The sequence below is a fragment of the Pseudoduganella sp. GW821-FHT05F09 genome (assembly GCF_059419605.1).
In genome coordinates, this window is the sequence record NZ_JBWKSD010000002.1 from 619482 (window position 1) to 675900 (window position 56419).

Sequence of the window (56419 nt, forward strand, 5' to 3'; positions counted from 1 at the left end):
CGCCGTGGTCGAGCACCGCCCGCCCAGCTTGCGCGAACTGCGCCAGACGGTGCGCATCTTCATGGCGGACTTCCCGGGCGGCGTGGTCGAAGCGGGGCTGTACGCCAGCCTGCAAGACAGCGCGCCCGGCATCCAGCCTGTGCTGCTGCCGTGGCGCAGCGAGGGCGAGGCGCTCAAGGCGCTGGAGGCGGGCGATGCGGATATCGTGGTGGCGGTGCTGGGCCAGGCCAGCGCCGCGCAGGCCGCGCTGCGCAGCGAGCCGCTGCTGGAGGAACGCTATCTGGCCGCCATGCGCAAAGGCCATCCGGCCGCGCGGCGCTTCGAGCTGGAGCGCTGGCTGGCCTATCCGCACCTGGTGGTGTCCAGCCGTGGCCAGACGCGCACCGCGCTGGACCGGACGCTGGAGGCGATGGGCAGGGAGCGCCGCGTCGGCATGGTGCTGCCGGGGTTCGCCCAGGCGCCGGCGCTGCTGGCGCACTCGGACATGATCGCGCTGCTGCCCAGCCGCTGCCTGATGCCGCCGCATGGGCGCGGACTGGCCGTGTTCGAGCCGCCGCTGCCGGTGGAGGGGTTCACGCTGTCGATGGCCTGGCACGCGCGGCGCGAGCAGGACCCGGCCACGCGCCATGTGATGGCGCAGCTGCGCGCGCTGGTGAAATCCCTGTAGGCCTGCGCCAACGTACATTACAATGTTGGCAATACAACTCCGGATTGCCGCCCATGACACGCCATGCTCTCTGCCTCGCCTCGCTCCTGCTGCTGCACGGCGCCGCCAACGCCGCCGTCACCTTTCAGGTGCATGCGGACACGGTCAACACGCCCAGCCCCAACAGCCAGAACGTGCCGCCGTCCAGCAGCAGCGATATGCAGGTGGTGCTGGGCGACAGCTACCTGAGCGTGCAGACCGCGCAGCAAATCCAGATCTACGACTTCGCCAAGCGCCGCCGCATCGAGATCGACCGCGCCGCCAAGACCTACACCGACTATTCGCTTTACGACACGGTGGGCTTCCGCGAAATGGAACTGCGCAACCGCGCCTTCATTGCGAAGGCGCTCGCTTCCGTCAAGCAGGACATGCCGCAAGTGACGCCGGTCGACGAGCAGCACGTGCTGTCGATCATGCCTGCTCCTGCTGCCCCTGCAGCGGCAGCCACTGCTGCAGCCGCCGAAGCTGAGGCGCCGCCCGCGCTGGAGCGCACCCAGGCCGACGGCGCCGCGCGCTACGGCATCGCCGGCACTGAACTGCTGCGCGCCTCGCTGCAGGGCACGGCCATCGGCGCCGCCGACGCCACGCGCTTCGCGCAGTTCCTGCGCTACCACTTCGGCGGCCATCCGCTGGTGCTGCGCGAGCTGGAGCAGCGGGCCAGCATTCCGGCCACGCTGGATTTCCATCAGCGCAGCTTCACGGGCGTCTCCGAACGCAAGCTGGCCATCAGCGCCGTGGCGCCCGCGCCCGCGCTGGCGGCAGGCTACGACCTGAGCGCCTACAGCAAGCGCGCCGCCGTCCAGCCCGCGCTGGACCAGCTGCTCGACCAGGCCGCCGCCGCCGGCGCCTTCGGCATGCAGGCCAGGCTGAACAAGCTGGCCAGCGAACGCCAGCAAGCCTTCACCGACAAGCGCGGCGTGGAGGCGATGCTGATCACCAGCGAGCAGACCTTCGTCAGCGGAAAATATCCCGGCCCCGCTACGCCGGAGCAGATCGCCGTGATCCGCAACGATCCCGACCAGGCCCGCCTGGCGGCCGCCATCCAGGCCCGCAACAAGGCCGACCTGCCGGCCGCCATCGCCACACTGCGCGAACTGCGCGCCAAGACCAGCCGTCCCTATCTGCTCAAGGTGTTCGAGGCCAACCACCATGTGGCGCTGGGCGACATGAAGACGGCCACCGCGCTGTTCATCGAGGCGCTGCAGGCCAATCCCTACATGGCCAGCGTGTACAAGGACCTGGGCGACACGCTGCTGCGCAGCTTCGACGCGGCGCACGGCTGGCGTTGCTGGGACATAGGACGCCAGCTGGCGCCCGGTTTCCAGAACTTCCGCGCGGTGGACCAGTACGAGGCCACGCTGGCCAAAAACCATCCCGAGTATTTCTAGCCCAGGCAGCCGGGCAGCGCCAGCCAGAAGGTGCTGCCCAGGCCGGGCGTGCTGACCACGCCCAGTTCTCCGCCCATCTTCTCAATCAGGTGGCGCGTCATCACCAGCCCCAGTCCCGTACCTTCCTGCGTGCCGCCCTCCTGCCCCAGCCGGTTGAAAGGCTGGAACATGGCCGCCAGCTGCGCTTCGCCCAGGCCGTAGCCGGTGTCCTGCACGGATATGCGCACGCGCTCCGCGTCCATCCCGGCGCAGTGCACGGTAACGCTGCCGTGGTCGCGGTTGTACTTGATGGCGTTGGAGAGCAGATTGATCAGCACCTGCTTGAGGCGCACGCGGTCGGCCGTGACGCTGGCCTGCTCCGGCACCGCCATGCGCAGCTCAACCCCGCGCAGGCGCGCCAGCGGCTCCACCAGCGTGCGGCACTCCTGCAGCACCAGCGCCAGCGGCACCTGTTCGGGCTCCAGCGTCAGCGCGCCCGACTCCACCTTGGCCAGGTCCAGGATATCGTTGATGAGCCGCAGCAGGTGGCGCGAGGCTTGCAGGATATTCCCGGCGAACTGCTTCTTCTGCGCCGCCGACGAAGGCAAATTCTCGGACGAGAGGATTTGCGAAAAGCCCAGGATGGCGTTGAGCGGCGTGCGCAGCTCGTGGCTCATATTGGACAAAAAGGCGGACTTGGCCTGGTTGGCGCGGTCGGCCTGCAGGCGCGCCGCCTGCAGCTCCTCGTTGATGCGCACCAGTTGCACCGCGTGCTCGCGCAGGCGCAGCTCCAGGCTGGCGTTCATGATGCGCAGCTTGCGCGTCTCCAGCGCGCGCGCCAGCACCGGCAAAATGGCCGACACGCGGAAAGGCTTGAGCACATAATCCAGCGCGCCGACCTGCATGGCTTGCACCGCCGAGCCTATGCTGCCCTCGCCGGTCATGATGACGCAGGCCAGGTCGGGATCGATGGCGCGCGCCGCCTGCACCAGCGCAATGCCGTCCAGGCCGGGCATCATCAGGTCCGCCAGCAGCAGCTGGAAGCGCTGGCCGCCGCCATCGGCCGCGCCCTCTGCGTCCTCTGCGCTGTCCGCCGCCTGCATCAGCCGCAGCGCGGCCTCGCCCGAGCTGCAGCCCACGGTTTCATAGCCGTACTGGCTCAGCGTGTCGCACAGGGCGCGCATCTGCGCCAGCTCGTCGTCCGCGATCAGGATGCGGATGCGTTCCTCCGCCGGCAGTTGCGCCATCTCAGGCCTCCTCACCGCAGCAGGCCGCCAGCGCTTCGCGCAATTCGCTGAGCTTGGGCGGCTTGCCCAGCACGCGGTCCACATGCACCGGCAGGTCGCCCTCGGCCACGATGCGCTGGCCCCAGCCGGTCAGCAGTATCACCGGCGTAGTGGGCGACATTTCCTTGATCGCCTCGGCCACCCTGCGCCCATCCACGTAGGGCATGCCCAGGTCCGTGATAACCAGCGCGTATGGCTCGCCGCGCGCCTGCGACGCGCGGAAGGAATCGATGCCGTTCTGGCCGCCATCGGCCGCCGTCACCGCATGGCCGTCGCGCTCGAGGATGTCGCGCAGCGACTTGAGCACCAGCGGGTCGTCGTCCACCGCCAGGATGCGCACGCTCTGCCGCAGCGGCGCGGCCTGCCGTGGCGGCGCGGCCGTGGCCGCGGCGGCCGGCAAGGGGAAGCCCAGCCGTACCAGCGTGCCTTCGCCCGGCGCGGTGACGATGTCGATCTGCGCGCCGTGCCGCTCCACCATGCCGTACACCATGGCCAGCCCCAGGCCGGTGCCGCGCTCGCCCTTGGTGGTGAAGAAGGGCTCCAGGCAGCGCCGCCGCGTGTCCTCGTCCATGCCCACGCCGCTGTCGCCCACTTCGATGCAGACGCGGCGCGCGCTGTCCAGCCGCGTGCGCAGGGTCAGCTGCCCGCCGTCCGGCATGGCGTCCACCGCGTTGAACACCAGGTTGGTCAGCGCCTCGCGGATTTCGCCCTCCACGCCCATGATGGACGGCAGTCCCGGCGCGGCCTCCAGCGCCAGCCGTATGGTGATGCCGCGCTGCTGCGGCATGTCGTTCCAGCGCGCGCGCGTCAAATCCGCCACCTGCTGCAGCAGCGCGCCGGCGTCCAGCGGCGCCAGGCTGGCCTGCGGTTCGCGCAGGCGGTAGAACTCGCGCATGCGCGCCACCGTGGCCGCCACGTCGTCGATGGCGCGCTTGATCACCTGCAGGCTGGAACGCGCGCGCTCGCTCAGCCCGGCCTCGGTTTCCAGCAGGGACTCGGTGTACAGCACCACCGGCGAAATGGCGTTGTTGATGTCGTGCGCAATGCCGCTGGCCATCTGGCCCAGCGCGCGCAGGCGCTCCTGCTGCAGCGAGGCTTGCTGCGTCTGGCGCATTTCGTCGTAGGCCGCTTGCAGCGCGGCGTACAACTCGCTTTGCTTGGAGGCCAGGGCCACGTGCTCGCTGAGCTGGCGCAGGAATTCGCATTCGCCGCTGGAGAAACTGTGCGGCGCGCGCCGCGCCGCCACCAGCACGCCGAACACGTGGCTTTCCACCAGCAGCGGCGCCAGCACCAGCGCGCGCAGGCCGCCGCCGGCCAGGCGCTGCGGGAAAGGAAAGTCGACTGCGGCGATGTCGCTCTCGTACACCAGCGCGCCGCGCACGCAGCGCGACAGGCCGTTTTCATCGATGTCGATATAGCCGCGCTCCGCCACCGGCATGGCCATGGCCAGCGCCGCCCCTTGCAGGCCGACGCAGCTCACCAGCAGCCGCCCGCTGCCGTGGTCCACCAGGCAGATACAGCCGAAATCGATCGGCAGCTGGTCCTCCAGCGAGCGCACCACCACCTGGAAGATGCTGCGCAAGTCCTGCCGCTCGCCGATGGAGCGGGTGATCTGGTGCAGCAGGTTGAGGCGCTGCAGCTGCGCCGTGGTGCGCGCCTCGGCCTGCTGGCGCACGCCCATCTCGGCCTGCAGCGCGCCGTTCAGGCCGGCCAGCTCGTCGCGCGAGACGGTGGTTTGCTGCAGGCGTTCGGTCATGCCGTCGAAGGCGCGCGCCAGGTCGCCGATCTCGTCGCGCGTGCTCACGTCCAGCCTGAAGTCCAGCGCACCGGCGCCCACCCGCGCCGTGCCTTCGCGCAGCCGGTCCAGCGGGCGCGCCACGCTGCGGTAGCCCAGCCACGTGGTGCCGGCCACCGCCAGCAGCCCCAGCGCGCCGAACACCGCCACCATCACGCTGGCACGGCGCTGCGCGTCCAGCAGCTCTTGCCGGCTCAAGTCGGACAGGCGCAGCACGTCCGAGATCATGGTCTGCATCTTGTTGGCGATCTGCCCGGCCAGGCGCGACTCGAATTCGTCCGCCACGGCGCGCTGCGGCGTGCCTTGCGGCGGCTTGTCCGGCTGCGCGGCCAGGGTGGCGAACAGGCGCTCCAGGCTGGCGTGGGTGTGCTGCAAGCCGGCCAGCAGCGCGGCTTCCTCGCGCGTATCGAAGGCGCCGGCCTGCGCCATCAACTTGGCCAGCGAGCCGCTGCGCAGCTGCCACTGCGCCTCCGAGCGCTCCTCGTGCCGCAGCACGAATTCCAGCGTGAGGTAGCGCAGCGCGGTCACCGCGTTGAGCATCTGGTCGGCCGTTTCGTTCTTGTCGAGCTCCTGCTGCACCCGCTGCGAGGCGCCCAGCAGCACCGCGACAATCAAGGCCACGATGGCCGCCGAGAACCAGCCCATCAGCTGAAAACGCGTCGCCAGTTTCACGGTGTCTCCTTCACGGTATCTCCCTTCAGTGGATAACCGTCACGGCCGCAGGCGCCACGGCCTTCAGCGGCTGGTAATCCAGCGCGCCGAGGAAGTTGGGCACCTTGCCGGCGGGCGCCAGCTGGTTCGCCATCGCCCAGCGGGCCTGGTCTTCCAGTCCCACCAGCAGCGCCTGGTCCAGTCCGACGGCAAAGCGGTAAGTCGGCCACAGCTCGCGCCATTTGTCGCTGCCGCTTTGCAGCACCGCGCCGGTCATGGCCTGCGCCGCCTGCGGCTGCTCGGCGCAATAGCGGTTGCCGTCGATCAGGGCGCGCAGCAGCTTCTTGATGGTGTCCTGGTGGCCGCGCACATAGTCGCGCCCGCCGGCGATGTTGTAGGGGATCTCGTACAGGTCGTCGGCATCGAACTTCACGCCGTTGCGGCCCAGCTGCTTGAGCAGCGCGTCCAGATAGGGCTCCCAGCCGGACACCGCATCCACGTCCCCGCGCAGCAGCGCGCCGGCAAACTCCTCCGGCTTGAGGTGGACCATGGCCACGTCGGCGGCCGCCAGATGCTGGCGGTTGAGGAAGGCGTTCAGCACGAAATGGCTGGAGGTGCCCGGCGTGACGGCGATGCGCTTGCCCTTCAGGCTGGCCGGTTCGCTCACCCCGTGGTCCCTGCGGCCGACGATGCCGTGGTCGCGCTCGGCGCGGAAATAGGTCGCCACCACCGTCACCGGCAGCTGCTCCAGCACCGCGAACATAATGGGAATGTCGGCCACCGTGGCCAGGTGGGCGCGGCCCTGCAAGGCCGCCTGCAGCGCCGCCTTGCCGCTGGTGTGCGGCTGGATCTGCGCGGCGATGCCCTGGCGCGCGAAATAGCCCTGCTGCTGCGCCGCCAGCACGGGGCACATGGCCACATAGCTGGAGTTGGTGGCCAGGATCAGCGGCTCCAGCGGCCCGGCGGCGCCACGGCTGTGCCACCACCAGGCCGCCGCGCCCAGCCCGGCCAGCAGGGCCAGGGCCGCCGCTGCGCGCCGCGCCGTCTGTTTGGTCATGTTGTATCTCCGTGGAAACGAAGCTAACCGGACCAGCTTACACAATTGCGGCACCGATGTAACAATTTGAAGCTTGCCCTTTAGCTAAGGGAGCGCCCGGCTAGCATGGCGCTAGCCGCCTGTGCCCGCTGCTGATACATGCTTATACAAAGCAGGCACGGCACATACGCTAGAATGCCCGCTCAACTTTGCCCTTTCCCCTAAGAAACGATGCGAACTTTTGCTCTTTCCGCGCTCGGCGCGGCACTGTGCGCTGCGCTGGCGATCCCGGCCGCAGCCCAGACCCCAGGTCAGACTCCGACCCCTATTACGCTGGACCAGGCCATGTCCCACCCGGACTGGCTGGGCACGCCGGTGGAAACCGCCTGGTGGAGCTGGGACGGCAAGCAGGTCTACTACAAACAGAAGCGCGCCGGTTCGCCGCTGCGCGACACCTTCGAGGCCGCCGCCCACGCCGGCCTTGCGCCGCGCAAGGTGGCCGACAGCGAACTGGCCAAGCTCGACAGCGCCAGCGTGCACTACAGCCGCGACCATAGCCGCGCCCTGCTGCTGCGCAACGGCGACCTGTTCGAGCGCGACCTGAAATCGGGCGCGCTGACGCAGATCAGCAAAGGCGCCGCGCCGGCGCCGCAGGCGGCGCGCTACTCGGCCGACGGCCGCAGCGTGCAGTTCCGCGTCGGCCACGACTGGTTCAGCTGGAACCGCGCCGAGCGCCTGCTGTCGCCAGTGGCGCTGCCGCGCACCGCGAAGGACCCGGCCGCCGCGCCCGACGGCACGGCGCTGGAAGCGTCCATGCGCGACATGCAGCTGCGCCTGATCGCCACGCTGAAGCGCCAGAAGGACGACAAGGACGCGCTGCGCGAACGCGGCGACGCCGAGCGCGCAGCCGACGCCACGCGCGGCCCGCAGCCCATCTACCTGGGCGACAAGGTCGTGATCGACGCCAGCTCGCTGTCGCCGGACGGGCGCTACCTGGTGCTCGCCACCTCGCTCAAGGGCGACAAGGGCCGCATCGGCAAGATGCCGCGCTACGTGACCGAGTCCGGCTACGAGGAAGCGGACGACGAGCGCACCCGCGTGGGCCGCGACATGCCGAAAACGCAGACCCTGAAGCTGGTGGACCTGCAAACCCGCGCCGTGCAGGACATCAAGCTCGACGCCCTGCCCGGCATCGCCACCGACCCGCTGGCGGCCATGCGCGAAGCGCAGAAGCTGCCCGCGCTGAAGGGCAACCGTCCGGTGCGCCTGGACGACGAAAGCGACGGCGGCATCTCCTGGACCGACAACGGCGCCAAGGTGGCCGTGATGCTGCGCGCGGTCGACAATAAGGACCGCTGGATCGCCGCCATCGACCTGCCCGCCGCCGCGCTGAAGCCGCTGCACCGCATCAGCGACACGGCCTGGGTGAACGGCAGCTACAACGAATTCGGCTGGCTGCCGGACAACGCCACGCTGTGGTTCCTGTCCGAGGAAAGCGGCTACTCGCACCTGTACACCCTGGGCGCGGACGGCAAGCAGCGCGCGCTCACGCAAGGCAGCTGGGAAGCCACGCGCGTGACCTGGTCCGCCAATGGCGGCACCGCCTTCGTGCTGTGCAACCGCAAGACGCCGGGCGAATACGAAGTGTGCGCCGTCAACGCCAAGGACGCGTCGGTGCGCGAAGTGACCGCGCTGGAGGGCGGCGTGGAACAGTACGCCGTGTCGCCGGACGAGCGCAAGCTGCTGGTGCACTACTCGTCGGCCTATGTGCCGGCGCAGATCGCCACCGTGGCCGTTGCGGCCGGCGGCGCCACCGTCAAGCTGACCGACACCCGCACGCCGGACTACAAGGCGCGCAACTGGGTGCAGCCGCAGCTGGTGGCGGTGCCGTCCGCGCACGGCGCCGGGCCGATCTGGTCCAAGCTGTACCGTCCGGCCACGCTGGAAGCGGGCAAGAAATACCCCATCGTCATGTTCGTGCACGGCGCCGGCTATCTGCAAAACACCACCAAGCGCTTCCCGGTCTACTTCCGCGAGCAGATGTTCCACAACCTGCTGGTTGAAAAAGGCTACATCGTGCTGGACATGGACTACCGCGCCTCGAAAGGTTATGGCCGCGACTGGCGCACGGCGATCTACCGCCAGATGGGCCATCCGGAACTGGACGACTATGTGGACGGCCTGAACTGGATGGTGGCGCAGCACCAGGGCGACGCGGCCAATGTGGGCGTCTACGGCGGCAGCTACGGCGGCTTCATGACCTTTATGGCGCTGCTGCGCGAGCCGGGCAAATTCAAGTCCGGCGCGGCGCTGCGCCCGGTCACCGACTGGACCACCTACAACCACGAGTACACCGCCAACATCTTGAACACGCCGGAGCTGGACCCGGAAGCGTACAAGAAATCGTCGCCGATCGAATACGCCGATAAGCTGCAAGGCAATCTGCTGATCGCGCACGGCATGGTGGACGACAACGTGTTCTACCAGGACTCGGTGCGCATGGCGCAGCGCTTCATCGAGCTGAAGAAGGACAACTGGGAACTGGCCAGCTACCCGCTCGAGCGCCACGCCTATACGCAGCCGGAAAGCTGGTACGACCAGTACCGCCGCATCTACCAGCTGTTTGAACGCACGCTGAAGAAGTAAGAAGCCAGGCCGGGACAATGCTCCCGGCTTTTTTTATTCAAACACCTGCCTGAGCGACTGCGCCTCCAGCAGCGCATCGCTCCAGGCCGCGAGTTGCTCAGTACTGGCCTCGGCCAGCTTCTTCCGCGCGGTTTGCGGCAGCGGGCCAAACCGCCGCGTGAGCTGCCGCTCCAGCAACGCGGCCGCCCCTTCCTTGCGGCCTTGCTCCAGACCTTGCTCCAGCCCCTTCTGCCAACCTTTGTCCATGCATGACTGTTGCAACGGCGTGATCCATTCCACTTTGCGCTCCTTTTCCAGCTGGAGAATAGCCTGCCAATCTGTGTGCGCAGTCCGCCGGATTGATATACATTGCTGGTTCTCTGATTTCCAAGGACGCCCAATGATCACCTGCCACCTGCGCTACATCATCAATGCAGACAAGCTTGCGGAATTTGAACACTACGCCCGGTTGTGGATACCGCTGGTCGAAAAGCTCGGCGGCACCCACCACGGCTACCTGATGCCCAGCGAAGGCGCCAGCGACGTCGCGCTGGCCTCGTTCTCGTTCGAATCGCTGGCCGCCTACGAGCAGTACCGCATCGCCGCCGCCAGCGATGCGGAATGCATCGCCGCGGTCGACTACTACAAGCAGACCAAGTGCTTCCTCAGCTACGAGCGCTCGTTCTTCCGGCCGGTGTTCCGCTAAACTCTCAGCGCGCCACGCTGCTCGGCAGTTCGGCGAAGTCCTCGGTCTTTTCGAGTATCTGCCAGGCCGCCAGCAAAGCCGGCGGCGGCACGATCAGTTTGCGCGCCACCAGGTCCAGCCAGCCGCCGGCGCTGGTGATGCGCGCGGCCAGCTTGCCGTCGCCGCGATAGATGTCGCTGCGCAGCAGCCAGCGGCTGCCGTCCTCCGACATGCCCGCCAGGCCCAGCGTCACGGTGATGGATTCCAGCAGCATCACTTCCTTGAAGTAGGCGATATCGTCCTTCATCACCACCGGGCCGATGTTCTGGCGCTTGAATTCGCCCATGCTGAAGCCGTTCTCCGACAGGAACAGCATGCGCACGTCGCCCGCCTTGTCCAGGAAGGCCGTGTTGCGCATATGGCTGTTGAAATCCATATCGCCCCAGCCCGCCATCATCTTCTTTTCAAACATCGCAGCTCCTTGATGCACCCGCTCAGGCCAGGAAGTCGGCCAGCGTCAATGCCACGATTTTAGTCGCTTTGCGCAGATCGTCCAGGGCCAGGCGCTCGTCGGCCTTCTTGGCGTTGGATTCGGGCACGGTGCGCGGGCCGGCGCCATACAGCACGGCCGGGATGCCCTGCTCGCCGTACAGGCGCGCGTCGGCGTACAGCGGGGTGCCGACTGCGGGGATGTCTTCGCCCAGGATGGCCCTGGCGTTCTTCTGGATGTTGGCCACGATCTGCTCGGAGCCCGGCTGCGGGCGCAGCGCGTGCGACAGCAGCAGGCGCTTGATCTCGATGCGGATGCCGGGCTCGCCGCGCACCGCCTCCTCGATCAGGGCGCGCACCTGCGCCTCCACCGCCACCGGGTCTTCTTCCGGAATCATGCGGCGGTCCATCTTCATCACCACTTTGCCGGGCACCACGTTGGTGTTGGTGCCGCCGTCGATGCGGCCCACCAGCATGGTCGGGCTGTCGATGCCGGCCACTTTGGATTTCACTTTCTTCAGCTCCGCCACCTGCGTGTAGAGCGCATTCAGGATTCTGGTGGCGGCCTGCAGCGCGTCGTGGCCGGTTTCCGGCATGGCGCCGTGGCCGGACTTGCCGTGCACCGTGATCTCGAACTGCAAGCAGGCGTTGTGCGCGGTGACGATGCTGTAGCTGAAGCCGGCCGCAATGACAAAATCCGGCCTGGTGAGCTTCTGCTCCAGCAGCCAGCCCGGTCCCAGCAGGCCGCCGAATTCCTCGTCGTAGGTGAAGTGCAGTTCCAGCTGTCCCTTGAGCGGCACACCCAGCGCTTCCAGCGCGCGCGCAGCGAAGATGTAGGTGGCGAAGTCGCACTTGGAGACGGCGGCGGCGCGGCCGTAGATATAGCCGTCTTCCACCACGCCGCCGTAGGGCGGATAGGTCCAGCCTTCGCCGGGCGGCACCACGTCGCCGTGCGCGTTCAGCGCCACGGTGGGGCCGCCTTCGGCATAGGGACGCCGCACGATCAGGTTGGTGATGCTCTCCATGCCGTAGTCATGCACCTGCTGCGCCGGCACGGCGTGCTTCTCGGCGTGCCAGCCGTAGGCCTGCACCGCCTCGGCGATCATGTCCGCATGCGGCGCGTTGTTGCCGGGCGGGGTGTCGGTGGGCACGCGCAGCACTTGCTGCAGGAAGGCGACTTCTTCGTCGAAGTGGGCGTCGATCCACTGGATCAGTTGTTCTTGCTTGCTCATGGTCTTCCTCTTGGACGTGGGCTTACTTCGCGCCGGACTCGAACCAGGCTGCCACTTGGGCGCGTTCGTCGTCGGTCATATTGGTCAGGTTCGCCAGCGGCATGGCTTTCAGCTGCACCGCCTGCTTGTAGATCTTTTCGGCATTCTGGCGCACTTCCGCCTCGTTCTCCAGCATGACGCCGGCCGGCGCGGCGGCGAAGCCGGGCTGCGTGGGCGCCGCCGCGTGGCAGGACACGCAGCGCTGCGCCAGGATGGCCTGCACTTTGCCGAACTGCGTAACAGCAGCCGGCGCGGCGGCCGCCGACGCCGCGCGGGCCGCCGGCGGCGGCGGCGCTATCGCCACCGCCACCGCGATCAGGATCGCCACGCCGATAGCCGGATAGCGCCACTCGACCCGGCCCTTGTGGCGCAGGTTGAAGAAGTGGCGGATGAACACGCCCGCCGCCATGATGGCCGCCAGCACCAGCCAGGCGCGGTCGTGGCGGTAGGTCATGGCGTAGTGGTTGCTGATCATGATGAACAGCACCGGCAAGGTGAAGTAGTTGTTATGCACGCTGCGCTGCTTGGCGCGCTGGCCGTGCACCGGGTCCGGCAGGCCGCCCGCCGCCATGGCCGCCACCATCTTGCGCTGGCCGGGGATAATCAGCATCAGCACATTGGCCACCATGATGGTGCCTATCATCGCGCCCACGTGGATGTAGGCGGCGCGGCCGCTGAGGAAATGCGTCAACACCCAGGCCGCCGCCACCAGCAGCGCAAACACCACCACGCCGAACCAGAGGTCATGCTTGCCCAGCGGGGAGCGGCACAGCAGGTCGTACACCGTCCAGCCCACCGCCAGCGAAGCGATGCCCAGGCCCACGGCCTGCAGGCTGCTCAGGTCCGCGACGGATTTATCCACCATCATGGCCTGCGCGTTGAAATAGTAGGCGATGGTCAGCAGCGCGAAGCCGGACAGCCAGGTGGTGTAAGCTTCCCATTTGAACCAGTGCAGCTCCCTGGGCAGTTCGGCCGGCGCCACCAGATATTTCTGCGGGTTGTAGAATCCGCCGCCGTGCACCGCCCACAATTCGCCCGACACGCCCTTTTTCGCCAGCTCGGAGGCCGGCGCAGGCGGACGGATGGAGTTGTCCAGCCAGACAAAGTAAAACGACGCGCCTATCCAGGCGATACCGGTAATGATGTGCAGCCAGCGCACGATCAGGTTCAGCCACTCGAGGCCGTAAGGGATCAGATAGGCAAAAACTTCCATGGATTCCTCAAGAATAAAGTAGCGGCAATTTACAGAAGATAAACGGTTTTCGTCCCTGCATCATGAAATATATCGTATATTTCTCATATCCGATCTGATATAAAGCCAGCCTATGTCCAGCCTGCCCAAAAATCTCGATCTGCACCTGATCCGCATCCTCTACCTGCTGCTGGTGGAGAAGAATGTTTCGCGCGTTGCGCTCAAATTGAATCAGCCGCAGCCATCGATCTCCGCCTCCCTGCGCAAGCTGCGCGAACTGACCGGCGACCCATTGCTGGTGCGCGGCGCGCGCGGCATGGTGCCCACCCAGCACGGCGAGAGCCTGCTCAAGCCGGCCAAGCGCATCCTCGATGAAACGGAAAACCTGTTCATCAAGAAGACGCCCTTCGTGCCGCAGGAGGAAGCGCGCACCTTCCACATCGCCGCGCCGGACTATCTGGACACGCAGTTCCTGCCCAATGTGGTGTCGCTGCTGCGGCGCGGCTCGCCGCTCAGCCGCATCGTGATCCACGGCCTGGGGCCGGGCGTGGACTACGTGCGCCTGCTGTCGGACGGCGACCTGGACCTGGTGATCGCCAACTGGGACGAGCCGCCCGAGCACCTGCACATGTCCAAGCTGTTCGAAGACCCCATCATCTGCGCCATGCACGCGGCCGCGCCCTACGCCAAGCGCACCGCCAGCGACGCCATGACGGCCGAGGATTATTTGTCGCTGCCGCACGTGGCGCCGTCGCAGCTGCTGCCCGGCTACCACGGCGTGATCGACTCCTTCCTCGAGCGCCAGAACATGCGCCGCAACGTGGTGGTGGAGTCGGCCTACTTCGGCCTGATCCCCTATATGCTGACGCAGACCGACCTGGTGCTGACCACCGGGCGCCAGTTCATCCGCTTCCACGAAAAAACGCTGCCGCTGAAAACCTACACGGTGCCGATCAAGTTCCCGCCGATGCGCTTCTACCAGCTGTGGCACGAGCGCGTGCACGGCGCGCCCGAACACAAATGGCTGCGCGACCAGGTCAGCGAGGCGGCGAAAGGGCTGCTGAAGTGATAAGGGTCATAGGCTCCGGCATATAGCCCGCCTGTCCCGGCAGTTATATGATCGAAGCTCCAAGGATGGATACCACGATGACTACACTCTCCGAACTCAATAGCTGCGACGTTTCCACTTTCGCCGAGCGCCTGCACGGCATCTACGAGCACTCGCCCTGGATACCTCAGCGCGCAGCGGCGGGCCGCCCCTACGCCAGCGTGGCGGCGCTCAAGCAGGCCTTGCAGGCGGAGGTGGCCAGGGCCAGCAACGACGAGCAGCTGGGTCTGATCCGCGCCCACCCGGAACTGGCGGGCAAGGCTGCCATCGCCGGCGAGCTGACGGCCGAATCGACCAATGAACAGGCGCGCTCCGGCCTGAACCTGTGCAGCGCCGAGGAATTCGCCACGCTGCACAAGCTGAACGCGGACTACAACGCCAAGTTCGGCTTCCCCTTCATCCTGGCCGTCAAAGGCCCCACCGGCAACGGCCTCACGCGCCAGCAGATCATCGCCACCTTCACGCGCCGTTCGCGCAACCAGGCGGCGGACGAGCAGCAGGAATGCCTGCGCCAGATCCACCGCATCGCCGAAATGCGCATCAACGACCTGCTGGGCGTGAAGATGGACTTCGGCCCCGCCATCATGCAATGGTCGGAAGACCTGGCGCAGTGGAGCGACGACGAGGACGGCCTGACCTGCGCCTACATGACGGACGCGCACCGCCAATCCGCCGCCCAGCTGGCGGCGTGGATGCGCGAAGCGGGCATGGAAGTGCATATCGACGACGTGGGCAACGTCGTGGGCCGCTACCTGAGCGGCGCCGCCAACGCCAAGACGCTGATGACAGGCTCGCATTACGACACCGTGCGCAACGGCGGCAAGTACGACGGCCGCCTCGGCATCCTGCTGCCGCTGGCCATCGTCAGGCAGCTGCACGCCGCCGGTGAAAAGCTGCCCTACGATTTCGAAATCGTCGGCTTCGCGGAAGAGGAAGGCGTGCGCTTCCGCTCCACTTTCCTGGGCAGTAACGCCATCACCGGCCGCTTCGACATGGGCCTGCTGGAGCAGCTGGACGCGGACGGCGTGAGCATGCGCACGGCGCTGGAGGGTGCGGGCCACAAGGCGCAGGCCATTCCGGCGATCGCGCGCGATCCGTCGAAACTGCTGGCCTTCGTGGAAGTCCATATCGAGCAAGGGCCGGTGCTGCTGCAGCGCGGCCTGCCGCTGGGCGTGGTCACCGCCATCGCGGGCAGCTCGCGCTACCTGGTGGAACTGCGCGGCCTGGCCAGCCACGCCGGCACCACGCCCATGACCATGCGCAAGGACGCCGCTGCTGCTGCGGCGGAAATCGTGCTGCTGGTCGAGCAACGCTGCGGCACGGCCGAGGCGCTGGTGGGCACGGTGGGCCAGCTGCAGGTGCCGAATGGATCGGTCAACGTGATTCCGGGCGCCTGCAAGCTGTCGCTCGACATCCGCGCGGCGGACGACGCGGTGCGCAAGGCGGCCGTGCAGGACGTCCTGGACGGCATCGCGGCGATCTGCGAGCGGCGTCAGGTTGAGTTCAAGCTGGAGAAAGTGGTGGAAGCCAGCGCGGCGCCCTGCGCGCCGTGGCTGATGGACCAGCTGGGCGCGGCGGTCGAGCGCACCGGCCTGCCGCGTTTCGACCTGCTGTCCGGCGCCGGACACGACGCCATGGCCATGGCCGCCGTCACCGACGTGGCCATGCTGTTCACCCGCTGCGGCAACGGCGGCATCAGCCACAACCCGCTGGAAACCATGACCGCCGACGACGCCGAAATCGCCGCCCAGGCGCTGCTGGACTTCCTGCGCAGTTTCGAGCCGAAGGCGCGCTGAGATTGGCGGGTTACGCCTTCGGCTAACCCGCCCTACGCACACGCCAGTCTCGTAGGGCGGGTTAGCGCAACGCGCGTAACCCGCCACGCACGCACTGCGCCGCCGCCGGAGGACATTATCTGTACGTGACGCTGTTCGCTTCGCCGAGCCACTCCAGGTGGGCGTAGTTGTTCAGGTAGTTCAAGCTGGTCTTGCCCGGACGGTGCTGCAGCTTGGTCAGCGAGCAGTTGGCGATGGACCAGTTCAGTTCCAGGGTCTTGTGGTCGGGCAGCGCCAGCAGGTGCTGGCAGATGGCCGAGATCGTGCCGCCTGACGTAAATACCACCGTGGTCTCGGACTCCGCGCCCTGCTCCGTCAGGCGCTCCAGCGCGCCCACGCAGCGCGCCTGGAAGGCTTTCCACGTCTCCGTGTAGTCGGCGTCATGCTCTCCCCCCATCCAGCGCAGCATGGCCGCCACGAAGATATGCTCGAAAGCGTGCTTCGGGTCGGGCTGGCGCGCCGCGTAGGCTTTGAATTCTTCAGGCGACGAGAACTCCGGGCAGTGCTTCACCAGCACCTCCACATGGTTGAACTCCGCAAAACCCGGATCGGTAAGCCATTCCGTGTCGGCCAGCAGCGGCTTTGGCAGCTCGGACAAACAGGTATCGGCCGTCTGCCGGTGGCGCACCATGCCGCCGCAAACCACGCGCTGGAAAATCTGCCGGCTGTTGGCGAACCATTGTCCCAGCAGGCGCGACTGCTCAAAGCCGAGCGGCGACAGCTGGTCGTAATTGGCGGATCCGAACGAGGCTTGGCCGTGCCGAACCAGATAAATTTGTCCCATCCCGCGTGCTCCGTGTAACAAAAGAATGAAACACAGCTTAGCCTGCGGTGTAGAATTCATCAAATGAATAGTTTTAATGCTCCTCAATAAGACTCATGCATATATCCAAAGTCGACCTGAACTTGTTCGTCGTGTTCGACGCCATCTACACGGAAGGCAGCCTGACACGCGCCAGCCTGAAGATGAATCTGACGCAGCCCGCCATCAGCCATGCGCTGGCCCGCCTGCGCACCCTGCTCAACGACGCGCTGTTCGAACGCCAGGGCCACGTGATGGTGCCCACGCCGCTGGCGCGCAGCATCATCGAGCCGGTGCGGCAGGCGCTGCGCGGCTTTGAAGTGACGCTGAACGGCGCCGAGCGCTTCGATCCGGCCACCAGCGAACGCACCTTCACGCTCGCCATGCGCGACGTGGTGGAGCCGACCATTTTACCGCCGCTGATGGCGCGCATCGCGCAGGCGGCGCCGTCGGTGGGCGTGAACGCGCTGCGCGTGGCGCGCGGCGACCTGGAAGGCGAGCTGGCGGCGGGCAGCATCGACGCGGCCATCGATTTGCTGCTGCCGCTGTCCAAGGACATCCGCCAGATGCGGCTGCCGTCCGATCAGACCGTAGTGCTGGTGCGCGCAGGGCATCCGCAAGTGCAGCATGCGCTGGACCTGGAGATGTATTTGCGGCAGGAGCACATCCAGGTCAGCTCGCGGCGCAGCGGGCCTAGCCTGGAGGACGTGGAACTGAGCCGGCGCGGCCTGCAGCGCCGCATCCGCATGCGCTGCCAGCACTACTACACCGCCTGCACCGTGGTAAGCCAGACCGATTTGCTGCTGACCATGCCGGAGCGCTACGGGCAGGTGCTGAACCAGCAGTTCGGCCACCAGTTGCTGGCGCTGCCGCTGGAGCTGGCGCATATCGACAACCAGCTGTACTGGCACGCCAACGTCGACAGCGACCCCGCCAACCGCTGGCTGCGCGAGCAGATAGCCGAGGTGCTCAATACTCTGCCTTGACGCATGGCGGGTTAGGTGCAAGGCACCGTAACCCGCCATGCGCCGCCAACGCTCAATGCCAAGCCGCGTCCAGCGCCAGGTGCATGCCAAGCAATAGCAGCGCAAACAGGAAGCAGCGCCGGAACAGCTCAGGCGCCATGCGGCTGCGCAGGCGCTGCCCCAGCAGCATGCCGGCCACCGCCGGCAGCTGCGCCACAAACGACATCCCCGCCGCCGCCGGCTGCCATGCGCCGCGCGCCGCCAGCGACACCGCCAGCGCCAGGGTGGACACGGTGAACGCCAGGCCCATCGCCTGCACCAGCTCATCCTTCTCCAGTTCCAGCGCCTGCAAATACGGCACGGCCGGTATCACGAACACGCCGGTGGCCGCCGTGATGGCGCCGGTCAGCGCCCCGATAGCCGGCGACATCATGCCTTCGCTGCCGCGCAAACGCCAGCGCAGCGACAGCAGCCCCATGGCCGCATACGCCACCAGCGCCACGCCCAGCGCGCCGCTGGCCATCTTCGCATTGACGGCCAGCGCCCCGCCCACCAGCGTTCCCGCGCCGGTGCCGATGCAGATACCCGCCATCATGGGCCACAAGCGCTGCCACAGCGGATACACCGGCGAGCCCGACAGCAGCTGCCAGACATTCGTCAAAAGCGAAGGCACGATCAGCAGCGCCGCAGCCTCCACCGGCGACATGACCAGGCTAAGCATGGCCACCGCCACGGTCGGCAGCCCCATGCCGGTTACGCCTTTAACCATTCCTGCAAGCAGGAACACCACGGTGATGTAGATGATATTTTCCATGGCCCCCAGTCTGGCACGGCGCCACGGCGGCGAAAATGTGGAATATACTCAGCCTGCCTACGGCCAATCCGAAGGCTAACCCGGAAACCACCATGCGATTCGATCTCACCGACCTGCGCCTGTTCCTGCACGTAGCCGAAAGCGGCAGCATCACCTCCGGCGCCGAGCAATCGCACTTGGCGCTGGCGTCGGCCAGCGCGCGCATACGCGGCATGGAGGAAGCGCTGGGCGTGCCGCTGCTGGAGCGCGGCAGGCGCGGGGTGGAAACCACGGAAGCGGGCCGCACGCTGCTGCACCACGCGCGCATGATCACCCAGCAAATGGAAAAGATGCGCGCCGACCTGGGCGAGTACGCATCCGGCCTGAAAGGCCATGTGCGGGTGATGTGCAACACCTCCGCGCTGGCCGAGTTCCTGCCGGACGCGCTGGCAGGTTTTATGGCTGCGCATCCGCAAGTGAACATCGACCTGGAAGAAAGGCTGAGCTACGACATTGTGCAGGCCATCAAGGACGGCCTGGCCGACATCGGCGTGATCGCGGACTCGGTGGACAGCACCGGCCTGGAAACCCATCCCTTCCGCGACGACAGGCTGGTGCTGGCGATGTCGCCCCGCCATCCGCTGGCCGCGCAGCTGAAACGCAAGCGCAGCATGGCCTTCACGGACGCACTGGGCTACGATTTCATCGGCTTGGCGGGCGACAGCGCGCTGCACAAATACATCGCCGGCCACGCCGCGCGGCTGGGCAAGCGCCTGACCTACCGTGTGCGCCTGCGCAGCCTGGACGCGGTCTGCCGCATGGCCGCCAGCGGCGCCGGGCTGGCGGTGCTGCCCGAATCAGCCGTGCTGCGCTCGCGCGACGCGATGGACATTCGCCACGTCCACCTCACCGACCCGTGGGCCGTGCGCAAGCTGCTGATCTGCGTGCGCCACTACGCCGACCTGCCCGGCTACGCCCGGGAACTGGTGGACGCGCTACGCCCCGCCTCCGGCGCTCAAACCGACAAGGTGCGCTGAGCCGCCTGGCTGATCGCTTGCGTAATCGGGTGGCTGATGCGGCGCTCGGTGGTGATGGCGTAGACGCGCTCGCGCAGCGTGGGAATGCTGCCCACCACACCCACACCGTACTGCTGGCACACGCGTCCCGCAATGGCGGCCGGCACAAAGAACAGGCCTGCGCCGGACTGGCCGAAGGCCTTGATCATGGCGCTGTCATCAAACTCGCCCACCACGTGCGGATGGGCGACATGCTCCTGCAGCCATTGCATCAGCTTGGGGCGCACGGCGAAGTCCTCGCCCGGCAGCAGCAGCGGCGCGTGGTTCAGGCAATCCGGGAAGGCGCCGCGCAGGCTCGCGGCCAGCGCCGGGGCGGCCAGCACCTGCAGCTGGCTTTCGCCCAGCAGATGGCTGTAACCGCGCACATGCAGGTGGCTGGGCATGGCACGGTCGGCGATGATGAGGTCCAGCTTGTGCACGGCCAGGTCGGCCAGCAGGGCTTCCATGCGTCCCTCGCGGCAGATCAGCCGGGTTGGAGACGGCAGAGACAGCGCGGGCGCCACCAGCTCGCAGGCGATAGCCTTGGAGACCGAATCGGAAACGCCGACACGGAAGGTGGCGGTGGCCGCGCCGGCCTGGTCGCGCACCACTTCCAGCAGCTCGTCGCCTGAACGGAAAATCTCCTCCGCGTGGTGCAGCATGCGCTGCCCGGTGTCCGTCAGCTCCAGCCTTCGTCCCACGCGGCGGAACAGCTCTACGCCCAGCGTGTCGGCGAACTCGCTCAGCTGGCCGGAAATGGACTGCGGCGTCAGGTGCAGCTGCTCCGCCGCCTTGGCGATGCTGCCGGTGCGCGCCACCATCCAGAAATAGCGCAAATGCTTGAAGTTGAGCGTGGTCATGGCGGCCTATAATCCATTTTTTCCGATGTGTCGACCAAGTATATTCGAATTGTTCGATGTCAGTTCCATGCTTACCATGGTCTTTCTACAAGGAGGTGGATATGAACGGCCTGGAGCAGTTTGCGACGGCGCCCATGTGGGCTGGCTTCGTCGTCTTCGTGCTGGCGATGCTGGCGCTCGATCTGTATGTCTTCGGCGGCGACAAGGCGCACAAGGTCACCGTGCGCGAAGCGGGCACGTGGTCGCTGATCTGGTTTTCGCTCGCGCTGCTGTTCAACGCCGGCCTGTGGTGGTATCTGCAGGGCGCCGTGGGACCGGAAATCGCCGAGCGCAAGGCGCTGGAATTCCTCTCGGGCTACCTGATCGAAAAGGCGCTCTCGGTCGACAACATCTTCATCTTCCTGCTGATCTTCTCGTCCTTCCACGTGAAGCCCGAGTACCAGCGCCGCGTACTGATCTACGGCGTGCTGGGCGCCATCGTGATGCGCGCCGTGATGATCATGGCGGGCGCCTGGGTGGTGAGTGAATTCAGCTGGATGCTGTACGTGTTCGGCGCCTTCCTGGCCATCACCGGTATCCGCATGATGGTGGCGGCGGACCACGAGCCGGACCTGCAGAAGAATCCCGTGCTGCGCCTTGCGCGCCGCCACCTGCGCGTGTCGGAGGGCGACCATGGCGAGAAGTTCTTCGTCTTCAAGGACGGCCTGCGCTATGTGACGCCGCTGTTCCTGGTGCTGATCCTGATCGAGGCGACCGACCTGGTGTTCGCGGTGGATTCGATCCCGGCCATTTTCGCCATCACCTCGGACCCGTTCATCGTGTTCACGTCGAACATGTTCGCGATCCTGGGCTTGCGGGCGCTGTACTTCCTGCTGGCCGATATCGCGGGGCGCTTCCATCTGCTGAAGTACGGCCTGGCGCTGGTGCTGATCTTTATCGGCGCGAAGATGCTGATCACGCCGTGGTTCCACATGCCGGTGCATATCTCGCTGGCCGTGGTGGCCACGCTGATCGCGGGCAGCGTGCTGGCCAGCCTGTATGCCACCCGCAAGAGCAACAACTAACCCACAAAGAAGGAGCAGCACAATGCGACATTACCTCCCCAACAGCGCCAGCGCGGCTGGCCGCATCCTGGGCCTGGCCATGGTGGTGGACGGCCACATGGCGCCGTCCGAATTGCGCGCGCTGGAACGTTCGCGCCTGCTGGAGCACATCGATATCGATATGGACAGCTTCCACGACCTGGTGCAGGAACTGTGCTACGACCTGCTGGCCTGCAACGTGAAGAACGACTACGTGGAGCTCGATCCCGGCACCACGGACCTGCTGCTGGCGGACATCACGGATTCGGCGCTGCGCCGCGAACTGCTGCGCGCCATGTGGAATATCGCCGACGCCGACGGCGTGCTGGCCGACGGCGAGGCCAAGCTGCTGGCGCGCGCCTGCGTGATATGGGCCGCCGAGGCGCGCTTTATCACGCAGCCGGACAGCTAGGCGCGTCGCCACCGGCCTGCGCCCGGACGGCTTGCGAGATGCCGGCGGCGATGCGGGCGACGGCGCGGCGGTGTCCTGCCACCAGCGCGTCGTAGCCCGCCGCCACCGGCTCGCTGGCGTAGGTGCGGCAGGTCAGCACCTTGCCGCTGCCAGCGCCGCCTCCGATCCTGTGCACGCTCCACACCGCGTCCACCAGCGCGTACTGGCCGGGCGCCGATTCGAAGCGCTGCACATTGGTGCTGATGCGGTACACCGTGGCCTGCTCCGGCGTCGGCGTGCGGAACACGTCGATGGCGCCCAGTTCGGCCGTCACGCCCAGCGACAGCGCCTGCCCGATCTCCGAGGCCAGCGGCGCGGCCCAGCGTTCCTGCTCCAGCAGTTCCACCCTGCCCGCGCCGCTCGTCACCACGAGCTGGTTGCGGCTCACTTGCTGCGGCACGGAGACCGCCTGCAGCTCGATGTACAGCGGCGTCTTCGCCTGCGCGCCGCCGGCATCGGCAGGGGGCGCGGCGGAAGACGGGGCGCCCGCAGTCAGGCTGTAGAAGCGCTCCGCCGGCGCCGAACCGGCGCAACCTGCCAGCAGCGCAGTAGCGGCGAATGCGGCGACGGCAGCGACGGCAGCGGCGGCAGCGGCGGCATCACGGAAATACTGCGTCATTTCTTGTCTCCTTGCTTGCCCCGTATCAGCGATTCGGGATGGCGTTCCAGATAGTCGGACAGCGTGTTCAGCGATTGCAGCGTCTGCGTCAGCTGCTGCAGCGCTTCGCGCAGGTCCGACTGCACCGGCGAATCCTTTTGCAGCAGCTGCTCCGCCGTGCCGAAGGTCTGCTGCGCCGCGCCCAGCGTGTTCTTCATCTCCGGCACCACCTGCGTGTCGAGCTGCTTGAACAGCGCGTTGGCGTTCTTCAGCGTGGCGTTCAGGTTGTTGCCGATGTCGGCGAACGGCACCTGGTCCAGCTTGCGCGCGATGCTGGAAATCTGGGTCTGCAATTCCTCCAGGCTGTTCGGTATCGTCGGCAGCTCCATTGGATACTGGTCCACGTCCAGCTTGACCTGCGCCGAGTTGGGGAAGAAGTCGAGCGCGATATACAGCTGCCCGGTCAGCAGATTCCCGGTGCGCAGCTGCGCCCGCAAGCCGCGGCTCACCATGCGCTCCAGCACCTCCGAACCGGCCTTGCCCTCCGGGTCCGCCGCCAGCGCCTGCTGGAAGCGCTTGCCCAGCCGCGCCGGATACAAGTCCACCGTCACCGGCATGCGGAAGCTCTTCTTCTTCGCATCGTATTCCACCCCCACCGAGCGCACCTCGCCCAGCACGATGCCACGGAAGTCCACCGTGGCGCCGGGCGACAAGCCGCGCAGCGACTGGTCGAAATAGAACACGCTCGGTATCGGCTGCCCGTCCGGCTCGCGCATGGCGCTGGCCTGGTCGTCCGCCAGCAGGAACTCGGAACCGCTGGGCGCCACCGCTGCGGGCTTCTGGCCGCTCAGCGATTCGAAAGCGATGCCGCCCACCAGCAGCGCCGCCAGCGACTGCGTATTGAGCTTGAAGCCCGACGAGTCCAGGCGCAGGTCCACACCGCTGGCATGCCACCAGCGCGTGTTGCGGCCCACGTGCTGGTCATACGGCGCGTTCACGAACACCCGCATCGACACGCCCGTGCCCTTGGGCTCGAGCGCAAAGTCGATCACCTGCCCCACCTGGATGCGGCGGTAGAACACCGGCGAGCCGATATCGATCGAACCGAGGGTGTCCGCATGCAGCGTAAACTGGCTGCCCTTCTGGTCCACCGTGACCGGCGGCGCGCGTTCCAGGCCCGTGAATTTTTCCGCGCCCAGCGCACCCTTGCCCGCATCCACGCCGATGTAGGCGCCGGACAGCAGCGTGCCCAGGCCGGAAACCCCGCTGGCGCCCACGCGCGGCCGCACCACCCAGAAGCGCGTGTCGGCCGCCGTAAAGCGCCTGGCGTCCTTGATCAAATCGATCGTCACCAGCACCCTGGACAAGTCCGGGTGCAGCGCAATGGTGCGCACAATGCCGATGTCCACATCCTTGTACTTCACTTTGGTCTTGCCGGCCTCCAGGCCGTCGGCGCTGCGGAAGCTCACTTCCACCGTCGGCCCCTGGTCCAGCACCGACTTGGCCACCAGGCCCAAGCCGATCAGCGCGGCCAGCAGCGGCACCAGCCACACCAGCGAAGGCAGCCAGCGGCTGGCCTTCTCCACTTGCGGTTCGGGCAGGACGTGATGTTCGCCTTCGTGTTCAGGCATTCTTCTCTCCAGATTTCTTGTGATCCACCGCGTCCCATATCAAACGCGGATCGAACTGCATGGACGCCAGCATGGTCAGCACCACCACTGCGCAGAAGGCCAGCGCCCCCGGCCCGGCGGTAATCACGGCCAGCGAACTGAAACGCACCAGCCCCACCGTCAGCGTGATGACGAAAATATCGAGCATGGACCAGCGGCCCACGAATTCCACCAGGCGGTACAGCACCGTGCGCTGGCGCGGCCGCCAGCGCGAGCCGCGCTGCGCGGTGTAGGCCAGCAGCGCCAGCGCAGCCAGCTTGGCCACCGGCACCACGATGCTGGCGATGAAGATGATGGCCGCCAGCGCGGGCGAGCCGCTGTTCCAGAAGTAGACCACGCCGCTGATGATGGTGTCGTCCTCCTTGCCGAACAGCGAGTGCGTGTACATCACCGGCAGCAGGTTGGCGGGGATGTAGAGTATGGCCGCGCCCAGCAGCAGCGCCCAGGTGCGGCTGATGCTGTCCGGCAGGCGGCGGTGCAAGGTGCTGCCGCAACGCGCGCAGTGCTGCCGTCCGTGGTTCTTGCCACCTGCGCCGCTGTCGGCCGCCACCAGGCCGCAGGCGTGGCAGACCAGCGGCGGGCGCGGGCCTTCCAGCGCCTTGTAGCGCATGGGCCGCGCCGGCGGCGGCCGGCCCTGCGCCGCCAGGCCATCGCCCAGCAGCCACAGCGCGCGCGGATCGAAGGACACCACCACCGTCAGCAGCAGCGTCAGCGCGCCGAAGGCGAACAGGCCGGGCTGGGCCACCACCTTCGCCAGGCTGGTCATCTTGATGAGCGTGATCAGGATGCCTATCATCAGCACCTCGGTCATGCCCCACTGGCGCGCCTTGCGCACCGCCCGCAGCAGGCGGTGGAAGCCCGGCGGCTGGTAGCCGGCGCGCAGCGACAGCGTGACGTACAGCAGCGCGCCCAGCTCAATCGCGGGGAACACAAAGGTGAACAGCAGCACGCTCACCGCCACGGCCTGCATCTGCTCCTGCCACAGCACGCGGATGGCGCCCAGCAGCGTGGCGCTGACGGTGTAGCCGTTCACGTCCAGTTCAACAATGGGGAAGAACTGCGCGATCAGGAAAACGATGATGGCGCCCAGGGTGATGGCGGCAATCCGGTCCAGCCGGGGCGGCGCGCCGCGGTACAGCACCGAGCCGCAGCGCACGCAGCGCGCCTTCTCGCGCGGCGCCAGCGGGCGGCGGCGGTAGAGCACACCGCAATCATGGCAGCTGATCAGATCATTTCGTTGCACGGATATCTATACATGTGGGCCAGCCTGCATCATAGTCGAATTCAGGCGTGAAAAGCCGCCAGCGTCGCCTGCCCGATGAAAGCCTGCAGCGCGTCCTGCGGCAGCGGCCTGCTGTACAGATAGCCCTGGAACAGATGGCAGCCGCCCTCGCGTATCAGCTCCAGCTGCGCCTCCGTCTCCACGCCTTCAGCCATCACTTCGATGCGCAGCGCCTTGCCCAGCCCCGCAATGGTGTGCACGATGGCCTTGCCGTGGCGGCCGCTGTCCGCATCCCACACAAAGGAACGGTCGATCTTGAGCTGTTCCAGCGGCAGCCGGTGCAGATAGGACAGCGAGGAATAGCCGGTGCCGAAATCGTCCAGCGAAAAGCCCACGCCTTCGGACCGCAGCAGCTCCATGCGCGCTATCGTCGCTTCCACGTCCTTCAGCAGCAGGCTCTCGGTCAGTTCCAGCTTGAGCCGGTCGGCGCGGGCGCCGGTCTCGGCCAGCGCCGCCAGCACCTGCTCCACGAAGTCGGGCCGGTGGAACTGCTGCGCGCTCACGTTGACCGCCATGCGCAGCTGCGCCGTGCGCGGGTCGTCCGCCCAGCGTGCCAGCTGCGTGCAGGCGGTGCGCAGCACCCAGCCGCCAAGCGGGATGATGATGCCGGTTTCCTCGGTCAGCGCAATGAACTCGCCCGGCGGCACCATGCCGCGCTGCGGATGGCGCCAGCGCAGCAGCGCCTCGGCGCCCGTCATCTGGCGGCGCAGGTCGCACTGCGGCTGGTAGTGCAGCTCGAACTGGCCCTCGCCCAGCGCCTGCCGCAGGTCCGCCTCCAGCGCCGCGCGCGCCGCCACGCGCTGCTCCATGCCGGCCTCGAACCAGGTGCTGGTGTTGCGGCCCGCCGCCTTGGACTGGTACATGGCCAGGTCGGCCCGCTTCAGCACCTCCTCGACGCTGCCGCTGGTGCTGTCGATGATGGTCACGCCCACGCTGGGCGTGCTGTAATGCAGGACGCCGTCGATATCGAAGGGCAGGTCGAAGGCGTGCAGCACCTTGTCCGCCACCTCGCGCGCATGCAGCGCCGCCGCTTCGCCGCCCTCGCCCACCTCCTCCAGCAGCACCACGAACTCGTCGCCGCCGAAGCGCGCCACCGTGTCGCTGGAACGCACCGCCCGCGTCAGGCGCTGGCCCACCTGCTGCAGCAGCAGGTCGCCCTTGTCATGCCCGCGCGCGTCGTTGACGGATTTGAAGTTGTCGAGGTCGATGAACAGTACCGCGCCGCAGTGCAGGGTGCGGCGGAAGCGTTCCAGCGCGCGGCCGATGCGGTCCATCAGCAGTTGGCGGTTGGGCAGGCCGGTCAGGCGGTCGTAGAAAGCCAGCTGGTGGAACTCGGCCTCCTGCGCCTTGCGCGTGCTGATGTCGAGGAAGTAGATCGCCAGGCCCTCGTCCGAAGGATAGGCCCGCACTTCGGTCCACAGGTCCAGCGGCTCGTAGTATTCCTCGAACAGCACCGAGGCGCGCGTGGCGATGGCGCGGTGGTAAGCCTGGTAATACGGCCCGCCCACCGCTTCCGGGAATTTCTCCCAGATGTTCATGCCGATAACTTCCTCCCGCGTGCAGTGCAGCAGGCGTTCGGCCTCGCGGTTGATGAAGGTGAGGCGCCAGTCCCGGTCCAGCATCAGGAAGGCGTCGGAGATATTATCGAGAGTGCATGCGAGGAGCGCGCCCAGCCGCTGGGCATCTGCTTCGGAACACGGCGGGCGCGAATCGCTCATTGCATGGCTCTTGCCCTCTCCAGCATGGCGTGCAGCAGCACGTTGCAGCCGGCTTCGAGGTGCTCAGGTTTCGCATCCTCGATTTCGTTATGGCTGATGCCGTCCTTGCACGGAACGAAGATCATGCCGGCCGGCGCCACGCGCGCGGCATAGATGGCGTCATGCCCAGCGCCGGAGACCACGTCCATGGTCGAGTAGCCCAGGCTGGCCGTCGCGCTGCGCACCGCCTCCACGCAGTCCGGATGGAAGGGACACGGCGGATAATAGGAAACGCGCTCGATCTTGATGCCGAGCCCGGACTCCTGGCGGGTTTTTTCGATAAAGGCCAACATTTCCTCGTGCATGGTGTTGAGCAGCTCATCATTCACATTGCGCAAATCTATACTGAATTTTACCTCGCCCGGGATGACGTTGCGGCTATTTGGGAAAACCTGCATCATGCCCACCGTACCCCGGCCATAAGGAGGGTAGCGGTTTGCTATCGAGACGACTTCCTGGATGATGCGGGTGGACACCTGCATCGCATCCTTACGCAGATGCATGGGCGTCGGTCCGGCGTGCGCCTCCATGCCGGTGACGGTGCAGTCGTACCACGACAAGCCCATCACAGCGGGCACCACGCCGATCACCTTGCCCTCGTCCTCCAGCACCGGGCCTTGCTCGATGTGGGTCTCGAAATACGCGCCGATGGGGTGCTGGCCCGGCACCTGCTCGCCCTTGTAGCCGATGCGCTCCAGCTCCTCGGCCACCGTCTTGCCGTCCACGTCCTTGGCGGCATACGCATGCTCCAGCGTGAAGGCGCCGCAGAACACGCCGGAACCCATCATCACCGGCACGAAACGCGAGCCCTCCTCGTTGGTCCAGAAGGCCACCTCGATGGGCGCCTCGGTCTGCACGCCGTGGTCGTTCAGCGTGCGCACCACCTCTATGCCCGCCAGCACGCCGTAATTGCCGTCGAACTTGCCGCCGGTGGGCTGGGTGTCGATATGGCTGCCGGTCATGATGGGCGGCAGCGCGTTGTTGCGGCCATCGCGGCGCATGAACACATTGCCGATCTGGTCGATGGTGATGCTCATGCCAGCGTCCTTGGCCCAGCCCACCACCAGGTCGCGGCCCTGCTTGTCCAGGTCCGTCAAGGTCAGGCGCTTGACGCCGCCCTTTTCCGTCGCGCCTATCTTGGCCAGTTCCATCAGCGAGGCCCACAGGCGGTCGCCGTTTACACGCAATTCATTCATGCTGTTCCCCTTATGCTGCGCTGACTGGTTTGAATGCAGGACGGTCGATATGGCGGCCCGCGCCTTCAACCGCGCGCAGCTCGCCCTGGTGCCAGACGATCTTGCCGGCCGCCAGCGTGGTGGTGGGTATGCCCTTCACCGTGCGCCCTTCGAATACATTGAATCCGCCCTTGTTGTGCTGGGTCTTGGCCGAAATCGTGCGCGTGCCCTGCGGGTCCCACACCACAACATCCGCGTCCGAACCCACGGCGAGCAGCCCCTTGCGCGGGTAGATGTTGAAGATCTGCGCCGCATTGGCCGACGTCACCTTGACGAACTCGGACGGCGTGAGCCGCCCGGTGTTCACGCCCGCATCCCAGATCACGGCCATGCGGTCTTCCACGCCGCCGCAGCCGTTCGGAATCTTGCTGAAGTCATTCTTCCCTGCCGCCTTCTGCTCGGCGCAGAAAGTGCAGTGGTCGGTGGCGGTGGTGTGCAGGTTCCCGCCTTGCAGGCCATGCCACAGCGCGGCCTGGTGCTGCTTGCTGCGGAAGGGTGGGCTCATCACGTGCGCGGCGGCGAACTCGAAGTCCTCGCTCTGGTACACGCTGTCGTCGATGATCAAGTGGCCGGCCAGCGCCTCGCCGTACACGCGCTGCCCGTTGGCGCGCGCCCGCGTGATCGCCTCCAGCGACTCCTGGCAGGACACGTGCACGATATAGACCGGCGTGTGCAGCACGTCCGCAATCGCAATGGCGCGGTTGGCCGCTTCGGCTTCCACCGCCGGCGGACGCGAAAGCGGATGCGAGCTTGGCCCCGTCAGCCCCTGCCGTATCAGGTCCTGCTGCAGCTGGTAGACCAGCTCCCCGTTCTCCGCGTGCACGGTGGGAATGGCGCCCAGTTCCAGGCAGCGGCGGAAGCTTTTCACCAGCGTTTCATCGTCCGCCATGATGGCGTTCTTGTAGGCCATGAAGTGCTTGAAGCTGTTCACGCCGTGGTCGCGCACCAGCGTACCCATGTCGCGGTGCACGCTCTCGTCCCACCAGGTGATGGCCACGTGGAAGGTGTAGTCGCCGGCCGCCTTCTGCGCCCAGCCGCGCCACTGGTGGTAAGCCTCCATCAGCGATTGCTGCGGACTGGGAATCACGAAGTCGATAATGGTGGTGGTGCCGCCGGCCAGGCCCGCCGCCGTGCCGGTGAAGAAATCGTCCGCCGTCACGGTGCCCATGAAGGGCAGGTTCATATGCGTGTGCGGATCTATCCCGCCCGGCATCACGTACTGGCCGCTGGCGTCGATCACCGTGGCGGATGCGGGCGCTTCCAGGTTCTCGCCAACGGCGACGATCTTGTCGCCGAAGCACAGCACATCGGCCTTGAATGCCCGGTCGGCATTGACCACGGTGCCGCCGCGAATAATGATGCTCATATTGCGCTTCTCCAAAACGGGGTTGTGTGACTACGGTTGCGCGGCCGGCCGCAGCGCAGCGGGCGCGCGGCCTTTCATCATGACGCCGTAGACCAGCGCCGAGATGGCAATGCCGACAAACCAGGCATAGGTGTAAATCGTCTTGAACACATCGGCCACACCGGGGAAGGAAGCCGGGAAGGCGGCGTTCAGGAAGCCGGGGATATTCGGCGCCACGCCCACGATGAAGGCGGCGATGGCCGCGATGTTCCAGCCGCTGCCATAGGAATACTGGCCGTCTTCGCGGTAGAGCTGCTCCACGTTGAGCTCCGTCTTGCGGATGAAGTAGTAGTCGATGATGAGGATGCCCGCGATGGGACCGAGCAGCGCCGAGTAGCCTATCAGCCAGGTGAAGATATAGCCCTGGGTGGACTCCAGCAGCTTCCACGGCATCATGACGATGGCGATGGAGGCGGTCAGGTAGCCGCCGGCGCGGTAGCTGATGCGCTTGGGCGCCAGGGCGGAAAAGTCATACGCGGGCCCCACCAGGTTGGCGGCCAGGTTCACGCTGACGGTGTCGATCAGCAGTATCACCAGCGCCACCAGCACGGCCACGCCTGTCATGCGGCTGGCCAGGTCCACCGGGTCCCAGATCGCCTTGCCGTACAGGACCACCGTGGCCGAAGTGACGATGACCGCCAGCGCAGCCAGCAGGCCCATAGGCACGGGCAGGCCCACGCTCTGGCCCAGCAATTGGTCGCGCTGGGTCTTGGCGAAGCGGGTGAAGTCGGGGATGTTCAGCGCCAGCGTGGCCCAGAAGCCCACCATGGCAGTCAGCGAGGGCCAGAAGGTGGCCCAGAACTGGCCGGCCTTCTTGCCGCCTTCGACGAACTGCGAAGGCTGGTCCAGCAGCGGGCCGAAGCCGCCCGCCTTTTGGTGGACCCAGCCGAGCAGCACGAAGCAGATCAGTATTTTCAGCGGCGCGGTGTAGGTTTCCAGTTTGCGGATGGCGTCCATGCCGTGCACGATGTACCAGAACTGGATGGCCCAGAAGGCCAGGAAGCACAGCAGCTGCATGCCGTTGATGCCCAGGCCGGCGATCTTGGCGCCGCCGATCTCGCCGCCCAGCAGCACGCCGATCAGCGTGTAGATCATCTGGCCGCCGAACCAGGTCTGGATGCCGTACCAGCCGCAGGCGACGATGGCGCGCATCAGCGCCGGCAGCCGGGCGCCGGAGGTGCCGAAGGAGGCGCGCGCCAGCACGGCGTAGGGGATGCCGTATTTGGTGCCCGCGTGGCCGATGGCCAGCATGGGCAGCAGGACGATGGCGTTGGCGAGGAATACCGTGAAGACGGCCTGGTAGGCGGACATGCCGCCTTCGATCAGGCTGGCCGACAGGGTGTAGGCCGGGATGCACATCACCATGCCGACCCACAGGGCGGCAAAGTGGTACCAGCGCCAGGTGCGCTGCGCGGCGCTGGTGGGCGCCAGGTCTTCGTTCCAGAGTTGGGTGCTGCCGGATAAATCATTGCTCACTGCATCTCTCCCGGGAAGTTGCGGCTGGTTGGCGGGTTACGAGCTTCGCTCTAACCCGCCCTTGCTTGCACGTCCATACTACGCGGCTTTGACCTCGCGGCGCGGATTGCGCGGATCCTGCGTCCAGTTCATATAGGGCTTACCGGTCTCCTGCGGCACCATGGTAATGCAGCCCTGCACGGGACAGGTGATTTCGCACAGGTTGCAGCCCACGCATTCCTCCTTGATCACCTCGTAGGTCCGCACGCCCGCCGCGTCGATCAGCTGCGCAATGGACTGGTGCGAGGTGTCCTCGCAAGCCACGTAGCAGCGGCCGCATTTGATGCAGTCGTCCTGGTTGATCTGCGCAATCACCTGGTAGTTCATGTCCAGGTATTTCCAGTCCGTGGTGTTCGGCACCGCCTTGCCCATGAACTCGCCGATGTTCTTGTAGCCCTTCTCGTCCATCCAGCGCGACAGCCCGTCCTTCATCTCCTCCACGATGCGGAAGCCGTGCAGCATGGCCGCCGTGCACACCTGCACGCAGCCCGCGCCCAGCGCGATGAACTCGGCCGCGTCCTGCCAGTTGCCGATGCCGCCTATGCCCGAAATCGGCAAGCCCCTGGTCTGCGGATCGCGCGCGATCTCGGCCACCATGTTCAGCGCGATAGGCTTGACCGCCGAGCCGCAGTAGCCGCCATGCGTGCTGGCGTTGCCGACAGCCGGAAACGCCACCATGCGGTCCAGGTCCAGGTGGGTGATGGAGTTGATGGTGTTGATCAGCGATACCGCGTCCGCCCCGCCGTTGTGCGCGGCGCGCGCCGGCGCACGCACGTCGGTGATGTTGGGCGTGAGCTTCACGATCACCGGCAGCTTGGTGTGCGTCTTGCACCAGCGCGTCACCATCTCCACGTACTCCGGCACCTGGCCCACGGCCGCGCCCATGCCGCGCTCCGGCATGCCGTGCGGGCAGCCGAAGTTCAGCTCGATGCCGTCCGCGCCGGTGGCTTCCACCAGCGGCAGGATGTCGGCCCACAGCTTCTCTTCGCACGGCAGCATCAGCGACACCACGATGGCGCGGTCCGGCCAGGCCTTCTTCACTTCCGTGATCTCGCGCAGGTTGATTTCGAGCGAGCGGTCGGTAATCAGCTCGATATTGTTAAAGCCCAGCACTTCGCGGTTCTTGCCGTAGTGCGCCGAATAGCGCGACGACACGTTGACCGCCGCCGGGTCCTCGCCCAGGGTCTTCCACACCACGCCGCCCCACCCTGCCTCGAATGCGCGCACCACGTTGTAAGCCTTGTCGGTCGGCGGCGCGGAGGCCAGCCAGAACGGGTTGGGCGACTTGATGCCGCAGAAATTTACGCTCAGATCGGCCATTATGCAGCCTCCACTTTCAGAAGTATGTCTTGATGTATCGCTTGCGCCGCCAGCTTCCCGTGCTGCACCGCCTGCACCGTCAGGTCCTGCCCCGGCGCCACGCAGTCGCCGCCGGCATACACGCCGGGCACCACGGTGCGGTAGAACTCGTCCACGTGGATCTTGTCGCCGTCGCGCGTGATGGTGGACGCCATCGCGTCCGCCAGGCTGGCGCCATCCAGGCTCTGGCCGATGGCCTTGAACACCGCGTCGGCCGGCAGCTCGAAGGTGATGCCCGTGCCTTTCAATTTGCCGTTGTCCAGCACCGTGTTCTCGAAACGCATGCCGCACACCCTGCCGTCGCCGTCCAGCAGCACGCGCTGCGGCGCGGCCCAGGTACGCATGCGCACCTGGTTGGCCTTGGCGATCTCCTGCTCGTGGTGGGTGGCGCTCATGTCGTCGAAGCCGCGGCGGTACACCAGCGTCACTTCCTCCGCGCCCAGGCGCTGGATCTGCACCGCCATATCGATGGCGGTATTGCCGGCGCCGATGACGATGGCACGGCGCGGGACCGGCAGCTTGCTCAGGTCATCCGCCTGGCGCAGCTCGGCGATGTAGTCCACGGCGGCCAGCAGGCCGGGCGCTTCCTCGCCGGTCAGGCCCAGCGCACGGCTGGCGCCCAGGCCCAGGCCCAGGAACACCGCGTCGTATTGCGCATGCAGGTCTTTCAGCTGCACGTTGCCGCCCAGCGTCTGGCCGTGGCGCACTTCGATGCCGCCTATGCCGAGCAGGAACTCCACTTCCTTCTGCGCGTAGTCGTTGGTCAGCTTGTACTTGGCGATGCCGTATTCATTCAGGCCGCCGGATTTCTCCTGCGCCTCGTAGATCACCACGTCGTTGCCCAGCATGGCCAGGCGGTGCGCGCAGGACAGGCCGGCGGGGCCGGCGCCCACCACGGCGATGGTCTTGCCGGTGGACGGCGCGCGCTGGAAGGGATGGTCCTTCAGCGTCATGTTGTCGAGCGCGTAGCGCTGCAGCAGGCCGATTTTCACCGGCTGGCCCTCCGCGTCGTGGTTGCGCACGCAGGCGTCCTCGCACAGGATCTCGGTGGGACAGACGCGCGAGCAGCTGCCGCCCAGGATGTTCTGCTTGAGGATGCCGACCGCCGCGCCGTTCACGTTGTGGTCGTGGATGTTGCGGATGAAGCTGGCTACGTCGATCTCGGATGGGCAGATGCGGGTGCACGGCGCGTCGTAGCAGTACAGGCAGCGTGCGCTCTCTATCGCGGCCTGGCGCGCGTTCAGCGGCGGCGCCAGGTCGGTGAAGTGTTCGCCCAACTCGGCGTTCGTGGCTTTTGGCTGCGGTAAGTGTGTGAGTGTGGCGATCATGTTTTTAATCCCAAGGAAAATTCTGGGGTCGGACCCATCGGGTCTGACCCCGGCAGTCAAAATCACTTCATCTGCGGAAATGCAAATTCCGCGCCAGCGCTGGCGGTGTTCGGCCAGCGCTGCATCACGGCCTTGTGGCGCGTGTAGAAACGCACGCCTTCCGGACCGTAGGCATGATGGTCGCCGAACAGGCTGCGCTTCCATCCGCCGAAACTGTTGAAGGCCATCGGCACCGGCAGCGGCACATTCACGCCCACCATGCCCACCTGGATCTGGCGCACGAATTCGCGCGCCACGCCGCCGTCGCGCGTGAAGATGGCCACGCCGTTGCCGTACTCGTTGCTGTTGATGAGTTCCACCGCGTGCACCACGTCCGGACAGCGCATCACGCACAGCACGGGGCCGAAAATTTCTTCCTTATAGATGGTCATATCCGGCGTCACATGGTCGAACAAAGTGCCGCCGACAAAGAAGCCTTTCTCGCGTCCCGGCACTTTGAAATCGCGGCCGTCGACCACCAGCGTGGCGCCCTGCTCCACGCCTTCGCCAATCAGGCGCTCGATGCGCTGCTTGGCTGCGCTGGTGACCACAGGCCCCATTTCGGCGCCTGCCTCCATGCCGTCGCGTACTTTCAGTGCGGCGGTGCGCTGTTTCAGTGCACCTATCAATTTGTCGCCCGCGTCGCCGACGGCGACCACCACCGAGATCGCCATGCAGCGCTCGCCGGCCGAGCCGTAGGCCGCGCCCATCAGCGCATCCACGGCCATGTCCATGTCCGCGTCCGGCATCACCACCATGTGGTTCTTGGCCCCGCCCAAGGCCTGCACGCGCTTGCCGTTTGCGCTGCCGCGCGCGTAGATGTATTCGGCGATGGGCGTGGAGCCGACGAAGCTCACCGCCTGCACCACGGGATGGTCCAGCAGCGCGTCGACCGTCACCTTGTCGCCCTGGATCACGTTGAACACGCCGTCCGGCAGGCCCGCATCCTTCAGCAGCTTGGCGTGCAGCAGCGAGGGCGAAGGATCGCGCTCGGAAGGCTTGAGCACAAAGGTGTTGCCGCAGGCGATGGCGACCGGGAACATCCACATTGGCACCATCACCGGGAAGTTGAACGGCGTGATGCCGGCCACCACGCCCAGCGGCTGGCGCATGGACCAGGCGTCGATGCCGCGCGAGATCTGGTCGGTGAATTCGCCTTTCAGCATTTGCGGTATGCCCACCGCGAACTCCACCATCTCGATGCCGCGCGCCACTTCGCCTTGCGCGTCGCTGAAGGTCTTGCCGTGCTCGCGGGTGAGCATGGCGGCGAATTCGTCGGTGTGCTGCTGGCACAGCTGCAAATACTTGAACAGCACGCGCGCGCGCGTCAGCGGCGGTGTGGCGGACCAGGACGGGAAGGCCGCGGCGGCGGCCTGCACGGCCGCATCCACTTCCTCCGCCGTGCCCAGCGCCACGCGCGCCACCGGCTCGCCCAGCGCGGGGTTGTACACGTCGCCGTAACGGCCGCTGTGCGTATCGACCTTGCCGCCGTTGATGAAGTGGGTGATGGTGTCCAACTGCGTATCTGAATTGCTCATGCTGCTTTGCTCCTGTCAGGCCAACAGCGAGTCGGCCGTAATGTAGGGATAGCCCAGGCCATGCGCCACCGCTTCATAGGTGACATGGCCCTGGCATACGTTCAATCCGTTCTTCAAATGCGGGTTCGCCTGCAGCGCTTTCTTCCAGCCCTTGTCGGCCAGCGCCACGGCGTGCGCGATGGTGGCGTTGTTGAGCGCGAAGGTGGACGTGCGCGCCACCGCGCCCGGCATGTTCGCCACGCAGTAATGCACCACGCCGTCCACGATGAAGGTGGGCTGCTCGTGCGTGGTGGCGTGCGAGGTTTCGAAGCAGCCGCCCTGGTCGATGGCCACGTCCACCACCACCGCGCCCTTCTTCATGCGCGAGATCATGTCCTTGGTCACCAGCTTGGGGGCGGCCGCGCCGGGCACCAGCACGCCGCCTATCACCAGGTCCGCGTCCAACACCGCTTCTTCGATGGTGTGCGCGTTGGAGTACATGGTGGAGACGCGGTTGCCGAACACCAGGTCGAGCTGGCGCAGGCGGTCCACGCTTTTGTCGAGGACCGTGACGCGCGCGCCCATGCCCACTGCGATCTGCAGCGCATTGGTGCCCACCACGCCGGCGCCGATAATGGCCACGTGGCCCGGCGCCACGCCCGGCACGCCGCCCAGCAGCAGGCCCATGCCGCCCTTGGATTTCTCCAGGTGCGCGGCGCCGGCCTGGACAGCCATGCGGCCCGCCACTTCGCTCATCGGCGCCAGCAGCGGCAAGCCGCCGTTCGGGCCGGTGATGGTTTCATAAGCCAGGCAGACCGCGCCGGATTTCACCAGCGCGCGGGTCTGCTCGGGGTCCGGCGCCAGATGCAGATAGGTGTACAGGATCTGGCCTTCGCGCAGCATGGCGCACTCCTGCGGCTGCGGTTCCTTCACTTTGACGATCATCTCCGCGCGGGCGAAGATTTCCGCAGCTGTATCGATGATGGAAGCGCCCGAGCCTTCGTACATCGAGTCGGTCAGACCGATGGCCGCGCCTGCGTTCTTCTGCACCAGAACCTGGTGACCGCGCAGGACCAGCTCTTTCACGCTGGCCGGGGTAAGGCCAACGCGCGATTCCTGATTTTTGATCTCTTTCGGTACGCCTACCAGCATGGCTGTCTCCTTGTTTTAGTCGAGATTCTTCAACACCTTCGCCAACTTTCCGAACAACTCGTCGATATGCTTTTTCTCGAATACCAGCGGCGGCGACAGCGCGATGATGTCGCCGGTGGTGCGTATCAGGATGCCGTCCGCGAAGGCCTTCTTGAAGGCGTTGAAGGCGCGCGCGCCCGGCTTGCCTTCGATGGGCGCCAGCTCGATGCCCGCGATCAGGCCTATGCTGCGGATGTCGATCACGTGCGGCAGGCCTTTGAGCGAATGCACCGCATCGGCCCAGTATTCCTGCAGGCCCTGGGCGTGCTCCAGGATGTTCTGCTCCTTGAACACTTCCAGCGTCGCCAGCGAGGCGGCGCAGGCCACCGGATGGCCCGAATAGGTATAGCCGTGGAACAGCTCAATGCCGGCCGGCGCTTCCATGAAGGCGTCGTGGATGAACTTCTTGGAGAACACCGCGCCCATTGGAATCACGCCGTTGGTCAGGCCTTTGGCGGTGGTCATCATGTCCGGCTCCACGCCGAAGTAGTCGGCCGCGAACGGCGTGGCGAGGCGGCCGAAGCCGGTGATCACTTCGTCGAAGATCAGCAGGATGCCGTGCTTGGTGCACAGCTCGCGCAGGCGCTTCAGATAGCCCTTGGGCGGGATCAGCACGCCGGTGGAGCCGGCCACCGGCTCCACGATCACGGCCGCGATGGTGGACGCGTCGTGCAGCGCGACGATGCGTTCCAGTTCGTCTGCCAGGTTGGCGCCGTGTTCGGGCTCGCCGCGCGTGTAGGCGTTCTTCTCCAGGTTGTGCGTGTGCGGCAGGTGGTCCACACCCGGCAGCATCACGCCGTAGGGCTTGCGGTTGCCGGCGATGCCGCCCACCGAGATGCCGCCGAAGCCCACGCCGTGGTAGCCGCGCTCGCGGCCGATCAGGCGGGTGCGGCTCGCCTCGCCGCGCGCCTTGTGGTAGGCCAGCGCGATCTTGAGCGCGGTGTCCACCGCTTCCGAACCGGAGTTGGTGTAGAACACATGGCCGAACTTGTGGTTGCTGTACTCCATCAGCTTTTCGGCCAGGTCGAAGGCGGCCGGGTGGCCCATCTGGAAGGTGGGCGCGAAGTCGAGCTGGCCTATCATTTCGCGCACCGCCGCCACGATCTTGGGCTGCGCATGGCCGCAGGGCACGCACCAGAGGCCCGCCGTGCCGTCCAGGATGGCGTTGCCGTCCACGTCCTTGTAGTACACGCCTTCCGCCGACACTAGCAGGCGCGGGTTGGCTTTGAAATCGCGGTTGTTCGTAAACGGCATCCAGAAGGACGACATGGATGCTGGGCGGGACTCGTTCATGCATTTCTCCTTAATTTTTTACAAACCGTAAAAATCTTTACCAGTTGGCAAAATCATGGTGCAATAATAGTCAGCGGCTTCACTATGGCACAGATACACAATCAGCAAAACCGGCCAACCGTACAGGTTACAAAAACAATACAGTTTTGATATAACTTTATTTGGAAACCAAGAATGGATGAGCTAACGGCAGCGCAGGAAGCTGGCTGCGCCCCCGGCGACGGCGGCGGCTGGCCCGTGCTAGCCATAGAGCGGGCGCGCAAAGGCAGCCTGGTGGACCAGATCGTCTCCGCCATTACGGCCATGGTAGCCCGCCGGGAGTTGCGCATCGGCACAAAAATGCCGTCGGTTAGACAATTCGCAAAGTGTAATGGCGTGTCCACCTTTACAGTTGTCGAGTCCTACGACCGCCTCGTCACGCTGGGCCTGCTGTCCTCGCGCCGCGGTTCGGGCTATTTCGTGGCCCGCCAGGACGTGCCCGCCACGCTGCTGCCGCAGCCCCTGCACCCTGCCCCGGTCCACATCGACGCGCTCACGCCCGAGCTGTATTCCGGCGTATCCGAAGCGCTGCCGGTGGGCGCGGGCTGGCTGCCGCCCGAGCTGTATGGCGAGGACACCATCCTCGACGCGGTGCGCCAGGCCATGCGCATTCCCGCCAACCGCCTGCGCGGCTACGGCCATCCGCTCGGCTTCCCCACCTTGCGCCAGCACATGGCGGCGGTGCTGAGCGACGAGCTGTATCCGGTGGAGCCGGAGCAGATCCTGCTCACGCACGGCGCCACCCACGCCTTCGACCTGGTGCTGCGCACGCTGACCAAGCCGGGCGACACCGTGCTGGTGGAGGATCCGGGCTACAGCAATCTGCTGTCGCTGATACGCCACCACGGCTGCGTCCCGGTCGGCATTCCGCGCGGCGCGAACGGGCTGGACATGGCGGTGCTGGCCGAGCAGGCCAGGCTCCACAGCCCCAAGCTCATGTTCGTCAACACGGTGCTGCAAAACCCGCTCGGCACCTCGCTCACGCACGCGCAGGCGCACCGCCTGCTGGCACTGGCCGAGCAGTTCGACTTCTGGCTGGTGGAGGACGACATCTACCGCGAGCTCACGCCGCGCGGCGAGGCTTCGCTGGCGGCCATGGACGGCTTGCGGCGCGTGATACGCGTGGGCAGCTTCTCCAAGACGCTGTCGCCGGTGCTGCGGGTGGGCTCCATCTCGGCCTCGGGCTCGCTGCTGCCCGAGCTGCTGCGCGTAAAGATGCTGGCCGGGCTGACCACCTCCGAGATCAACGAGCGCGCCGTGTTCCACGCGGTGACCGCGCGGCCCTACAAGCGCATGGTGGAAAAGCTGGTCAGCCAATTGGAGGAAAGCCGCGCGCGCAGCACCGAGAATCTGGCGGCGGCCGGACTGCGGCCGCTGGCCCAGGCGCGCGGCGGCATGTTCGTCAGCGCCGGCTGGGAGCAGGCGCCCACGCCCGAACTGAATGGCAAGACCATCGCCGACCTGGCGCTCAAGTCCGGCATCCTGCTGTCGCCGGGCGAGTTTTTCATGCTGCGCCCTTGCGCCAGCATCTGGTTCCGCTTCAACGCAGCCTACAGCGACAGCGCGCAGCTGCGCCAGTTCCTGCAATCCGTCCAACCCCGCTAGAAAGTACGCCATGCCAGAAGTGAAACTGAATATGGTTCCAGGCCTTGCAGCCACGCCCAAGGTGAAGCGGCGCGTCATCAACCGCGACAAGCTGGAATCGGACATCGCCGCCGTGGCGGTGCGCATGTTCGCCGAATGCGGCTACGAGGGCACGTCCATCGCCGCCATCGCCGAGGCGGCCGACATGTCCAAGCAGAACCTGATGTACTACTACCCCACCAAGCAGGCGCTCTACCAGCGCGTGCTGGACGACGTGCTGGACGACTGGCTGCAGCGCATGGAAAGCCTGGCCGACGAGGAGCACGAGCCGGGCGAGGTGCTGCGCGCCTACATCCAGGCCAAGCTGCGTTTCTCGCGCGAGCAGCCGTGGGCGTCCAGGGTGTATGCGATGGAAATCATCAGCGGCGCGCAGCTGTACGGCGAGCAGATCAAAAGCCGCGTGGTGCCGCTGCTGCGCAAGGATATCGACGTGTTTGAGAAGTGGATAGCGGCGGGACGCATCGCGCCGCTGAACGCCACCCATCTGATCTTCATGATCTGGGCGATGACGCAGTCCTACGCCGATTTCTCGGCGCAGATGGCGCTGGTGCTGGACAAGAAGCAGCTCGCCCGCAAGGATTACGACGACGGCGAGGCCACCATCGTGCGCATGGTGCTGGCGGCGATCAGCGCGCCCGGCTGAGCGCGCTGCGGCGGCGGCCCAGCAAGGCCATCACGCCCAGGCCAGCGGCGAACAGCGCGATGCTGGCCGGCTCCGGCGCGGCGGCCGAAGGACGGCCCGCCAGGCCGTTGTTGCCACTTGGCAGCGTGCCGCTAAAGCTCTGCAGGTGGATTTCGGCGCGCTGGTCCAGGCCGTTGACGTAGACGCCGCCTTCGATATTCTGGTTGTTGGTCAGATAGGCGCCGGTGGCCAGCAGCGAGCCGCCCCACTGGCTGTTGATGGTCAGATCGGTGGCGTTGTAGAAGTTCCACAGCAGCTGGCTGCCGTACTGCTGCGCCGAGCCGCCCAGGAAATTGGCGCCGAGGCTGGCGCTCTGGACGTCGGTGTTCAGGATGACGGTCTTGGCGCCGTTCAGGTTGAACCGGAATTCGCCCTTGGAGAACAGCACGGTATCGATGGCGGTCAGGTCGAACACCGCCAGGCCGTCGGCGTTGACCACCGCGTTGAAGATGGCCAGGTTGCCGTCGAAGGTCACGCTGCTGCCGGTGCTGCCCAGGGTTTTCAGGCTGGACGACAGGCCGCCCAGCACGCTGCCGAAGTTGGTGGAGGTCGATGCGGCCAGGTTAGCGGCCATGAGCGCGTCCGGCGTGGAGAGCTTGCCGCCGTTGAAATTATTGCCGCTGGTGGCGCCTTCCACATAGGCCGCGCCGTTCAGGTTGCTGTTGCTGGCGCCGCCCTTGATGACGCTGCTGCCCTGGTTGACGGTGGAGTTGCTCAAGCCGCCGGCGATCACCGCGCCCAGGCCGTTCACCTTGACGTTGCTGGCCGAACCGGCCACCGTCAGGCCGGCGTAGCTGGAGGCCGCAGTGTCGTTGACGTGCTGCACGTAGTCGCCGCCGGACAAGGCGCCGCCGACATAGGTGCGGCCGTCGGTATGCGAGCTCGACGTGGCGCTGCCCAGCACCACGGTATTAAACTGCTGCAGGATCTGCGTCGCGGACAGGGCCGTGGCGTGCGCAGCCGCCGGCAGCAGGCCGGAAGCGGCCAGGACGAAAGTGGTAAGCAGGGAGCGGAACGGCATTAATTTGACCTCTTTTGCAACTTTGATGGATTTGCATTAAAGTAACACTAGGTGTAATTTTAACACGATAATGTCGCTTGGAAATTTAAATTAACCGGTAGAAATATGGCAAGCTTGCCCAAGATCACACTGCAAACCGGGCGCCTGGTGCTGCGCCACATCGAGGAGGCCGACGCCGACGCCCTGTTCCGCATTTATTCGGACCCCGAGACCATGCGCTACTGGAGCAGCCCGCCCTGGCAGGAGCCGGCCCAGGCGCAGGCCCACGTGGCCATGACGCTGGCGGGCTATGCGGACGGTTCCATCTTCACCATGGGCCTGACCCTGCCTGCGACGGGCGAGCTGATAGGCGTGTGCCGTCTGCACCATTTCAACCGCCAGAACCGGCGCTGCGAAATGGGCTACATCCTGTCGCGCGCACACTGGGGCAAGGGCTATATGCGGGAGGCCATCGCGGCCACCATCAGCCACGGCTTCGAGGCCTTCGACCTGCACCGCATCGAAGCCGACGTGGACCCGCGCAACAGCGCCTCGGCCGCGTTGCTCAAGCGCCTGCATTTCGTGCATGAAGGCCACTTGCGCCAGCGCTGGATCGTGGATGGCGAAATCTGCGACACCGACTTCTTCGGCCTGCTGCGCGCGGACTGGGAAGCGCAGCGCCAGGGCGTGCACGGAACGTAGTCCGGCGCAGTTCGCACCCCCTGCGAGCAGCTTATCCCGCAGAAATGCCGATTCGTCGGAAAGCGGCTGCGCCGCCCGGCGCCGCTTGATACATTGTGACCATACCAACCACGGAGGTCACTATGAAAACCATCAACCGCACCATCGGCAGCGTGTTCCGCGAAGTAGGCCTGGCGGCCCGGCAGATTGGCCGCGCTTTCACGCGCGCCCTGTCGCGCATGTCCTGGCCCGCCCTGCTGGCAAGCTGCATAATGATGGCACTGCTGCTGACCATATTGCCGCTGGCGCTGACGCTGTTCGCCATCTTCCTGCTGCTGAAGATCGCCATCGCGCTGCTCGCCGGCTACAACGCCAGCAAGCACGTACACGAGAACAAAGAACAATAAACAAGAAAACACTGAGCAAGGACTACTGAAATGGCATTCAGCCGCACCAAAAAAGGCACCCGCAGCCTGTTCGCTTTTATCGGCGAAGTGGGAGACACCGCCCGCACGCTGTGGTGGAACTTCTTCGACTGGCTGGCCCAGGTTGAATGGCGCAAACTGGCCGTCATCGCCCTGGTGGCGCTGATGCTGAGCGCGCCGTTCCGGCTCGGCGAATCGGTGGCGATGCTCATCGTCTTTTCGGTCGGCCTGAAAGTGCTGGCGGGCGGCAAGCGCCGCGCCGAAGGCGAGGCCCGCGTGGCCGAGCAGCAGGCCGGCACGGAAACGCTGGAACGCCGCCTGGTGGAAGCGCAGATGGCCGCGCTGCAAGCGCAGGTCGAGCCGCACTTCCTGTTCAACACGCTTGCTTTGATCGGCCAGCTGATCGAAACCGATCCGCCGCAAGCGGCCAAGATCCACGCCCACCTGATCGACTACCTGCGCGCCACCCTGCCGCAGATGCGCGCCAAGGGCAACGGCACGCTGGGCCGCCAGATCGAGCTGTCGCGGGCCTACCTGGCCATCATGCAGGCCCGCATGCGAGAACGGCTGGCCGTGTCCATCGACGTCCCGCCCGACCTGCTGAGCGCGTCCTTCCCGCCGATGATGCTGCAGACGCTGATCGAGAACGCCATCAAGCACGGACTGGAGCCCAAGGTGGAAGGCGGCCGCATCGACATCCGCGCCAGCGCCAGCAGCACCGCCGCCGGCAATGTGCTGCAGATCGAAGTGCAGGACGACGGCGTGGGCTTCGACGTGCACGCCGGCGACGGCCTGGGCCTGACCAATATCCGCGAACGCCTGCGCCTGTTGTACGGCAGCCGCGCCCAGCTCATCATTGAAGCGCCGCTGGACGGCGGCGCCCGCGCCATCATCCGCATGCCCTTCGCCCCCGATATTTTTGCCGGAAGCAAGCTGTAATGAAGACCCCGACCGCCATCATCGCCGACGACGAAGAGCCGATGCGCCAGCTGCTGCGCGCCCGCCTGCACGAAGCCTGGCCGCAACTGCAGATCGTGGCCGAGGCCGCCAACGGCGTGGAAGCCATCGCGCTGACCGGGCTGCACCAGCCGGACATCGTGTTTCTCGACATCCGCATGCCCGGCCTGTCCGGCATCGAAGCGGCGCGCATGCTGTTCAATCGCTGCCACATCGTGTTCGTCACCGCCTACGACCAGTACGCCATCGAAGCCTTCGAGCAGGGCGCGTTGGACTACCTGCTCAAGCCGGCCGGCGGCGAGCGCTTGAAGACCACCTGCGAACGGCTGCAGGCGCGGCTGGGCAAATCGCCCGACAACATCGAGCGCCAGCTGACGCAGCTGCTGGCGCACACGGCGCAGCGCAAGCCGCAGGAATACCTGAAGTGGATACAGGCCCAGGTCGGCACCAGCCTGCGCATGATCAGCACGCGCGAAGTGCTGTTCTTCCGCGCCGACGAAAAATACACGCGGGTGCAGACGCTGGAAGGCGAAGTACTGATCCGCAAGACGCTGAAAGAACTGGAAGACGAGCTGGACCCGAAAGAGTTCTGGCGCATTCACCGTTCCACGCTGGTGCGGGTGGACGCCATCGCCGAAGTCAAGCGCGACCTGCGCGGCCGCCAGATGGTACGCGTGCGCAATTCGGACGAAGAACTCGAGGTCAGCCGGGGCAACACGCATTTGTTCCAGCAGATGTAGCAAACACGCACCCCGCCGCACTGCAACAACTTGCTCCGCCCGGGGTGCTGGTCTATATTATTTGGACTAGTCTCACACCACACAGGGGGAGCACATGTCCAGCATACCGAAGAACACCCGCGCCACCATTACGCCGTGTCTGCGCTACCGCGACGCGCCCGCCGCCATAGAATGGCTGTGCCGCACTTTAGGTTTCGAGCGGGCACTGGTTGTTCCAAACGAAGACGGCACCATCGCGCACGCGCAGCTTAGCTACGGCAACGGCATGGTGATGCTCAGCTCCATCTTCAACACCGAGTTCGGCGAGCTCATGGCGCAGCCGGCCGACACCGGCATGAAGGTCACCCAATGCTGCTACCTGGTGGTGAACGACGCCGACCTGGTGCACCAGCGCGCGGTCGATGCGGGCGCGCCCATCATCATGCCGCTCAAGGACGAGGACTACGGCGGGCGCGGCTTCACCTGCCGCGATCCGGAAGGCCAGTTGTGGAGCGTGGGCACTTACGACCCGTGGGCCGCTTCATGAGCGACGAACTGGCAATCCGCCGCGTGATCGCCGCGTGGATGGAAGCGAGCCGCGCGGGCGATGTGGACAAGGTGCTCTCGCTGATGACGCCGGACGCCGTGTTCCTGGTCGCGGGCCAGCCGCCTATGCGAGGGCGCGACGGCTTCGGCGCCAGCATGCGCGGGCTGCTGGCTACGCACCGCATCGAATCGGACAGCACGGTGGATGAAGTGGAAGTGTGCGGCGACATGGCCTGGTGCCGCACCACGCTGGAAGTGCGCGTGGTGCCGCTGGCCGAAGGCGGCAAGGCCATGCGCCGCGCGGGGCATACCTTGTCCATCTTCCGCAGGAACATCGAGGGCGCCTGGCAGCTTGCCCGCGATGCGAACATGCTGGCGCCGGTGGGGCAGACGGCGGACTAGTCCGCCAGCGCCGCGATCAAGCCGCTATCGGCCACCTGCACCGGCCGTATGCGTATCAAATGCCGGTACAACGGCGGCATGGACTGGCAGATCTGTTCCAGCGCCTGCTGCGGCAGCGAGGGGTGCACATACTGGAACTGCGCCGGATTCGACTCCGGCAGTTCGCCCTCCATGGTCGAACCATAGGCGCCCAGCTCCATGAAGCTGAGGGCGCCGTCATCCGGCCCGTTGGCAAACACAAACGTCCCGTCTTTCGGATGCCCCAGGTACTGGCGCACCTCCTCGCGCTGCGCCGCGCTGGCGCCGTCCATCAGCTTGTAGCGCAGCTGCGCATAGGCGCGCGTGCACTCCATGAACGCCGTGCGTATGCCCGACTTGTTGCGCCGCCCCGGCATGCACAGCAGCAGATTGCCGAAGGAGTCCAGCAGCGCCACGGCGTCGCCCTTCCCGCCCATGACCTTGTCGCGCGCCATGGCCTTCTTCAAGGCCGGCGCCAGGCTTGCGTCCGGCCGCTGCGGCGCGCAGCGCACCGACAGCGCCTCCGGATACACCTTCCTCAGCGCGCACAGGATGGCGTGCTTGGGCGACAGCGTGGCCGGGTCCTTCAGCTCCTCGCGCGGCGGATCGGCATTGAACAGCGCCATCGCGCCCTTGGCCGTGGCCTCGAACACCAGCGAGCACAAGGCCTGCGTCGGCTCGCTGATGGTCTTCCCTATAAAGAAGGACTTCGGGGCCATGCCGTGCGCGGCGCGCGCGTACTGCGAATCGCCCAGCACCGCCGGATAGCCGAAAGTGGAGCGGGCCTGCGCGCGCAAGCCTTCCGGCAGCGCGTCGAAGGAAGCGCTGCTGTCGTAATTGATGCCGGCGTTGGCGTCGGTGGCCGCCACCAGTACATTGAAGCCGCCGGCCAGGATGGCGCCGGTGCACATGCAGCACGGGTCGAGCGAGGTGACGATGGTGATGTCCTGCGGCTCGGGCAGCGGCGTGCCCTTGGCGCGTTCAGCGTGATACCAGTCGATCAGCTGGCGCTCGCCGTGCGCCGTCGGGTCGTACACCATGCCCTGGCGGATGACGTTGTTGTGCAGCGACTTGAGCACCTTGCCGGTTTGATCCAGCATGGCGCCGCCGACGCCGAACGTCCCCTGCGTCTTCGCCACGATGGCCTCGGCCGCCGCAACGGCGACCGCAGCCTGAACGTCGATAACCTTCTTCAAGATGTTTACTTCTTCTTCAGGTCCGCGCCGCCGAAAGCGTTCGGCAACTGGGCCGCTGCGGTGGTCTCGAAGACGTCGCCCTTCAGATTGCTCAGCACCACAGGCAGCTCGTTGCCGCCCAGCTCCAGGGTCACCTGGCGGCAGGCGCCGCACGGCGCGATGGGGCCCTCGGTCTCGCCGATCACGGCCAGCTTCTCGAAGTCGCCAGGCTTGTAGCCGTGCGCGATGGCGCTGAAGAAGGCGGTGCGCTCGGCGCAGTTGCACAGGCCGTAGGACGCGTTCTCCACGTTACAGCCGTGGAAAACCTTGCCGTCATTGGTCAGCAGCGCAGCGCCGACCTTGAAGTTCGAGTACGGCGTGTAGGCCTTCAAGCGCGCCTGCGCGGCTTCGGCGATCAGTTGTTCGTTGTTCATGATGGATTCTTTAAGGACGGATGGTGCGGTAGATGACCGGGTTGGCGGCGGGGGCGGCGTCGGCGATGGTGTAGGCGGCCTGGATTTGCGCCACGGCGGCTTGCGCGGCCGCTTCGGTGCGGGCGTGCACCCTGGCCAGCGGCTGGCCGGCTTGCACCGGCTGGCCCAGTTCTATCAGGTCCGTCAGGCCGACCGCGAAGTCGATCTTGTCGGTCGGCAGGCGGCGGCCGCCGCCCAGCGATACGACGGCCAGGCCGATTTCGCGGCACACGGTCTTCGATGCGTAGCCCGACGACAGCGCGGGCACGTCCACCACCACGGGCGCGTGCTCCAGGTGCTTGTCCATATTCGTCATCAGGTCGGACGGGCCGCCCAGCGCGCTCACCATGCGCGCGAAGCGTTCGGCGGCTTCGCCGGAGTCCAGCGCGTGCTGCAGCTTGGCGCGCGCTTCGGTTTCGGTGGCGGCCAGCTTGCCCAGCACCAGCATCTCGGCGCACAGCGCCATCGTCACTTCGTGCAGGCGCGCCGGACGGAACTTGCCGGTCAGGTAGTCGATGGCGCCGCGCACTTCCAGCGCATTGCCGGCCCATGGCGACAGCGATTCGTTCATGTCGGTCAGCAGCGCCGAGGTCAGGGTGCCGGCGCCGTTGCCGACGGTGACGATGCTCTCGGCCAGGTCCACCGATTTTTCGTAGCTCGGCATGAAGGCGCCGGAGCCCACTTTCACGTCCATGGCCAGCACGTCCAGCCCGGCCGACAGCTTCTTCGACAGGATGGAGCCGGTGATCATGGCCACAGATTCCACCGTCGCGGTCACGTCGCGGATGGAGTAGAAGCGCTTGTCGGACGGCGCCAGCGAGGCGGTCTGGCCGATGATGGCGACGCCCACTTCGCGCACCACCTGGCGGAATTTGTCGTTGTCCGGCACGGTGGAGTAGCCGGGGATGGAGTCGAACTTGTCCAGCGTGCCGCCGGTGTGGCCCAGGCCGCGGCCGGAGATCATGGGCACGAAGCCGCCGCAGGCCGCGATCATGGGTCCGAGCATCAGCGAGACCACGTCGCCCACGCCGCCGGTGGAGTGCTTGTCCATCACCGGGCCTGGCAGGTTCAGGGATTTCCATTCCAGCACCTGGCCGGAATCGCGCATGGCCAGGGTGAAGGCCACGCGTTCGTCCATGTTCATGTCATTGAAGAAGACGGCCATGGCCAGCGCGGCGATCTGCCCTTCGCTGACGCTGCCGTCGGTAATGCCGCGCACGAAGAACTGGATTTCTTCGGCAGTCAGGGCGCCTTTGTCGCGCTTTTTGCGGATGATCTCTTGAGTGAGGAACATGGCGTTTTTCTCTTCTTTGTAAGGTATTTGGGGCCGCTCGCTCCATCGCAGTTGCGATGAAGCGGCGGCCCCACAATTCACAGGCGGCTTATACGCCGTATGGAATCCAGATGTTTTTCACTTGCGAAGCATGCGCCAGGACTGCGCGGCCGCCCACCTGCGCGGTGCTGTACCAGTCGCGGCCTTTGGCGCCGCCGGTCCAGGTGCGCTTGAGCGACGCTGCCGACAGGCGCTCCACTTCGGCGCAGCCTTCGGCCGAACCGTCGTGGCGCCATACGGCGTCGATGTCCGAGTGCGATGCCAGCGTGCGCGCCAGTTCGTCGGCCGAACCGGTGACGATGTTGACCACGCCGCCCGGCAGGTCCGAGGTATCGAACACCTGGTACAGATCGGTGGCCGACAGCGGATGCGCTTCGGAAGGCACGACCACCACGCGGTTGCCCACTGCGATCGCAGGCGCCACCAGCGAGATGAAGCCCAGCAGCGGCGATTCGTTCGGGGCCACGATGCCGATCACGCCGATGGCTTCGTTCAGCGCCACGGTGATGCCGTGCATAGGCGGCTGGTGCGCCAGGCCGTCGTACTTGTCGGCCCACGCCGCCCAGTAGAACAGGCGCTCGATGGCCGCTTGCACTTCCTTCTCGGGGTTCTTGGCGCCGGTCATCGCGCCGATGCGGGCGGCGAATTCCTCGCCGCGCGCGGCCAGGTTCTCAGCGATGTAGAACAGCACTTGCGCGCGATTGTGCGCGGTGGCCTTGGTCCAGCCGGTGGCCTTGTGCGCGGCTTCCACGGCGTTGCGGATGTCCTTGCGGTTGCCTTCGCCCACTTCGCCGATGAACTTGCCGTCGGCGCCGTGGATGGCGCGGCTGTAGGCGCCGTCAGGGCGGGCCTGCTTGCCGCCGATGTACAGCTTGGCGGTGCGGTCGATGGCGAAGGCGTCGGTGGTCGCCGGCGCTGCCTTGGCTTTCGCAGGCGCCGCCAGCACGGGGGCTGCCGGGCGCGCGTCTTCCGATACGGGCACCAGGTATTCGTACATGCCTTCGCGGCCGCCTTCACGGCCGTAGCCGGATTCGCGGTAGCCGCCGAAGCCGCAAGCGGCGTCGAACTGGTTGGCGGTGTTGATCCATACTACGCCGGCCTTGATCTGCGGCGCCACATCCAGCGCCAGCGAGATGTTCTCGGTCCATACGCAGGAGGCCAGGCCGTACACGGTGTTGTTGGCCAGCTGTACCGCTTCAGGCGGGGTGCGGAAGCTCATCGCCACCAGCACGGGGCCGAAGATTTCGGCCTGCGCCACGGCGGCGGAGGTCGATGCGCCGGTGATCAGCGTAGGCGGGAACCACGAGCCGTCGGCCGGGATCTGGCAGCCGGCAGGCTGGTACACGGTGCAGCCTTCGCTGCGGGCCGATTCCACCAGGCCGGCGATGCGCTGCTGCTGCACCGGATCGACCAGGGCGCCGATGTCCATGGACTTGTCCAGGGGGGAACCGAGGCGCAGGTTGTCCATGCGCGCGCGCAGCTTGTTCAGGAAGCGCTCTTCCACCGATTCCTGCACCAGCAGGCGCGAACCGGCGCAGCAGACCTGGCCCTGGTTGAACCAGATGGAATCGACCAGGCCTTCGACTGCGGCGTCCAGGTCGGCGTCTTCGAAGACGATGAATGGCGACTTGCCGCCCAGTTCCAGCGACAGCTTCTTGCCGCTGCCTGCGGTGGCCTGGCGGATCAAACGGCCCACTTCGGTGGAGCCGGTGAAGGCCAGCTTGTCGATGCCTGCGTGGTTGACGATGGCTTCGCCCACGCGGCCGTCGCCGGTGACGATGTTGACCACGCCGGCCGGCACGCCGGCTTGTACGCAGATGTCTGCGAACAGCATGGCGGTCAGCGAGGTGAATTCGGCCGGCTTGAAGACGACGGTGTTACCGGCGGCCAGCGCAGGAGCGATTTTCCACGCCAGCATCAGCAGCGGGAAGTTCCATGGCACGATCTGGCCGACCACGCCCACCGGGCGGTGGTTGGCGAATTCTTCATCCTGCAGCTGTGCCCAGCCTGCGTGGTAGTAGAAGTGGCGCGCCACCAGCGGCAGGTCGGCGTCGCGGGTTTCGCGGATGGTCTTGCCGTTGTCCAGCGTTTCCAGCACGGCGAACAGGCGCGCGTGCTTTTGCATCAGGCGCGCGATGGCGTACAGGATCTTGGCGCGGCCATGGCCGCCCAGACCTTGCCAGCCCGGCTGCGCGCGGCGCGCGGCGGCCACGGCGCGGTCGACGTCGTCGCCGGTCGCCTGCGTCAGCTTGGCCAGCTCTTTGCCGTCGGCCGGATTGTTCGATGCGAAGGTTTCACCGGCGTCGCTCCAGGCGTTGTCGATGAACAGGCCGAACTGGCGGCCTTTCTGGTCCAGCCACGCTTGCGCTTCTTTCTGGCTTTCTGGTGCCGGGCCGTATTCCATGGTATTGAGGATCTCGTTGATAGTTGGCATAGCGGTGTCTTCTCGATGTTCTTACGGTTGCGCGTGACGGTGGGCAGCGGAGTAGTTGCCGGTGACGTAGTGCTCGAGCTGGCGCTCGATGTCGGTCAGCAGGCTCGATGCGCCGATGCGGAACAGGTGCGGTTCCAGCCAGTCGTTGCCCAGTTCTTCCTTCATCACGGTCATGTACTGCAGGGCGCCCTTCGCGGTGCCCACGCCGCCCGCAGGCTTGTAGCCGATCTTGAAGCCGGTCTGCTCGTAGAACTCGCGGATCGCGCGCACCATCACCAGCGACACGGGAATGGTGGCGTTCACGCCTTCCTTGCCGGTGGAGGTCTTGATGAAGTCCGCGCCCGCCATCATGCAGACCCACGAAGCCTTGGCCACGTTTTCCAGCGTCACCAGGTCGCCGGTGGCCAGGATGGCTTTCACGTGCGCTTCGCCGCAGGCTTTGCGGTAAGCCAGCATTTCGTCGTACAGCGCCTGCCAGTTGCCGGTCAGGACGTGCTGGCGGGTGATGACGATGTCGATCTCGGTGGCGCCCGCAGCCACGCTCAGTTCAATCTCGCGCACCTTGGTTTCCATGCTGGTCAGGCCCGCAGGGAAGCCGGTCGATACGGCGGCGATAGGCAGGCGGCCTTGCAGCACCTGGACCGCCGGCTTGATCATCTCGTGGTACACGCACACGGCGCCGGTGGTCACGTTCAGGTCTTGCAGGCCCAGCGCTTCCAACAGGTCCGAACGCAGCGGACGCATGGCCTTCATGCACAGGCGCTCGACGCGGCCCGGGGTGTCGTCGCCGGACAGCGTGGTCAGGTCGATCAGGCCGATGGCCTTGACCAGCCAGGCGGCCTGGTACTCTTTCTTCACCGAGCGGCGGTTCGCCAGCGAGGCGGCGCGGCGGTCGGCCGCTGCCTTGTTCACGTGGATATGGTTCAGCCAGCTCAGGTCGAGGGCCATTGCCTCGGTGCGCTTGAAGTCGTGCGGGATGGTCATAGGAGGTTGGTTCCGTTGGAAAGTGGTTTCACGCCCAGGTGGTGGGCCAGCGTCTGGCCAATGTCGGAGAAGGTCTCCGAAATGCCGAGCGGGCGCCCTTGCACGCCTGGACCGAAGAAGATCATCGGGATATGTTCGCGGGTGTGGTCCGAGCCGGGCGAAGTCGGATCGCAGCCGTGGTCGGCGGTGATCACGCACAGGTCGCCGTCCTTCATCCTGGCGAAGAACTCGGGCAGGCGGGCGTCCATTTCATGCAGCGCGTTCGCGTAGCCGGCCACGTCGCGGCGGTGGCCGAAGGACTGGTCGAAGTCGACGAAGTTGACGAAGGTGAGCGACTTGTCGCCCGCCTCGTCCTGCACTTTCAGCAGCGCGTCGAACAGCGCCATATTGTCCGGGCCCTTCACCACGCGGCTCACGCCTTGCGCGGCGTAGATGTCGCTGATCTTGCCGAGGGCAATCACTTCGCCGCCCTCGTTCTTCACGTGGTCGAGCAGCGTGGGTGCGTGCGGCGGAATGGCGTAGTCGTGGCGGTTGGAGGTGCGCTTGTAGTTGCCGTTGGCGCCCACGAATGGACGCGCGATGATGCGGCCGATGTTGTACGGCTTGACCAGCTCATAGGCCTTCTCGCACATGTCGTACAGGCGCTCCAGGCCGAAGTGCTCTTCGTGGCAGGCGATCTGCAGCACGGAGTCGGCCGAGGTATAGAGGATAGGCTTGCCGCTCGCAACGCTCTCGTCGCCCAGCTCATTGATGATGGTGGTGCCGGAGGCGTGGCAGTTGCCCAGGAAGCCGGGCACGCCGGTCAGTTCCTGCAGCTTGTCGGTCAGCTCTTTCGGGAAGGACGGCACGGTCTTGGGGAAGTAGCCCCAGTCGAACAGCACCGGCACGCCGGCGATTTCCCAGTGGCCGCTCTGCGTGTCCTTGCCGGTCGATTGTTCGCGCGCCGCGCCGTAGGCTGCGGTGAAGCCGCTGCGCAAAGGGAAGCCTTCGGCCCATAGTCCGCTGGCTTCGTGGGCGGCGGCAGCCAGGCCCAGTTTTTCCATGTTCGGCAGCGACATCGGCTTGCCTTCCTTGGCAGCCCATGCGGCGATGTGGCCGAAAGTGTTGGTGGCGCTATCGCCGTATTTGTCGGCGTCGGGCGTTGCGCCCAGGCCGAAGGAGTCCAGCAGGAGGATGAATGCGCGTGACATGATAGGCTCGCTCAAAAGGTCAGTTTATGCCGAATAAAGCACAGGGGCGGTCGAGCCGCCCCTTTTCTTATTACGCCTTAGGCGTTTTTGCCACGTTTTCCACGAAGGCCAGGATCAGCTTGATCAGGCTTTCGGCGCCGATGGCGGCGTACTTCAGGGTCTGCTCGTGCGACAGCGGGAACGGCGACAGGCCTTCGGCCAGGTTGGTGATGACGGACACGCCCACCACCTTCAGGCCGCAGTGGCGCGCAGGCACCACTTCCGGCACCACTGACATGCCCACCACGTCCGCGCCCAGCGTTTTGAAGGCGCGGATTTCAGCCGGGGTTTCGAAGTTCGGGCCGGCGTAGGCGATGTAGACGCCGTCGTGCAGGGTGATGGACAGGTCCGCCGCGGTGCTCTTCAGCAGATTGCGCAGGTCGGCGTCGTAGGCGTTGGCCATGCTGAAGAAGCGCGGGCCGAAGCGTTCGTCGTTCGGGCCTATCATCGGGGTGCCCGGCAGGAAGTTGATGTGGTCGGTCAGCGCCACCAGCGAGCCGGCGTCCACTTCAGGACGCAGCGAGCCGGCCGCGTTGGTCACGAACAGGAAGTCCACGCCCAGCAGCTTCAGGGTGCGCACGGCGGAGGTCATCACGCCCAGGCCGTAGCCTTCGTAGAAATGGCCGCGGCCTTTCAGGCACACCATCTGCACGCCGTTCAGGGTGCCCAGCACCATGGCGCCGGCGTGGCCGTGCACGGTGGAAATGGGGAAGCCCGGCAGCTCGTCGAAACCGATAGTCACCGCATCCGTCATTTGCTCCGCCAGTACGCCCAGGCCGGAACCCAGGATCATGGCCAGGCGTGGCTGGAAGTTCGCGGGCATGCGCGAACGGACGATGGCGGCGGCCTGGAATGGAGAATTGTTAGACATGGTTATCCTCGTTTTAAGTGTTTTATCTGTGAGTTTTGGGCTGCTGCGCGGGGAATGTGACTTACGACTATACAGGCGACACTATGCCTCAGCCCTATATGTATGGCAAATACCATTTTTCTTGGTCATTTATATGAAACTCGTATAAATTAGAGGGCTACGCCTCTTTTTTCAGCATTTGACATGGGTTTGACACCATGCAAACATATGTTTACGATGAAGGACAAATGTTTACAAGGCCACCGCCCGTGACGGACACATCCAAAAAAGAGCAGCTCTACGAGCTGATCCGCGCCAACCCCTTCGTCTCCCAGCAAGACCTGGCCGTCGAGCTGCGCCTGTCGCGCTCGGCGGTGGCCGGCCACATCGCCAGCCTGATACGCGAACGCCGCCTGCTCGGCCGCGCCTACGTGCTGCCGGATAAACGCCCTGTACTCTGTATAGGCGCTGCCAACCTGGACCGCAAGCTGCGCACGCTGGAAACGCTGCAAATGGGCACCTCCAACCCGGCCTACGCCGAGGAAGTGCACGGCGGCGTGGCGCGCAACATCGCCGAGAACCTGGCCCGCCTCGGCCTGCCGTCCGCCCTGCTCACGGCCGTGGGCGACGACACGGCCGGCCACTCGCTGCTGCAGCAGGCCGAAACGGCCGGCATCGACACGCGCGGCACGCTGCGCCTGAACAATACCTACAGCGGCACCTACACCGCCGTGCTGGACGAGCGCGGCGAAATGGTGCTGGCCCTGGCCGACATGGCCCTGTACGACCAGATGACGCCGGACTTCCTGGCCAGCCGCACGCCGCAGCGCGGCGGCGCCGCCATGGTGGTGGCCGACCTGAACCTGCCGCAAGACAGCGTGGCCACGCTGCTGCAGGACGCGCGGCGCGACGCCGTGCCGCTCATTATCGTGGCCGTATCCCAGCCCAAGATGGCGCGCCTGCCACAGGAGCTGCACGGCCTGCGCCTGCTGGTGCTCAACCGCGGCGAGCTGGAAACCCGCGTGGGCCGCGCCCTGCCGGACGAAGCCGCGCTGGCGCAAGCCTGCCGCGACGTGCAGGCGCAAGGCGCGCAGGACCTCATCATTACCTGCGGCGGCGAAGGCGTGTATCACACCAATGCGCTCACTGGTTCGCACACTGGCGCGGATAGCCTGAGCTGGCTGCCCGCCCCGCAAGTGGACGTGGTGGACGTGACCGGCGCCGGCGACGCCTTCGCCGCAGGCGTGTGCTGGTCCATCTACCAGGGCAACGGCGACCTCACGCTGGCCTGCCGCCGTGGCCTGAAAGTGGCCGCCATGACGCTGGAAAGCCCGGACACCGTCTCCCCCCTGCTGGCCGCCGACATCCTCGACGAGATCAACGAATTCCACTTTTAGGAAACCACCATGCACCAATTCCTCTCCTACTCGGCCGAAGTGGCCAACGCGCGCGCAGCGGGCAAACCCGTCGTGGCGCTGGAATCGACCATCATCTCGCACGGCATGCCTTACCCGCAGAACGTGCAGACCGCGCAAGAAGTTGAACAGATCATCCGCGACGCGGGCGCCGTGCCGGCCACCATCGCCATCATCGGCGGCAAGATCTGCATCGGCCTTTCGCCCGAGCAGCTGGAATTGCTGGGCAACTCGCCGGACGCCATGAAGGTGAGCCGCCGCGACCTGCCCTACGTGCTCGCAACCGGCAAGCTGGGCGCCACCACCGTGGCTGCCACCATGATCTGCGCCGAGCTGGCGGGCATCCACGTCTTCGTCACCGGCGGCATCGGCGGCGTGCACCGGGGCGCGGAAACCAGCTTCGACATCTCGGCCGACCTGCAGGAGCTGGCGCAGACCTCGGTGGCCGTGGTGTGCGCGGGCGTGAAATCCATCCTCGACATCGGCCTCACGCTGGAATACCTGGAAACGCACGGCGTGCCGGTGGTGAGCGTGGGCCAGCCCGGCTTCCCGGCCTTCTTCACCCGCGAGAGCGGCTTCAACGCCGACTTCCAGCTCGACACCCCGGCCGAACAGGCCTCCTTCATCAACACCAAGTGGAAGCTGGGCCTGAAGGGCGGCGTGGTGGTGAGCGCGCCGGTGCCGCAAGACCAGGCCATGCCGAAGGCGGAGATCGACGCCATCACCGCGCAGGCGCTGGGCGAAGCGGCGGCCGGCGGCGTCACCGGCAAGAAGGTCACGCCCTTCCTGCTGGCGCGCATCAAGCAGCTGACCGAAGGCCGCAGCCTGGCCACCAATATCGCCCTGGTAAAGAACAACGCCCGCGTCGGCGCCGAACTGGCGCGCGCACTGCTGGAGCACCCCGTCGTATAACGAAGGCCTGCCATGTCCATCGATCTGAAACAACTAAAGTACTTTCTCGCCGTCGCAGAAGAAAAGAGTTTCAGCCGCGCTGCGGAACGGCTGCACATATCGCAGCCGCCGCTGAGCCAGCAGATCATGAAGCTGGAAAGTGAACTGGGCGTGCGCCTGTTCGCGCGCACCACGCGCACCTTCGAGCTGACGGTGGCGGGCAAGGCGCTGATGTCGGAAGCGTCCGAGCTGCTGGCCAAGATGCGCATGACCATAGAC

At 66.1% G+C, this 56419-nt stretch carries 51 protein-coding genes (2 of these 51 only partly in view); 21 read left to right on the forward strand and 30 right to left on the reverse strand.

The window, feature by feature from the left end; translation table 11 throughout:
• Both AC07S4_RS08025 and AC07S4_RS08030 read left to right on the forward strand, forming a co-directional pair.
• Positions 1-667: the 3' portion of a LysR substrate-binding domain-containing protein gene (locus AC07S4_RS08025; RefSeq protein ID WP_494986134.1), read on the forward strand. 245 nt of this gene lie to the left of the window's left edge; the window shows 667 of its 912 coding nt (coding positions 246-912); its start codon lies off the left edge, out of view; its stop codon occupies positions 665-667.
• Between the two features lie 53 nt (positions 668-720).
• A complete protein-coding gene (locus AC07S4_RS08030) occupies positions 721-2094 on the forward strand; it encodes a hypothetical protein (RefSeq protein ID WP_494986135.1) in 1374 nt (457 codons plus the stop codon).
• Here the strand turns inward: AC07S4_RS08030 and AC07S4_RS08035 are convergent.
• The 3 genes from AC07S4_RS08035 to AC07S4_RS08045 are packed head-to-tail and all read right to left on the reverse strand — an operon-like array spanning position 2091 to position 6862.
• The gene (locus tag AC07S4_RS08035; RefSeq protein WP_494986136.1) at positions 2091-3320 is read right to left on the reverse strand and encodes a hybrid sensor histidine kinase/response regulator; all 1230 of its coding nucleotides are present in this window, start codon (positions 3318-3320) and stop codon (positions 2091-2093) included. The genes AC07S4_RS08030 and AC07S4_RS08035 overlap by 4 nt on opposite strands.
• Position 3321: 1 nt before the next feature.
• Positions 3322-5826: an ATP-binding protein gene (locus tag AC07S4_RS08040; protein WP_494986137.1), complete on the reverse strand. Its 2505-nt coding sequence runs from the start codon at positions 5824-5826 to the stop codon at positions 3322-3324.
• A 25-nt stretch (positions 5827-5851) separates the two neighbouring features.
• Entirely contained in the window at positions 5852-6862 is a 1011-nt protein-coding gene (locus AC07S4_RS08045; protein WP_494986138.1) for an ABC transporter substrate-binding protein, read from the reverse strand.
• Positions 6863-7072: 210 nt separating this feature from the next.
• On the opposite strand from AC07S4_RS08045, the gene AC07S4_RS08050 reads away from it, so the two are divergent.
• A complete protein-coding gene (locus tag AC07S4_RS08050) occupies positions 7073-9487 on the forward strand; it encodes a S9 family peptidase (protein WP_494986139.1) in 2415 nt (804 codons plus the stop codon).
• Between the two features lie 33 nt (positions 9488-9520).
• Here AC07S4_RS08050 and AC07S4_RS08055 read toward each other — a convergent pair whose 3' ends face one another.
• Complete coding sequence (locus AC07S4_RS08055; protein ID WP_494986140.1) at positions 9521-9766, reverse strand: DUF4351 domain-containing protein; 246 nt, start codon at positions 9764-9766, stop codon at positions 9521-9523.
• A 100-nt stretch (positions 9767-9866) separates the two neighbouring features.
• Between AC07S4_RS08055 and AC07S4_RS08060 the strand changes: the two genes are divergently transcribed.
• Positions 9867-10172: an NIPSNAP family protein gene (locus AC07S4_RS08060; protein ID WP_494986141.1), complete on the forward strand. Its 306-nt coding sequence runs from the start codon at positions 9867-9869 to the stop codon at positions 10170-10172.
• A gap of 4 nt (positions 10173-10176) precedes the next feature.
• Here AC07S4_RS08060 and AC07S4_RS08065 read toward each other — a convergent pair whose 3' ends face one another.
• Genes AC07S4_RS08065 through AC07S4_RS08075 form a run of 3 tightly spaced genes read right to left on the reverse strand, consistent with a single transcriptional unit; the run spans position 10177 to position 13124 of the window.
• On the reverse strand, positions 10177-10623 hold the full coding sequence (locus tag AC07S4_RS08065; protein WP_494986142.1) for a thioesterase family protein: 447 nt from the start codon (positions 10621-10623) through the stop codon (positions 10177-10179).
• A gap of 22 nt (positions 10624-10645) precedes the next feature.
• The gene (locus AC07S4_RS08070) at positions 10646-11872 is read right to left on the reverse strand and encodes a M20/M25/M40 family metallo-hydrolase (protein ID WP_494986143.1); all 1227 of its coding nucleotides are present in this window, start codon (positions 11870-11872) and stop codon (positions 10646-10648) included.
• Between the two features lie 22 nt (positions 11873-11894).
• Positions 11895-13124 (reverse strand): urate hydroxylase PuuD, encoded by a 1230-nt coding sequence (locus AC07S4_RS08075; protein ID WP_494986144.1) that lies wholly within the window; start codon positions 13122-13124, stop codon positions 11895-11897.
• Between the two features lie 112 nt (positions 13125-13236).
• On the opposite strand from AC07S4_RS08075, the gene AC07S4_RS08080 reads away from it, so the two are divergent.
• Positions 13237-14172 carry a LysR substrate-binding domain-containing protein gene (locus AC07S4_RS08080; RefSeq protein WP_161072526.1) on the forward strand — a complete coding sequence of 312 codons (936 nt, stop codon included), beginning with the start codon at positions 13237-13239 and terminating at the stop codon, positions 14170-14172.
• A 77-nt stretch (positions 14173-14249) separates the two neighbouring features.
• Entirely contained in the window at positions 14250-16007 is a 1758-nt protein-coding gene (locus tag AC07S4_RS08085) for an allantoate amidohydrolase (RefSeq protein WP_494986145.1), read from the forward strand.
• A gap of 115 nt (positions 16008-16122) precedes the next feature.
• On the opposite strand, the gene AC07S4_RS08090 is transcribed toward AC07S4_RS08085, so the two are convergent.
• A complete protein-coding gene (locus tag AC07S4_RS08090; RefSeq protein ID WP_494986146.1) occupies positions 16123-16830 on the reverse strand; it encodes a histidine phosphatase family protein in 708 nt (235 codons plus the stop codon).
• 95 nt (positions 16831-16925) lie between these two features.
• Here AC07S4_RS08090 and AC07S4_RS08095 point away from each other — a divergent pair, with 95 nt between their 5' ends.
• The gene (locus AC07S4_RS08095; RefSeq protein WP_494986147.1) at positions 16926-17834 is read left to right on the forward strand and encodes a LysR family transcriptional regulator; all 909 of its coding nucleotides are present in this window, start codon (positions 16926-16928) and stop codon (positions 17832-17834) included.
• 52 nt (positions 17835-17886) lie between these two features.
• On the opposite strand, the gene AC07S4_RS08100 is transcribed toward AC07S4_RS08095, so the two are convergent.
• Positions 17887-18627, reverse strand: coding sequence for a sulfite exporter TauE/SafE family protein (locus AC07S4_RS08100; protein ID WP_494986148.1), 741 nt, complete (start codon positions 18625-18627; stop codon positions 17887-17889).
• Positions 18628-18719: 92 nt separating this feature from the next.
• Between AC07S4_RS08100 and AC07S4_RS08105 the strand changes: the two genes are divergently transcribed.
• A complete protein-coding gene (locus AC07S4_RS08105) occupies positions 18720-19643 on the forward strand; it encodes a LysR family transcriptional regulator (protein WP_494986149.1) in 924 nt (307 codons plus the stop codon).
• Here AC07S4_RS08105 and nhaR read toward each other — a convergent pair.
• A complete protein-coding gene (gene nhaR, locus AC07S4_RS08110) occupies positions 19622-20521 on the reverse strand; it encodes a transcriptional activator NhaR (RefSeq protein WP_494986150.1) in 900 nt (299 codons plus the stop codon). The two genes, AC07S4_RS08105 and nhaR, sit on opposite strands and share 22 nt — an antisense overlap.
• A gap of 101 nt (positions 20522-20622) precedes the next feature.
• Between nhaR and AC07S4_RS08115 the strand changes: the two genes are divergently transcribed.
• Both AC07S4_RS08115 and AC07S4_RS08120 read left to right on the forward strand, forming a co-directional pair.
• Positions 20623-21585 carry a TerC family protein gene (locus tag AC07S4_RS08115; RefSeq protein WP_494986151.1) on the forward strand — a complete coding sequence of 321 codons (963 nt, stop codon included), beginning with the start codon at positions 20623-20625 and terminating at the stop codon, positions 21583-21585.
• A 22-nt stretch (positions 21586-21607) separates the two neighbouring features.
• Positions 21608-22015: a tellurite resistance TerB family protein gene (locus tag AC07S4_RS08120; protein ID WP_494986152.1), complete on the forward strand. Its 408-nt coding sequence runs from the start codon at positions 21608-21610 to the stop codon at positions 22013-22015.
• Here the strand turns inward: AC07S4_RS08120 and AC07S4_RS08125 are convergent.
• From AC07S4_RS08125 to aptA, 12 genes are all read right to left on the reverse strand, one after another.
• Complete coding sequence (locus tag AC07S4_RS08125) at positions 21996-22673, reverse strand: PqiC family protein (RefSeq protein ID WP_494986153.1); 678 nt, start codon at positions 22671-22673, stop codon at positions 21996-21998. The two genes, AC07S4_RS08120 and AC07S4_RS08125, sit on opposite strands and share 20 nt — an antisense overlap.
• The gene (locus AC07S4_RS08130) at positions 22670-24283 is read right to left on the reverse strand and encodes a PqiB family protein (RefSeq protein WP_494986154.1); all 1614 of its coding nucleotides are present in this window, start codon (positions 24281-24283) and stop codon (positions 22670-22672) included. The genes AC07S4_RS08125 and AC07S4_RS08130 overlap by 4 nt, the downstream gene beginning before the upstream one ends.
• Complete coding sequence (locus tag AC07S4_RS08135) at positions 24276-25565, reverse strand: paraquat-inducible protein A (RefSeq protein WP_494986155.1); 1290 nt, start codon at positions 25563-25565, stop codon at positions 24276-24278. The genes AC07S4_RS08130 and AC07S4_RS08135 overlap by 8 nt, the downstream gene beginning before the upstream one ends.
• 41 nt (positions 25566-25606) lie before the next feature.
• Positions 25607-27322, reverse strand: coding sequence for a putative bifunctional diguanylate cyclase/phosphodiesterase (locus AC07S4_RS08140; RefSeq protein ID WP_494986156.1), 1716 nt, complete (start codon positions 27320-27322; stop codon positions 25607-25609).
• Positions 27319-28557, reverse strand: coding sequence for a Zn-dependent hydrolase (locus tag AC07S4_RS08145; protein WP_494986157.1), 1239 nt, complete (start codon positions 28555-28557; stop codon positions 27319-27321). Before AC07S4_RS08145 ends, AC07S4_RS08140 begins: the two co-directional genes overlap by 4 nt.
• Before the next feature lie 10 nt (positions 28558-28567).
• On the reverse strand, positions 28568-29962 hold the full coding sequence (gene hydA, locus AC07S4_RS08150) for a dihydropyrimidinase (protein WP_494986158.1): 1395 nt from the start codon (positions 29960-29962) through the stop codon (positions 28568-28570).
• A gap of 30 nt (positions 29963-29992) precedes the next feature.
• Entirely contained in the window at positions 29993-31477 is a 1485-nt protein-coding gene (locus AC07S4_RS08155) for an NCS1 family nucleobase:cation symporter-1 (RefSeq protein ID WP_494986159.1), read from the reverse strand.
• Positions 31478-31555: 78 nt separating this feature from the next.
• The gene (preA, locus tag AC07S4_RS08160; protein WP_494986160.1) at positions 31556-32836 is read right to left on the reverse strand and encodes an NAD-dependent dihydropyrimidine dehydrogenase subunit PreA; all 1281 of its coding nucleotides are present in this window, start codon (positions 32834-32836) and stop codon (positions 31556-31558) included.
• Positions 32836-34203, reverse strand: coding sequence for an NAD(P)-dependent oxidoreductase (locus AC07S4_RS08165; RefSeq protein ID WP_494986161.1), 1368 nt, complete (start codon positions 34201-34203; stop codon positions 32836-32838). The genes preA and AC07S4_RS08165 overlap by 1 nt, the downstream gene beginning before the upstream one ends.
• 62 nt (positions 34204-34265) lie before the next feature.
• The gene (locus AC07S4_RS08170) at positions 34266-35780 is read right to left on the reverse strand and encodes a CoA-acylating methylmalonate-semialdehyde dehydrogenase (protein WP_494986162.1); all 1515 of its coding nucleotides are present in this window, start codon (positions 35778-35780) and stop codon (positions 34266-34268) included.
• Between the two features lie 15 nt (positions 35781-35795).
• Positions 35796-36911, reverse strand: a complete 1116-nt coding sequence (ald, locus tag AC07S4_RS08175) for an alanine dehydrogenase (RefSeq protein ID WP_494986163.1) — start codon at positions 36909-36911, stop codon at positions 35796-35798.
• A gap of 15 nt (positions 36912-36926) precedes the next feature.
• A complete protein-coding gene (gene aptA, locus AC07S4_RS08180; protein ID WP_494986164.1) occupies positions 36927-38243 on the reverse strand; it encodes an omega-aminotransferase AptA in 1317 nt (438 codons plus the stop codon).
• 174 nt (positions 38244-38417) lie between these two features.
• Here aptA and AC07S4_RS08185 point away from each other — a divergent pair, with 174 nt between their 5' ends.
• A complete protein-coding gene (locus AC07S4_RS08185) occupies positions 38418-39887 on the forward strand; it encodes an aminotransferase-like domain-containing protein (RefSeq protein ID WP_494986165.1) in 1470 nt (489 codons plus the stop codon).
• 10 nt (positions 39888-39897) lie between these two features.
• Positions 39898-40569: a TetR/AcrR family transcriptional regulator gene (locus tag AC07S4_RS08190; RefSeq protein ID WP_494986166.1), complete on the forward strand. Its 672-nt coding sequence runs from the start codon at positions 39898-39900 to the stop codon at positions 40567-40569.
• Here the strand turns inward: AC07S4_RS08190 and AC07S4_RS08195 are convergent.
• Complete coding sequence (locus AC07S4_RS08195; RefSeq protein WP_494986167.1) at positions 40553-41629, reverse strand: collagen-binding domain-containing protein; 1077 nt, start codon at positions 41627-41629, stop codon at positions 40553-40555. The genes AC07S4_RS08190 and AC07S4_RS08195 overlap by 17 nt on opposite strands.
• Positions 41630-41734: 105 nt before the next feature.
• Here AC07S4_RS08195 and AC07S4_RS08200 point away from each other — a divergent pair, with 105 nt between their 5' ends.
• The 6 genes from AC07S4_RS08200 (at position 41735) to AC07S4_RS08225 (ending at position 45338) form a co-directional block, all read left to right on the forward strand.
• Complete coding sequence (locus AC07S4_RS08200; protein WP_494986168.1) at positions 41735-42310, forward strand: GNAT family N-acetyltransferase; 576 nt, start codon at positions 41735-41737, stop codon at positions 42308-42310.
• A 122-nt stretch (positions 42311-42432) separates the two neighbouring features.
• Complete coding sequence (locus AC07S4_RS08205) at positions 42433-42696, forward strand: hypothetical protein (RefSeq protein WP_494986169.1); 264 nt, start codon at positions 42433-42435, stop codon at positions 42694-42696.
• 30 nt (positions 42697-42726) lie between these two features.
• Complete coding sequence (locus AC07S4_RS08210; protein ID WP_494986170.1) at positions 42727-43653, forward strand: sensor histidine kinase; 927 nt, start codon at positions 42727-42729, stop codon at positions 43651-43653.
• Entirely contained in the window at positions 43653-44411 is a 759-nt protein-coding gene (locus AC07S4_RS08215) for a LytR/AlgR family response regulator transcription factor (protein ID WP_494986171.1), read from the forward strand. Before AC07S4_RS08210 ends, AC07S4_RS08215 begins: the two co-directional genes overlap by 1 nt.
• Positions 44412-44505: 94 nt before the next feature.
• Positions 44506-44937, forward strand: coding sequence for a VOC family protein (locus AC07S4_RS08220; RefSeq protein ID WP_494986172.1), 432 nt, complete (start codon positions 44506-44508; stop codon positions 44935-44937).
• Positions 44934-45338: a YybH family protein gene (locus tag AC07S4_RS08225; protein ID WP_494986173.1), complete on the forward strand. Its 405-nt coding sequence runs from the start codon at positions 44934-44936 to the stop codon at positions 45336-45338. Before AC07S4_RS08220 ends, AC07S4_RS08225 begins: the two co-directional genes overlap by 4 nt.
• Here the strand turns inward: AC07S4_RS08225 and AC07S4_RS08230 are convergent.
• The 7 genes from AC07S4_RS08230 to xapA form a co-directional block, all read right to left on the reverse strand.
• A complete protein-coding gene (locus AC07S4_RS08230) occupies positions 45335-46552 on the reverse strand; it encodes a nucleoside deaminase (RefSeq protein WP_494986174.1) in 1218 nt (405 codons plus the stop codon). The genes AC07S4_RS08225 and AC07S4_RS08230 overlap by 4 nt on opposite strands.
• 5 nt (positions 46553-46557) lie before the next feature.
• Positions 46558-46965: a cytidine deaminase gene (locus tag AC07S4_RS08235; RefSeq protein ID WP_494986175.1), complete on the reverse strand. Its 408-nt coding sequence runs from the start codon at positions 46963-46965 to the stop codon at positions 46558-46560.
• Between the two features lie 10 nt (positions 46966-46975).
• Complete coding sequence (deoA, locus tag AC07S4_RS08240) at positions 46976-48298, reverse strand: thymidine phosphorylase (RefSeq protein WP_494986176.1); 1323 nt, start codon at positions 48296-48298, stop codon at positions 46976-46978.
• 88 nt (positions 48299-48386) lie between these two features.
• Positions 48387-50771: an aldehyde dehydrogenase family protein gene (locus AC07S4_RS08245; RefSeq protein ID WP_494986177.1), complete on the reverse strand. Its 2385-nt coding sequence runs from the start codon at positions 50769-50771 to the stop codon at positions 48387-48389.
• 21 nt (positions 50772-50792) lie between these two features.
• Positions 50793-51755 (reverse strand): deoxyribose-phosphate aldolase, encoded by a 963-nt coding sequence (gene deoC, locus AC07S4_RS08250; protein WP_494986178.1) that lies wholly within the window; start codon positions 51753-51755, stop codon positions 50793-50795.
• A complete protein-coding gene (locus AC07S4_RS08255) occupies positions 51752-52945 on the reverse strand; it encodes a phosphopentomutase (protein ID WP_494986179.1) in 1194 nt (397 codons plus the stop codon). The genes deoC and AC07S4_RS08255 overlap by 4 nt, the downstream gene beginning before the upstream one ends.
• 70 nt (positions 52946-53015) lie before the next feature.
• Positions 53016-53855 carry a xanthosine phosphorylase gene (gene xapA / locus AC07S4_RS08260; protein ID WP_494986180.1) on the reverse strand — a complete coding sequence of 280 codons (840 nt, stop codon included), beginning with the start codon at positions 53853-53855 and terminating at the stop codon, positions 53016-53018.
• A gap of 248 nt (positions 53856-54103) precedes the next feature.
• On the opposite strand from xapA, the gene AC07S4_RS08265 reads away from it, so the two are divergent.
• The 3 genes in view from AC07S4_RS08265 to AC07S4_RS08275 are tightly spaced (at most 12 nt apart) and all read left to right on the forward strand, a layout consistent with a single transcriptional unit that may run on beyond the window.
• Positions 54104-55231: a carbohydrate kinase gene (locus AC07S4_RS08265; RefSeq protein WP_494986181.1), complete on the forward strand. Its 1128-nt coding sequence runs from the start codon at positions 54104-54106 to the stop codon at positions 55229-55231.
• A 9-nt stretch (positions 55232-55240) separates the two neighbouring features.
• Complete coding sequence (locus AC07S4_RS08270) at positions 55241-56161, forward strand: pseudouridine-5'-phosphate glycosidase (RefSeq protein WP_494986182.1); 921 nt, start codon at positions 55241-55243, stop codon at positions 56159-56161.
• A gap of 12 nt (positions 56162-56173) precedes the next feature.
• On the forward strand, positions 56174-56419 hold the 5' end (the start) of the coding sequence (locus tag AC07S4_RS08275; protein ID WP_494986183.1) for a LysR family transcriptional regulator. It continues 654 nt past the right edge of the window; the window shows 246 of its 900 coding nt (coding positions 1-246); its start codon is at positions 56174-56176; its stop codon lies off the right edge, out of view.

Excerpts from the sequence above, each read along its gene's own strand:
- AC07S4_RS08030 (WP_494986135.1), top strand. The coding sequence starts at position 721 with ATGACACGCCATGCTCTCTGCCTCGCCTCGCTCCTGCTGCTGCACGGC.
- AC07S4_RS08035 (WP_494986136.1), bottom strand. The coding sequence starts at position 3,320 with ATGGCGCAACTGCCGGCGGAGGAACGCATCCGCATCCTGATCGCGGAC.
- AC07S4_RS08045 (WP_494986138.1), bottom strand. The coding sequence starts at position 6,862 with ATGACCAAACAGACGGCGCGGCGCGCAGCGGCGGCCCTGGCCCTGCTG.
- AC07S4_RS08050 (WP_494986139.1), top strand. The coding sequence starts at position 7,073 with ATGCGAACTTTTGCTCTTTCCGCGCTCGGCGCGGCACTGTGCGCTGCG.
- AC07S4_RS08060 (WP_494986141.1), top strand. The coding sequence starts at position 9,867 with ATGATCACCTGCCACCTGCGCTACATCATCAATGCAGACAAGCTTGCG.
- AC07S4_RS08065 (WP_494986142.1), bottom strand. The coding sequence starts at position 10,623 with ATGTTTGAAAAGAAGATGATGGCGGGCTGGGGCGATATGGATTTCAAC.
- AC07S4_RS08070 (WP_494986143.1), bottom strand. The coding sequence starts at position 11,872 with ATGAGCAAGCAAGAACAACTGATCCAGTGGATCGACGCCCACTTCGAC.
- AC07S4_RS08075 (WP_494986144.1), bottom strand. The coding sequence starts at position 13,124 with ATGGAAGTTTTTGCCTATCTGATCCCTTACGGCCTCGAGTGGCTGAAC.
- AC07S4_RS08080 (WP_161072526.1), top strand. The coding sequence starts at position 13,237 with ATGTCCAGCCTGCCCAAAAATCTCGATCTGCACCTGATCCGCATCCTC.
- AC07S4_RS08085 (WP_494986145.1), top strand. The coding sequence starts at position 14,250 with ATGACTACACTCTCCGAACTCAATAGCTGCGACGTTTCCACTTTCGCC.
- AC07S4_RS08090 (WP_494986146.1), bottom strand. The coding sequence starts at position 16,830 with ATGGGACAAATTTATCTGGTTCGGCACGGCCAAGCCTCGTTCGGATCC.
- AC07S4_RS08095 (WP_494986147.1), top strand. The coding sequence starts at position 16,926 with ATGCATATATCCAAAGTCGACCTGAACTTGTTCGTCGTGTTCGACGCC.
- AC07S4_RS08100 (WP_494986148.1), bottom strand. The coding sequence starts at position 18,627 with ATGGAAAATATCATCTACATCACCGTGGTGTTCCTGCTTGCAGGAATG.
- AC07S4_RS08105 (WP_494986149.1), top strand. The coding sequence starts at position 18,720 with ATGCGATTCGATCTCACCGACCTGCGCCTGTTCCTGCACGTAGCCGAA.
- nhaR (WP_494986150.1), bottom strand. The coding sequence starts at position 20,521 with ATGACCACGCTCAACTTCAAGCATTTGCGCTATTTCTGGATGGTGGCG.
- AC07S4_RS08115 (WP_494986151.1), top strand. The coding sequence starts at position 20,623 with ATGAACGGCCTGGAGCAGTTTGCGACGGCGCCCATGTGGGCTGGCTTC.
- AC07S4_RS08120 (WP_494986152.1), top strand. The coding sequence starts at position 21,608 with ATGCGACATTACCTCCCCAACAGCGCCAGCGCGGCTGGCCGCATCCTG.
- AC07S4_RS08125 (WP_494986153.1), bottom strand. The coding sequence starts at position 22,673 with ATGACGCAGTATTTCCGTGATGCCGCCGCTGCCGCCGCTGCCGTCGCT.
- AC07S4_RS08130 (WP_494986154.1), bottom strand. The coding sequence starts at position 24,283 with ATGCCTGAACACGAAGGCGAACATCACGTCCTGCCCGAACCGCAAGTG.
- AC07S4_RS08140 (WP_494986156.1), bottom strand. The coding sequence starts at position 27,322 with ATGAGCGATTCGCGCCCGCCGTGTTCCGAAGCAGATGCCCAGCGGCTG.
- AC07S4_RS08145 (WP_494986157.1), bottom strand. The coding sequence starts at position 28,557 with ATGAATGAATTGCGTGTAAACGGCGACCGCCTGTGGGCCTCGCTGATG.
- hydA (WP_494986158.1), bottom strand. The coding sequence starts at position 29,962 with ATGAGCATCATTATTCGCGGCGGCACCGTGGTCAATGCCGACCGGGCA.
- preA (WP_494986160.1), bottom strand. The coding sequence starts at position 32,836 with ATGGCCGATCTGAGCGTAAATTTCTGCGGCATCAAGTCGCCCAACCCG.
- AC07S4_RS08165 (WP_494986161.1), bottom strand. The coding sequence starts at position 34,203 with ATGATCGCCACACTCACACACTTACCGCAGCCAAAAGCCACGAACGCC.
- AC07S4_RS08170 (WP_494986162.1), bottom strand. The coding sequence starts at position 35,780 with ATGAGCAATTCAGATACGCAGTTGGACACCATCACCCACTTCATCAAC.
- ald (WP_494986163.1), bottom strand. The coding sequence starts at position 36,911 with ATGCTGGTAGGCGTACCGAAAGAGATCAAAAATCAGGAATCGCGCGTT.
- aptA (WP_494986164.1), bottom strand. The coding sequence starts at position 38,243 with ATGAACGAGTCCCGCCCAGCATCCATGTCGTCCTTCTGGATGCCGTTT.
- AC07S4_RS08185 (WP_494986165.1), top strand. The coding sequence starts at position 38,418 with ATGGATGAGCTAACGGCAGCGCAGGAAGCTGGCTGCGCCCCCGGCGAC.
- AC07S4_RS08190 (WP_494986166.1), top strand. The coding sequence starts at position 39,898 with ATGCCAGAAGTGAAACTGAATATGGTTCCAGGCCTTGCAGCCACGCCC.
- AC07S4_RS08195 (WP_494986167.1), bottom strand. The coding sequence starts at position 41,629 with ATGCCGTTCCGCTCCCTGCTTACCACTTTCGTCCTGGCCGCTTCCGGC.
- AC07S4_RS08200 (WP_494986168.1), top strand. The coding sequence starts at position 41,735 with ATGGCAAGCTTGCCCAAGATCACACTGCAAACCGGGCGCCTGGTGCTG.
- AC07S4_RS08205 (WP_494986169.1), top strand. The coding sequence starts at position 42,433 with ATGAAAACCATCAACCGCACCATCGGCAGCGTGTTCCGCGAAGTAGGC.
- AC07S4_RS08210 (WP_494986170.1), top strand. The coding sequence starts at position 42,727 with ATGGCATTCAGCCGCACCAAAAAAGGCACCCGCAGCCTGTTCGCTTTT.
- AC07S4_RS08215 (WP_494986171.1), top strand. The coding sequence starts at position 43,653 with ATGAAGACCCCGACCGCCATCATCGCCGACGACGAAGAGCCGATGCGC.
- AC07S4_RS08220 (WP_494986172.1), top strand. The coding sequence starts at position 44,506 with ATGTCCAGCATACCGAAGAACACCCGCGCCACCATTACGCCGTGTCTG.
- AC07S4_RS08225 (WP_494986173.1), top strand. The coding sequence starts at position 44,934 with ATGAGCGACGAACTGGCAATCCGCCGCGTGATCGCCGCGTGGATGGAA.
- AC07S4_RS08235 (WP_494986175.1), bottom strand. The coding sequence starts at position 46,965 with ATGAACAACGAACAACTGATCGCCGAAGCCGCGCAGGCGCGCTTGAAG.
- deoA (WP_494986176.1), bottom strand. The coding sequence starts at position 48,298 with ATGTTCCTCACTCAAGAGATCATCCGCAAAAAGCGCGACAAAGGCGCC.
- AC07S4_RS08245 (WP_494986177.1), bottom strand. The coding sequence starts at position 50,771 with ATGCCAACTATCAACGAGATCCTCAATACCATGGAATACGGCCCGGCA.
- deoC (WP_494986178.1), bottom strand. The coding sequence starts at position 51,755 with ATGACCATCCCGCACGACTTCAAGCGCACCGAGGCAATGGCCCTCGAC.
- AC07S4_RS08255 (WP_494986179.1), bottom strand. The coding sequence starts at position 52,945 with ATGTCACGCGCATTCATCCTCCTGCTGGACTCCTTCGGCCTGGGCGCA.
- xapA (WP_494986180.1), bottom strand. The coding sequence starts at position 53,855 with ATGTCTAACAATTCTCCATTCCAGGCCGCCGCCATCGTCCGTTCGCGC.
- AC07S4_RS08270 (WP_494986182.1), top strand. The coding sequence starts at position 55,241 with ATGCACCAATTCCTCTCCTACTCGGCCGAAGTGGCCAACGCGCGCGCA.